General features: G+C 46.8%; 49 protein-coding genes and 1 riboswitch (2 of these 50 cut by a window edge). Of the genes, 38 read left to right on the forward strand and 11 right to left on the reverse strand.

The window, feature by feature from the left end; all coding sequences use genetic code 11:
* Together GC096_RS34805 and GC096_RS34810 are read left to right on the forward strand one after the other, a co-directional pair.
* A protein-coding gene (locus GC096_RS34805) for a carbohydrate ABC transporter permease (RefSeq protein WP_171637178.1) crosses the window boundary here: on the forward strand, positions 1 to 59 show its final stretch. 808 nt of this gene lie to the left of the window's left edge; only the last 59 of its 867 coding nucleotides appear in the window; its start codon lies off the left edge, out of view; its stop codon occupies positions 57 to 59.
* A gap of 56 nt (positions 60 to 115) precedes the next feature.
* The gene (locus GC096_RS34810) at positions 116 to 1,633 is read left to right on the forward strand and encodes an extracellular solute-binding protein (RefSeq protein ID WP_171637186.1); all 1,518 of its coding nucleotides are present in this window, start codon (positions 116 to 118) and stop codon (positions 1,631 to 1,633) included.
* 99 nt (positions 1,634 to 1,732) lie between these two features.
* Here GC096_RS34810 and GC096_RS34815 read toward each other — a convergent pair whose 3' ends face one another.
* Positions 1,733 to 2,347 carry a biotin transporter BioY gene (locus GC096_RS34815; protein ID WP_171637188.1) on the reverse strand — a complete coding sequence of 205 codons (615 nt, stop codon included), beginning with the start codon at positions 2,345 to 2,347 and terminating at the stop codon, positions 1,733 to 1,735.
* Between the two features lie 140 nt (positions 2,348 to 2,487).
* Between GC096_RS34815 and GC096_RS34820 the strand changes: the two genes are divergently transcribed.
* The 3 genes from GC096_RS34820 (at position 2,488) to GC096_RS34830 (ending at position 6,479) form a co-directional block, all read left to right on the forward strand.
* Complete coding sequence (locus tag GC096_RS34820) at positions 2,488 to 3,405, forward strand: energy-coupling factor ABC transporter ATP-binding protein (RefSeq protein WP_246303189.1); 918 nt, start codon at positions 2,488 to 2,490, stop codon at positions 3,403 to 3,405.
* Entirely contained in the window at positions 3,396 to 5,066 is a 1,671-nt protein-coding gene (locus GC096_RS34825; protein ID WP_171637200.1) for an ATP-binding cassette domain-containing protein, read from the forward strand. The genes GC096_RS34820 and GC096_RS34825 overlap by 10 nt, the downstream gene beginning before the upstream one ends.
* A 381-nt stretch (positions 5,067 to 5,447) precedes the next feature.
* Positions 5,448 to 6,479, forward strand: coding sequence for a polysaccharide deacetylase family protein (locus tag GC096_RS34830; RefSeq protein ID WP_246303190.1), 1,032 nt, complete (start codon positions 5,448 to 5,450; stop codon positions 6,477 to 6,479).
* Between the two features lie 80 nt (positions 6,480 to 6,559).
* On the opposite strand, the gene GC096_RS34835 is transcribed toward GC096_RS34830, so the two are convergent.
* The 3 genes from GC096_RS34835 to GC096_RS34845 all read right to left on the reverse strand — a co-directional run bounded on the left by GC096_RS34835 (position 6,560) and on the right by GC096_RS34845 (position 9,887).
* Positions 6,560 to 7,039 carry a hypothetical protein gene (locus GC096_RS34835; protein WP_171637202.1) on the reverse strand — a complete coding sequence of 160 codons (480 nt, stop codon included), beginning with the start codon at positions 7,037 to 7,039 and terminating at the stop codon, positions 6,560 to 6,562.
* A 177-nt stretch (positions 7,040 to 7,216) separates the two neighbouring features.
* Positions 7,217 to 7,732 carry a hypothetical protein gene (locus GC096_RS34840; protein WP_171637204.1) on the reverse strand — a complete coding sequence of 172 codons (516 nt, stop codon included), beginning with the start codon at positions 7,730 to 7,732 and terminating at the stop codon, positions 7,217 to 7,219.
* Positions 7,733 to 7,760: 28 nt separating this feature from the next.
* Positions 7,761 to 9,887 (reverse strand): ABC transporter transmembrane domain-containing protein, encoded by a 2,127-nt coding sequence (locus tag GC096_RS34845; protein WP_171637206.1) that lies wholly within the window; start codon positions 9,885 to 9,887, stop codon positions 7,761 to 7,763.
* 344 nt (positions 9,888 to 10,231) lie between these two features.
* On the opposite strand from GC096_RS34845, the gene GC096_RS34850 reads away from it, so the two are divergent.
* Complete coding sequence (locus GC096_RS34850; RefSeq protein ID WP_171637208.1) at positions 10,232 to 10,996, forward strand: EcsC family protein; 765 nt, start codon at positions 10,232 to 10,234, stop codon at positions 10,994 to 10,996.
* 110 nt (positions 10,997 to 11,106) lie between these two features.
* Here GC096_RS34850 and GC096_RS34855 read toward each other — a convergent pair whose 3' ends face one another.
* Positions 11,107 to 11,679, reverse strand: coding sequence for a GbsR/MarR family transcriptional regulator (locus tag GC096_RS34855; RefSeq protein WP_171637209.1), 573 nt, complete (start codon positions 11,677 to 11,679; stop codon positions 11,107 to 11,109).
* A gap of 218 nt (positions 11,680 to 11,897) precedes the next feature.
* Here GC096_RS34855 and GC096_RS34860 point away from each other — a divergent pair, with 218 nt between their 5' ends.
* The 4 genes from GC096_RS34860 (at position 11,898) to GC096_RS34875 (ending at position 16,268) form a co-directional block, all read left to right on the forward strand.
* A complete protein-coding gene (locus GC096_RS34860) occupies positions 11,898 to 13,100 on the forward strand; it encodes a quaternary amine ABC transporter ATP-binding protein (protein ID WP_171637211.1) in 1,203 nt (400 codons plus the stop codon).
* A complete protein-coding gene (locus GC096_RS34865) occupies positions 13,097 to 13,927 on the forward strand; it encodes an ABC transporter permease (RefSeq protein WP_056612161.1) in 831 nt (276 codons plus the stop codon). The genes GC096_RS34860 and GC096_RS34865 overlap by 4 nt, the downstream gene beginning before the upstream one ends.
* A gap of 5 nt (positions 13,928 to 13,932) precedes the next feature.
* Positions 13,933 to 14,820, forward strand: a complete 888-nt coding sequence (locus tag GC096_RS34870) for a glycine betaine ABC transporter substrate-binding protein (protein ID WP_376769548.1) — start codon at positions 13,933 to 13,935, stop codon at positions 14,818 to 14,820.
* 218 nt (positions 14,821 to 15,038) lie between these two features.
* Positions 15,039 to 16,268 carry an NAD(P)/FAD-dependent oxidoreductase gene (locus GC096_RS34875; protein ID WP_171637215.1) on the forward strand — a complete coding sequence of 410 codons (1,230 nt, stop codon included), beginning with the start codon at positions 15,039 to 15,041 and terminating at the stop codon, positions 16,266 to 16,268.
* A gap of 64 nt (positions 16,269 to 16,332) precedes the next feature.
* Here GC096_RS34875 and GC096_RS34880 read toward each other — a convergent pair whose 3' ends face one another.
* Positions 16,333 to 18,624: a helix-turn-helix transcriptional regulator gene (locus tag GC096_RS34880; protein WP_171637217.1), complete on the reverse strand. Its 2,292-nt coding sequence runs from the start codon at positions 18,622 to 18,624 to the stop codon at positions 16,333 to 16,335.
* 287 nt (positions 18,625 to 18,911) lie between these two features.
* On the opposite strand from GC096_RS34880, the gene GC096_RS34885 reads away from it, so the two are divergent.
* Genes GC096_RS34885 through GC096_RS34900 form a run of 4 tightly spaced genes read left to right on the forward strand, consistent with a single transcriptional unit; the run spans position 18,912 to position 23,334 of the window.
* The gene (locus tag GC096_RS34885) at positions 18,912 to 19,859 is read left to right on the forward strand and encodes an ABC transporter permease (protein WP_171637218.1); all 948 of its coding nucleotides are present in this window, start codon (positions 18,912 to 18,914) and stop codon (positions 19,857 to 19,859) included.
* A gap of 14 nt (positions 19,860 to 19,873) precedes the next feature.
* Entirely contained in the window at positions 19,874 to 20,776 is a 903-nt protein-coding gene (locus GC096_RS34890; protein ID WP_171637220.1) for a carbohydrate ABC transporter permease, read from the forward strand.
* Positions 20,777 to 20,809: 33 nt separating this feature from the next.
* Positions 20,810 to 22,450: a type 2 periplasmic-binding domain-containing protein gene (locus GC096_RS34895; RefSeq protein ID WP_171637229.1), complete on the forward strand. Its 1,641-nt coding sequence runs from the start codon at positions 20,810 to 20,812 to the stop codon at positions 22,448 to 22,450.
* Positions 22,451 to 22,476: 26 nt separating this feature from the next.
* Complete coding sequence (locus tag GC096_RS34900) at positions 22,477 to 23,334, forward strand: MBL fold metallo-hydrolase (RefSeq protein ID WP_171637231.1); 858 nt, start codon at positions 22,477 to 22,479, stop codon at positions 23,332 to 23,334.
* 300 nt (positions 23,335 to 23,634) lie between these two features.
* Here GC096_RS34900 and GC096_RS34905 read toward each other — a convergent pair whose 3' ends face one another.
* A complete protein-coding gene (locus GC096_RS34905; RefSeq protein WP_246303193.1) occupies positions 23,635 to 25,077 on the reverse strand; it encodes an MFS transporter in 1,443 nt (480 codons plus the stop codon).
* Between the two features lie 154 nt (positions 25,078 to 25,231).
* On the opposite strand from GC096_RS34905, the gene GC096_RS34910 reads away from it, so the two are divergent.
* From GC096_RS34910 to GC096_RS34930, 5 genes are all read left to right on the forward strand, one after another.
* On the forward strand, positions 25,232 to 25,678 hold the full coding sequence (locus tag GC096_RS34910) for a GNAT family N-acetyltransferase (protein WP_171637233.1): 447 nt from the start codon (positions 25,232 to 25,234) through the stop codon (positions 25,676 to 25,678).
* Positions 25,679 to 25,912: 234 nt separating this feature from the next.
* A riboswitch (cyclic di-AMP (ydaO/yuaA leader) is annotated at positions 25,913 to 26,063 on the forward strand.
* A gap of 100 nt (positions 26,064 to 26,163) precedes the next feature.
* Complete coding sequence (kimA, locus tag GC096_RS34915; protein ID WP_171637235.1) at positions 26,164 to 27,999, forward strand: potassium transporter KimA; 1,836 nt, start codon at positions 26,164 to 26,166, stop codon at positions 27,997 to 27,999.
* A 45-nt stretch (positions 28,000 to 28,044) separates the two neighbouring features.
* Entirely contained in the window at positions 28,045 to 28,305 is a 261-nt protein-coding gene (locus GC096_RS34920) for a YqkE family protein (protein ID WP_056612190.1), read from the forward strand.
* Positions 28,306 to 28,316: 11 nt separating this feature from the next.
* Entirely contained in the window at positions 28,317 to 29,216 is a 900-nt protein-coding gene (locus GC096_RS34925) for a polysaccharide deacetylase family protein (RefSeq protein WP_216626361.1), read from the forward strand.
* 97 nt (positions 29,217 to 29,313) lie between these two features.
* Positions 29,314 to 30,411: a polysaccharide deacetylase family protein gene (locus GC096_RS34930; protein ID WP_171637238.1), complete on the forward strand. Its 1,098-nt coding sequence runs from the start codon at positions 29,314 to 29,316 to the stop codon at positions 30,409 to 30,411.
* A 54-nt stretch (positions 30,412 to 30,465) separates the two neighbouring features.
* On the opposite strand, the gene GC096_RS34935 is transcribed toward GC096_RS34930, so the two are convergent.
* Positions 30,466 to 30,681 (reverse strand): hypothetical protein, encoded by a 216-nt coding sequence (locus tag GC096_RS34935; protein ID WP_056612196.1) that lies wholly within the window; start codon positions 30,679 to 30,681, stop codon positions 30,466 to 30,468.
* A gap of 150 nt (positions 30,682 to 30,831) precedes the next feature.
* Here GC096_RS34935 and GC096_RS34940 point away from each other — a divergent pair, with 150 nt between their 5' ends.
* Entirely contained in the window at positions 30,832 to 32,244 is a 1,413-nt protein-coding gene (locus GC096_RS34940; protein WP_171637240.1) for a hypothetical protein, read from the forward strand.
* A gap of 113 nt (positions 32,245 to 32,357) precedes the next feature.
* Here GC096_RS34940 and GC096_RS34945 read toward each other — a convergent pair whose 3' ends face one another.
* The gene (locus tag GC096_RS34945) at positions 32,358 to 32,729 is read right to left on the reverse strand and encodes an iron chaperone (protein WP_171637242.1); all 372 of its coding nucleotides are present in this window, start codon (positions 32,727 to 32,729) and stop codon (positions 32,358 to 32,360) included.
* A gap of 227 nt (positions 32,730 to 32,956) precedes the next feature.
* On the opposite strand from GC096_RS34945, the gene GC096_RS34950 reads away from it, so the two are divergent.
* From GC096_RS34950 to GC096_RS34970, 5 genes are all read left to right on the forward strand, one after another.
* Complete coding sequence (locus GC096_RS34950; protein WP_171637243.1) at positions 32,957 to 33,736, forward strand: sporulation protein; 780 nt, start codon at positions 32,957 to 32,959, stop codon at positions 33,734 to 33,736.
* 170 nt (positions 33,737 to 33,906) lie between these two features.
* Complete coding sequence (locus tag GC096_RS34955) at positions 33,907 to 34,503, forward strand: TetR family transcriptional regulator (protein WP_171637244.1); 597 nt, start codon at positions 33,907 to 33,909, stop codon at positions 34,501 to 34,503.
* A 203-nt stretch (positions 34,504 to 34,706) separates the two neighbouring features.
* On the forward strand, positions 34,707 to 38,078 hold the full coding sequence (locus tag GC096_RS34960) for a cadherin-like beta sandwich domain-containing protein (protein WP_171637245.1): 3,372 nt from the start codon (positions 34,707 to 34,709) through the stop codon (positions 38,076 to 38,078).
* Positions 38,079 to 38,181: 103 nt separating this feature from the next.
* Positions 38,182 to 38,763 (forward strand): NUDIX hydrolase, encoded by a 582-nt coding sequence (locus GC096_RS34965; protein ID WP_056612210.1) that lies wholly within the window; start codon positions 38,182 to 38,184, stop codon positions 38,761 to 38,763.
* A complete protein-coding gene (locus GC096_RS34970) occupies positions 38,760 to 39,182 on the forward strand; it encodes a DUF1284 domain-containing protein (RefSeq protein ID WP_171637247.1) in 423 nt (140 codons plus the stop codon). Before GC096_RS34965 ends, GC096_RS34970 begins: the two co-directional genes overlap by 4 nt.
* 31 nt (positions 39,183 to 39,213) lie before the next feature.
* Here the strand turns inward: GC096_RS34970 and GC096_RS34975 are convergent, their stop codons facing one another.
* Both GC096_RS34975 and GC096_RS34980 read right to left on the reverse strand, forming a co-directional pair.
* Positions 39,214 to 39,861 carry an SOS response-associated peptidase gene (locus tag GC096_RS34975; RefSeq protein WP_171637249.1) on the reverse strand — a complete coding sequence of 216 codons (648 nt, stop codon included), beginning with the start codon at positions 39,859 to 39,861 and terminating at the stop codon, positions 39,214 to 39,216.
* A 129-nt stretch (positions 39,862 to 39,990) separates the two neighbouring features.
* Positions 39,991 to 41,103, reverse strand: coding sequence for a GGDEF domain-containing protein (locus GC096_RS34980; protein ID WP_171637251.1), 1,113 nt, complete (start codon positions 41,101 to 41,103; stop codon positions 39,991 to 39,993).
* Between the two features lie 153 nt (positions 41,104 to 41,256).
* Here GC096_RS34980 and GC096_RS34985 point away from each other — a divergent pair, with 153 nt between their 5' ends.
* The 13 genes from GC096_RS34985 to GC096_RS35040 form a co-directional block, all read left to right on the forward strand.
* The gene (locus GC096_RS34985; protein WP_171637253.1) at positions 41,257 to 43,458 is read left to right on the forward strand and encodes an ATP-binding protein; all 2,202 of its coding nucleotides are present in this window, start codon (positions 41,257 to 41,259) and stop codon (positions 43,456 to 43,458) included.
* Between the two features lie 222 nt (positions 43,459 to 43,680).
* Entirely contained in the window at positions 43,681 to 44,259 is a 579-nt protein-coding gene (locus GC096_RS34990) for a Pvc16 family protein (RefSeq protein ID WP_312886412.1), read from the forward strand.
* A 13-nt stretch (positions 44,260 to 44,272) separates the two neighbouring features.
* Positions 44,273 to 45,076, forward strand: coding sequence for a beta-sandwich domain-containing protein (locus GC096_RS34995; RefSeq protein ID WP_171637255.1), 804 nt, complete (start codon positions 44,273 to 44,275; stop codon positions 45,074 to 45,076).
* A 126-nt stretch (positions 45,077 to 45,202) separates the two neighbouring features.
* A complete protein-coding gene (locus tag GC096_RS35000; RefSeq protein ID WP_171637257.1) occupies positions 45,203 to 46,936 on the forward strand; it encodes a phage tail sheath family protein in 1,734 nt (577 codons plus the stop codon).
* Between the two features lie 41 nt (positions 46,937 to 46,977).
* Positions 46,978 to 47,412, forward strand: coding sequence for a phage tail protein (locus GC096_RS35005; RefSeq protein ID WP_056612231.1), 435 nt, complete (start codon positions 46,978 to 46,980; stop codon positions 47,410 to 47,412).
* A gap of 107 nt (positions 47,413 to 47,519) precedes the next feature.
* Complete coding sequence (locus tag GC096_RS35010; RefSeq protein WP_068664310.1) at positions 47,520 to 47,891, forward strand: hypothetical protein; 372 nt, start codon at positions 47,520 to 47,522, stop codon at positions 47,889 to 47,891.
* A gap of 20 nt (positions 47,892 to 47,911) precedes the next feature.
* Complete coding sequence (locus tag GC096_RS39420; RefSeq protein ID WP_312886413.1) at positions 47,912 to 48,085, forward strand: DUF6760 family protein; 174 nt, start codon at positions 47,912 to 47,914, stop codon at positions 48,083 to 48,085.
* Positions 48,086 to 48,102: 17 nt separating this feature from the next.
* Positions 48,103 to 48,552 carry a phage tail protein gene (locus GC096_RS35015; RefSeq protein WP_171637259.1) on the forward strand — a complete coding sequence of 150 codons (450 nt, stop codon included), beginning with the start codon at positions 48,103 to 48,105 and terminating at the stop codon, positions 48,550 to 48,552.
* 50 nt (positions 48,553 to 48,602) lie between these two features.
* The gene (locus tag GC096_RS35020) at positions 48,603 to 54,470 is read left to right on the forward strand and encodes a hypothetical protein (RefSeq protein ID WP_171637261.1); all 5,868 of its coding nucleotides are present in this window, start codon (positions 48,603 to 48,605) and stop codon (positions 54,468 to 54,470) included.
* Positions 54,471 to 54,930: 460 nt separating this feature from the next.
* Positions 54,931 to 55,557 carry a CIS tube protein gene (locus GC096_RS35025; protein ID WP_171637264.1) on the forward strand — a complete coding sequence of 209 codons (627 nt, stop codon included), beginning with the start codon at positions 54,931 to 54,933 and terminating at the stop codon, positions 55,555 to 55,557.
* 4 nt (positions 55,558 to 55,561) lie between these two features.
* A complete protein-coding gene (locus GC096_RS35030; RefSeq protein WP_171637266.1) occupies positions 55,562 to 56,650 on the forward strand; it encodes a phage late control D family protein in 1,089 nt (362 codons plus the stop codon).
* On the forward strand, positions 56,650 to 57,375 hold the full coding sequence (locus tag GC096_RS35035; protein ID WP_056612250.1) for a phage baseplate assembly protein V: 726 nt from the start codon (positions 56,650 to 56,652) through the stop codon (positions 57,373 to 57,375). Before GC096_RS35030 ends, GC096_RS35035 begins: the two co-directional genes overlap by 1 nt.
* 33 nt (positions 57,376 to 57,408) lie before the next feature.
* Positions 57,409 to 57,671, forward strand: partial view of a gp25 family contractile injection system sheath assembly initiator gene (locus tag GC096_RS35040; RefSeq protein ID WP_171637267.1) — the 5' portion only. Its footprint extends 139 nt past the window's final position; 263 of the gene's 402 nt are visible here — the first part of the coding sequence; the start codon lies at positions 57,409 to 57,411; its stop codon lies off the right edge, out of view.

Here is a 57,671-nt window from a genome sequence, read left to right on the forward strand (position 1 = left end):
ATCCCTTCATTCAAAAATATTTTGTTAAAGGTGTTATGTTAGGTGCGGTCAAGGGATAATTCCATGACTTTTTCCGAACTTTCATATATGTATAATTAAATAGGGAGGCGCAATCATGGTTTATAGAAAAACAGCGGCAATCAGTATGAGTGTAGTCATGTGTATGCTTGTCATGGCGGGGTGCAGCACAAGCAAGGACGCAGGACAGACAGGAGCAGAAAAGACTGCGACGGCAACAAGTGGGAGTGAGGGAGAAACCAAAGCGCTCAAGGATTTAAAAATTACCCGACTGTACCACGGCGTTATGGAGCAATTCAAAGGTTCAGACACCATGAATAATAATAAGATTATTAATAAGTTAAGGGAGAACTCGGGCTTTAATATTCAATATGAGTCACTTCCAAATGAAAATCCATCGCAGAAAACATCTATCATCTTTGCTTCTGGCGATGTGCCTGATCTTATCATGGTCAATGGCAAATCCGACTACTTTAAACTGGCCAAACAAGGCGCGCTCGAGCCTCTCGATGATTTAATTGCCAAGCAAATTCCGAATTTGTCCACGATGGCAAGTAAAGAGACGCTAGATGCTTTGAGGTATGAAGGGAAAGTGTATGCGATCCCATATCGAAATGCCTTAAAAGTAGGCAACGGCCTTATTGAGCGTGCGGATATTTTGAAAGAATTAAACTTGAATGCGCCAACAACGATCGATGAGTTCTATTCAACCATGAAGACAATTAAAGAGAAGAAAAATATTACGCCACTAACGATGGCGACTTCAAGTGCGGGATCTTTCTTTGATGGATTTTTCCCTTTCTCCGCTGCCTTCGGCGTTTCTACACCTACAGTCGTCAAAGACGGGAAATTGAAATTCTCCTGGGTACAGCCGGAATACAAAGAATTCGTAACAACGCTTAAAAAATGGTATGACGAAGGATTATTGGATCCTGAATTTGCAGTTAATAAAGATAGCAAAGATAAGTTAATTAACGGAACAGCCGTGTTTAATACGTTGTATTTCTCATCAGGCATTGACGTGGACAAAGCCCTACAGGAAAAGAAAAATGGCGGCTCTGTACAGTTTATTGCACCTCCAGTTGGCAAAAATGGTCAATCGGGGATTCAAGATGCTTCGATTTCAACGCAGTACGTTGTGATTCCCAAACAAGCTAAAAATAAGTTGGGTGCAGCGCAATACCTGAACTTCTTGTACAAGCCAGAAACCGATATCTTGATTAATTATGGTATTAAAGGCGAGGATTACACAGAAGCAAATGGGGTATATACGCAGACGAAAGAACAAAGTGACAAAATTAGCTGGCGTTCGATGTACGGCTTAGGGGATACGGATTTTGGTATTGATGCAAGACTGAAAGCCAAAAGCTTATTGCCTTATTATGAGCCTCAGCTTAAATTCAAAAAATCCCGTGAGGAAACGAACTTTGCGCCATCGATTGAAGCGTACGATACCAAATTCACAGAACTTCGTAATTATGTTGAAGAAAACTCAATGAAATTTATTATGGGTAAACGTGATTTGTCAGAGTTCGACAAATTTACACAGGAATTTGATGCTAAGGGCGGGAAGACTGCGATTGATGCTTTAAATGAGTGGTTTACGAAGAAGTAAAAGAGTAAAAGTTAAAAGTACAAGAGTAAAAGTTAATAGACAAATGAAAGAGCCATCTTTAAGTAGATCAGCTACTTGAGGATGGCTCTTATTTGTGCATTAGTGAGTCAACGCATCCTGCGAATTCTCTGTCTTTACAATGCTATGTGAAGATGAACCTGTAAGGCGCTGTGGCGGGAAGACTTGGCGAACAGGCGCAATGATGAGTGCAGCTACGACCGCTTTAATCGCATCTCCAGCGAGAAATGGATAGCATCCGGCGGCCATTGCATCTGCAAAGGAATAAGCAGGAACTTTATACATTAACCATGGTACGCCAGCTAAATATGCAAAAAGGGAACCGAAAACTTCAAGAACAAGAAATGCAGCGATATAGCCCTTGATGCCTTTCAGACGAATACGCGGTAAAATAAGACCAACGAGTAGGGCGCATATCGGCCAGATCATGATAAAGCCACCGCTTGGTCCGAGAACTTTGGCAATACCGCCAGTCCCAGCTAGAAGGGGAAAGCCCAACGCGGTAAGAACGACGACAAGGGCCATACTTAGGAATCCGTATCGTGCGCCTAGTAAGCCTCCAGCAAGCATAACGGCTAATGTTTGAAGTGTAATGGGTACAGGTGACGTAGGAAGAGGAATTTTGATAAAGCTGAATAACACGAGAATTGCTGCAAATAATGCGCTGAAAATTACACCACGTAACGTAAGTTTCATATTGTTGATCACTCCTGTTTCTGGTATTGTTATTCTATTGTAAACCGAATAAGTGGATAACAAGTTGACAATACAGATGATAGCACAACTGCTAGAAAAGTGAAAGGGACTTTTTACATATGCCTACAAGAGAAAAATTAATGTCATTAAAGAACGCTTCGATCGTCTATCGAATGGAATCAGGAGAAGGGCGACGTGTATGGTCGGGTGTCTCGCTAGACATTCATAGAGGCGAGTGGATCGCTGTTGTGGGACCCAATGGGAGTGGGAAAAGTACACTTGCTAGCGTGCTGCTAGGCCTGAACCCATTGTCGGAAGGGCAAGTTCAGCTTAGAACCGACGATGTGACGCAGGCGACAAGAGGCGTGCTTCAATTGCCAGAAGCTCAATTTCTAGGAGAAACGATAGCGGAGGAGCTAGATTTCTTACCACAAGCGCAACAATTAACGGCCGAGGAACGCAGGAGCTGGTATGCGGAAGTATTAGCTGCTGTAGGGTTGTCACTATCGCCGGAGCGTACAATGGCTACCTTATCTGGGGGACAGAAACAACTCGTAAATCTCGCTGCTGCACTCGCAGCAAGTCCAGAGGTTCTGCTTTTGGACGAACCGACGGCCATGCTGGATCCAGCATCTCGCAAAGAAGTTCGCGAAGCTGTGCGCCAGGCGCATCAACGAGGAACGACGATTGTATGGATTTCACACCGACTAGAAGAGGTGGCGGATGCGAGTCGTGTTGTCGGATTTGGAGCTGGAAGGATTACCTTTGATGGGGAGCCGCGTGAGTTTTTTTATGGGGAAGCTGGGGGGGAATCTGAGAAATCCGAGAAATCTGAGAGATCTGAGAGATCTGAGAGATCTGAGAGATCTGAGAGATCTGAGAGATCTGAGAGATTAAAGGAATTAAAGAATTTCGAGATATCTTCGCCTTGTGTGGAACTTGGCTTTGATCCGCCATTTGTGATTCAAACGGCGATGCATCTGTTAGAACAGGGACTCACTCTAGACCCTCTCCCGCTGAACATGGAAGAATTAGCGGAGGTGATCTCATGTCTATAGCCTTGAAGGAAGTAGGAGTAACAGTTCCTGATTCACCTGAGGTGACGTTGCTCCAGAACATAAGCTTTATGCTGCAGGAAGGATCCGTGACTCTGCTTATCGGCCACGCAGGGTCAGGGAAATCTACGTTACTGCAAGTGATGTCGGGTCTACTGAAGCCGCAAACGGGAACGATTACGGTGGATGAACAGCCGATTTGGCTGAAACCGATGAAAGCCGATCCCAAGCAATTGCTTCGCTTCGGCTTAACGTTTCAATTTCCCGAGCAGCAATTGTTCGCACGCAGCATAGCTCAAGAATTCGCTTATTCGCTTCGGCCGTATAAACTTGAAAAGGAAGAGCGGGATCGCCGCATTCGCGAGGCGACCCATGCGCTCGATCCGCGTGGCGTCTTCGCCATGGATCGCTCGCCCTTCGCGCTCAGTGGCGGCGAGCAGCGCCGGCTCGCGCTGGCGACCACCTTCGCTACGGCGCCGGATTGGCTCCTCATGGACGAGCCAACTGCCGGGCTCGAGGCGGCCGCCGTGCGCGAGCTGCTGCGCATGCTGCGCGAGCGTGTCGGTCGTGGCGGACTCGTCGTCGCCACGCATGATCTGGACACGTTCTTTCCGCTAGCGGACCGTGTCCTCGTTCTAGACCATGGCGAGCTCGTCTTCGACGGCTCGCCGCAAGAGCTCTGCCGCGCGCCCGAGGTGCTGGCGCGCGCCGGGGTTGGCCTCCCGAGCTGCGCGGAGGCCTCTGTGGAGATGGCGCGCGTCGGCATCGCCATCGCGCCGGATCTGCTCACGCCGGCGCTTGCCGCATCGGCGATCTTGGCTGCGCTGCGCGAAGCGGGCAGCGCCAGCGCTTCTGCGCCAGCGGCGGGGACGGACGCCGCGCGCGTGGCGCAGCCACCGCGGCCCGCGCAGCGGCCGGCGCCGGAACCACCCGCGCCGCAGGCGGGGTGGTTGGGGCTGGACCCGCGCGCGAAGTGGCTGCTCTACCTGCTGCTCGCCATCGGCACGATGGGGCAGCAGGGGTGGGGCAGCCTCGCGGTGGCCGCAGCGCTCGTGGGCTGCTCGTTTCTCGGCCTCCCGCGCAGTGTGTTGGGCGGAATCCGCAAAATCGCAACGTCGTATGCGATTTTCCTGATCTTTTCCGTCGCGCTGGCGGGGATCCAATTCTCACCGCTTGGCTACTCGGTTGACAATGGCTGGAGCACCACCTTTATTCTGACACGATTATTTGTCGTCTTGATGGCAGGCTGCTGGCTCGCCATGTCGACCCCCTATAGCCAGCTCGTGCAAGGACTGAACTGGGCCTTGAAATATTTGTACAAAGTAAAGTTGCCCGTGGCATCCTTCTCCTTGGCGGTTTCGTTTGTTTTCCGCTTCATCCCGCTCATCATGCGGGAATGGCAGCAATTCTCGATGATCGTGCGGGCACGAGGCAAAGCCTCTGTCCGCCCAGGTAGTGTTCGCGTGCGCGACATTCCTGCGCTGGTCGTTCCACTTTTACTAGGCATGTTCCACAAAGCGGAACAAATGACCGTCGCGATGGAGATGAAACAAATTGATGGTACAACGTTGTTGCTCAGGAAAAACACACTAGAGTGGGAGCGTGGGGACACGATCTTAGTGGTGATTGCTTTAATTGCTTGGGTGCTTTTGCTTTTTACTTAACAGTATTAACAATCTAGCAGTATCAGCAGTGTCATTAGTCAACAAGTAGCAACAAGTAGCAACAAGTAGCAACAAGTAGCAACAAGTAAGATGCTAACGGACACAGCAGATGCTATTAGGCTATATTCGATTGCTTAGCTATGCTAACGGACATGGATGACCTTATTTGACTGAAATCAGGGAACTTTCGGCTTGTTAGGGCCATTTAACGGCTATCGCGTCCGTTAGTTTCTAAAAAGCCCATCTTTGGGACAAATAACGTCACTCGTGTCCGTTAGAAGTTCAATCTCCCCACCCATTCCCAAAATCTAGGAATATTTCTCTCAATCACGGCTTACAAATAGAGTGATAGATGATTCCTCGAGAAATGGGTGGTTTGCTATGAACGTCCGAAGGAAGAGGTTCCTATTTTACACGGTACTAGCGGGATTGTTTACGCTTCTTTTTCTCTTTTTCATCAGTGGTCTTAATTCTTCAACAGCTCCCATCCTCATAGAAGTACAAGCCGAAGAACTCATCCAATCTTCCGTGTCTACGCCTGTACCCGCGGAGTTTTCTTCCCTTCCACCGGACAAGCCAGAGCAGCCACCATTTCCAACTCAAGTGGACACAATCCCATCGCCGACGCCATCCGTTCCAGCACCAACACCATCCGTGCAAGAGTTGACAGCCCCACCTCAGACAACTTCCGTTACCGTGGACACCTACATGCCCAATGGGGTAGTTACTCCATATGCTTCATCCAAAGTCAGCATTCCTGTCCTCAACTATCATAGCGTCACCATTGATCCAGGAAATGTAGTCGTTATTTCTCCAGCCAAGCTAGAGGCGCAGATGAAATATCTGTCCGACCATGGGTATACGCCTATTTCTCTCACAACATTCATTAACCTTATAGAAAAGAAAAGTGTTCACGCAGCGCCAGATAAGCCTGTACTGCTTACTTTTGATGATGGCTATGTGGATAATGTGGAGGAGGCAATGCCGATTCTGGCCAAATACAATTTCCCTGCTACGCTTTTCATGTCACCAGGCATGGTCGAGGACGCTGGTTATTTGAATTGGGAACAGGTCAAGCAGCTCCAACAAGCAGGTTGGGACATCCAACCGCATGGCATGACACATCCTCATCTGCCTAAGCTTTCTGCAGAACAACAAGCCTATGAGATCACAGAAGCTAGAAAGTTAATTGAGGAGAAGCTAGGCACACAAGCAGACGTATTCTGCTATCCCTATGGTGAATATAACCAAACAACGTTGAAGGTCTTAAAAGATTACGGCTTTCGGTATGCTTTTACGATCGATCAAGGCTACACAACCAATCAGCAGTACCCTTACTCGCTCAAAAGGCTGTTTATCAACGGAGAAGAAAGCCTGAAAGCCTTCATCAACAAGCTCCCGAAAACCAATTAAAGAGACCATTTTCTATCACAATGAGACCAAAAAGGAGCTAACCCCTACAAATGGGCTAGCTCCTTTTTGTCTTGCTCTAATTACTTCAAACGGTGACAATAAGCCTCAAGTTCATGAAACGGCACCGTATAGAGGGCTAAGGTGTTCACAATGTTTTTCGTCGAGCCGGGCAGAGCAAGGAATTTGGCAAAAAGCCGATCCTGCCCCTCCTCGGCCGCGGAAGTCCAGAACTGAACCTGCCCGACGCCGGGATTGCCAGCCTTGATGGCATGTACCAGTGCACGTAGTCCTTGTACGAATAAAGAGGATCTCCGCATCTCTTTTTCAATAAAGGCAACCTCGATCTGACAAATATGCTGATCCTCGTAATCGCCGGGACCGGTGCCGTAACCGAAGCCGGCCGCGCCGACCATGTCGTAGGAATCTTCGTTGATGATGAGCATGGCTTTACCTAGAAAGAGCGGACTACTGATGAAGCTGAGCTTCATGCCGAAAGTATAAGGCAAATTGAGTTCGTCATGATGGTGCAGCAGGAAGTTCATATAGGCTTCATGATCCATTTCAAATTCACTTACTCGGAATTCAAAAGACATTACTGTGGTTGTACGCGAAGTGAATCGTTAACCTTAACGATTTTACCGAAGCCGCCGCCTTTTTTAGAACCTTTGTCGAGAGTTGGGGGTACTGGAAACATACGGATTGCCTCCTTTTTGTCGTAATTTGTATTTCTATTTCCATTATATCCTAGTAAATTTCTTTAGGGTATCCTTGAGATTGTTAATTTTTTCACAAAAAACGACTTCTTTGCCGTGACTGCCTTCGCGTTCGAAGCGTGATCTTGTAAATTTGGCATACAGCTGACAGAGATAGTCGTTCTCGGCCAAGGCGGCAAGCCTGAACTCCTGGACCTGTGGATGTCCCTCCATGATCTGATTTACCATATAATTCAGTCCTTGGATAAATAAGCGTGACCCTCGATAAGCTCTATCTGCAATGGCAATATCTACTAAGGCAACATCCTTATCCTGAAATTCCTGTTCAGGTGTTCCGTAGTAATAGGCTACGATTCCGACCACACGGTTATCGGCATCTTTTGCACAAATCAGATTGCCCTGAGTCACGTAGGAATAGATGAGAGTAACCATTTCTAACGTAGAATAAGAAGCATGCAGGTCGCGCTTATGGGATAACATGAATAAACTGGCCTTGGCGAAATCGTCATCACTGACACACTTTTGGTAACTTATCGTCATCTTGAATCTCCTTTCTGACTTCCAGTCATTATCCGATTCGTTTCTGAAGTGTTTGTTCCAAAGATTGTAGAATCTGCGGGTGTTCAGCCATTAAACGGTGAAAAGCTTCTTGTCTGACGGACAACAGTACCGAGGGACCTATCGCCCTTACTGTTGCGTTTCGGGGGACATTGTGAAGTAAGGCAATTTCACCGAAATGATCCCCATCTTGCAGTACGGCGACCCGTCGTTCCCCACCATCAGGCATACGTTTTATAATTTCAAATTTACCACGGACAATAATGTAGAATTTGTTGCCCTCATCGCCTTCGCTCACAACATTCTCGCCTTCTTTACAGGTTTCAGTTGTAAATAACATAGCGATGTTCTTAAGCAGCGGAGGTGCAATACCTTCGAAGAAGGGAAGCTTGGCAAGCCTGTCCATATCCACCGTGGCGTAGAGTCCGTCCTCAGATAGGTTAAATCCAAACTGCTTGTCCCAGAGACTCCGGTAGAAATTGCTCTTATGTAGAAGCTCATGGTGGGTACCAGAGTCCACAATTCGGCCGTCATGGAAAACATAAATGCAGTCGGCGTTCTTAACTGAGGATAAGCGATGTGTCACGGATACAATGGTCTTCTCGGATCTAAGCCGATCAACGAGCTGATTAATGTCCGCTTCGGTAGCTGGATCCAATGCTGAGGTTACTTCATCGAGCAGCAAAATGTTCGGCTTCCTTAGGAGCGCTCTTGCAATCGATAAACGTTGGCGTTCGCCACCTGATAGTGAGCCCCCTTCATGATGCACCTGTGTATCGTATCCGTCAGGCCAACTTGCAATGACATCATGAATGTTTGCCTGCTTGGCCGCCTCGATCATTTCATCTTCCGAAGCACCGCTATCCAACAGCAAGTTATCCCGAATGGTCGTATTAAATAAGAAGGTATCCTGCGTAACGAGTGTGGACTGTGTTCGTAAAGAAGCTTCACTTAGGGTGCGAATGTCGTAGTTATCCATCGAGACAGAGCCTTGCTTCGGATCATAAAAGCGGGACAACAGCTGCAGGGCAGTACTTTTGCCAGAGCCGCTGGTGCCAATGAAAGCGACATAGCTACCAGCTGCAATTTGCAAGCTTACATGTCGTAATTGATCGGACTCCTCGTTATAACCAAAGGTCACATCATCCATCCGAATCGAGGGAAGAGAAGAAGGCAGCTCTAGAGGATGAGGAACCTCCCGAACGCTGGGTTGATGATCCATAATTTCTCGGATGCGCCGAAAGCTAATATTGGAATCGATAAGGTTCGGAATGATGTAGGCTAAATTAGAGCCTGACTGTCCAACACTTAAGAATAAGGTGAAAAAGGCCATAAAACCGCCTATCGTCATCATGTCATGGAAGATCAAATAACCGCCGAAGCCAATCATAATTCCGTTCAAAATCAAAAGTGATATAAGCGGGAGCCGCTCCATCATGGAATTGGTAAGTTGTAATTTTAGGCCAAAGGAAAAGAGCTCATGCACCTGTTTACGGGCTCGCTCTTGAAACCTGGCTTGCAGATGTAAACTTTTAATCGTTTTATGTCCCTTAACCATCTCATCAATCGTATTCGTGAAACGTTCCTGTGCTTCTTTGTAGTGAATATTGGCGACTTCCGCGCGCCCTTGGAGGAGTCTTGGCCCGATAAACATCAGCATGGAGCCGGCAAGCATAGCTAGTGTGAGCTTCCATTCAATAGAGAATAGTAAAATGAGTCCAAGCAGAACACTTAAAGCTTCCTTCAAAAAAAATGGGAATGCGATGCGCACCACTCTTTCCACGGAGCCCATATCTGCCGAGAATCGGGTGACAAGATCGCCAACTCTGTATGTTTGATGGAATGGGAGCGATTGCCGTTGTAAGTGTGTAAACAGCTCGATCCGTAGTTTTTTGATGATCTGGCCGCCGAGATTTCCTAGTGCGTATTCTCCGCCAATACTTGCACAAATATTGAGAAAGCCGGTGCCAATCAGTATGATCAAAATGATTGCGAAATGATGAAGATTTTTGGGTATAAAAGCTTCGTCCACCAGATATTTCAGGCTCACAGGAGCAGCTACCGAATATCCAACTTCTAGGAGAAGGCAAAATAAAAAAATGCCGGTCAGTCGCTTATAGGGAATCCAAAGGTTCAAAAGGGTTCTTAGGAAATTCAGGAATCATCGCCACCTTTCAATAGAATAAGATTACAGCACTTTTTTGGGGTTGTAAACGACACGATTTGTCATAATTCGGTAAAAATAAACGGTAGGATAAAGATTTATTATTTTATATTCAAGTGTTTCCCGCAATCGCACGGAGCCTAATGAATTCTCCCTCACCCAACGTGTATAATACAATTAACCATCCCTTTAAAAGGAGATTAGCGCTAATCAGCAGGATCGTGCAGTATCGCGTGGCAAAGAATATTGAAAAAGCTCAGTCGAAACTAACGAAAAAGAAGTGAAAATATAAGAATCTAACCAACGGTGGTGAAGCTATGGAACAGCCGTACACGATCTACGAACAGCAAATGAAGGGCAAGCTTAAACGTTGGGAAATCCGTCTGCAAAAGCAACCGAACCTGATCGAGCGCGCCTCCAAATCCGTTCAAAATCGCATCAATCAAGTGATTCCCGAGAAGATTCACAATACGATCACCGCGACGGTGAAAGGGATTGTGCAAACGACTTTATTCGGCATTCATTATATGCCTGCGACGGAGCCTCTGAAGGGTGTAACCATGGCGGACCGCGATGCGAAAGCCGAGGAGTTACTGTCACTTTATAAAAAAATCGCCGCCGCCGAGGGTGCAGGAGCAGGGGCTGGCGGCATTTTGCTTGGCCTTGCCGATTTCCCGATTCTAATCGGGATTAAGTTGAAGTTCCTTTTTGAATTAGCGCATATTTACGGATATTCGACTAGGGACTATAGAGAAAGATTGTTCATTCTGTATGTGTTTCAGTTGGCGTTCTCCAGTTCGAAGAAGAAGCCGGGGCTGCTTCATACGATTAAGAATTGGCCTGTAATTTCGCAGACCTTTCCTCCTGCCGCCGACTATGCGAACCAGGTGGATTGGCTGCAGCTGCAGCAGGAGTATCGGGACACGATAGATTTTCGCAAAATGCTCCAGCTCATCCCCGGCATTGGGGCTGTCGTTGGCGCTTGGGCTAACTTTGGCTTGCTGGAGGAGCTCGGGGTGGCAGGCATGAACTGCTACCGGCTGCGCAACTTGCAAGACAAAGCTAAGAATGCCAGCAAGTAATAATTGCATGACATTTATCTTGGTGCCCTGATTAAAATGGAACATAAAAAACCTGAACGACAGTCGGATTAATGTCCAACTATTGTTCAGGTTGTTCTTGTTGTGTTTATTCATGATTCATCTGAGGGTAAGTCTTTGGGAACCAGCTTGAAAATATCCCCCGACTCGAACGAATCAATAAGCCTATCAAGCCATTTGTAATAATGAATAGCTGCATCTATTTTATCCAAATCCTGTTTAACAACAGCTTGTAAAGGGAGACTGTCAGGAAATTGTTCGTTCAGCTTTCGGAACTCATTTTTGGATTTGGTAAGCGCAAGCAGGTTAACTTCTAAGGCCTTTCGCCATTTGAGGCTAAAGAAATCAGCGAAAGTTTGGAACCAGTCGGATTCAACCTCATATAGATCCTTACGGGAACCTTTTTCCCACACTTTATTAACCATTTTCAGATCAACCAGCGTCCGCACGCCTGTGCTCATGCTGGTTTTGCTCATTTCCATAGCTTTTCCCATTTCGTCTAATGTCATCGGCTTGTCTTGAAATAAAAGTAAACCGTATAAATGACCGGTAGATTCACTAACACTATATAAATCCATGTTATTTCCAATAGATTCTATGATTCGTTTTCGAGCCTTCTGTATGACGAGATCTTGTTCTACGCTGATGCCCTCTATATGATTCATTATCTCCTCACCCTACCTTTAGGTTTACATCGTTATTGTAAGAAACAATTTTGAAAAAGTAAAGAAAAACACCTACTAGGAAAAGTATACTAAACTTAGTGAAAGTTTGTACAGTTTTTTCTGTTTGAACTGTTTGTACAGAATTTAAGGTTGACATAAATGATGATTATTCGTTAGACTTGTTGGACGACATGCAAACAGAAGAAAGGAGTGAGCATATGTCGGTTATCCAAGTTAATCAGGTGACAAAAATATTTGGTCCCGATCCCGCATCTGTTCTTCCGTTGCTTTCACAGAAACAAACGAAAGAAAAGATTTATAAGGATACGAAGCATACTGTAGGAGTCAATGAAGCTAGCTTCTCTGTTGAAGCAGGTGAAATATTTGTCATAATGGGGCTCTCAGGCAGTGGTAAATCAACATTGGTTCGACTTTTGAATCGGTTGATTGAGCCAACGAGCGGAAGTATCACAATTCACGGCAAGGACATTGTTCGCATGAATGATGAGGAGCTTAGAAATGTCAGACGAGAACAAATCTCAATGGTATTTCAGAAGTTTGCCTTATTTCCTCATCGAACAGTCGTTGAGAATGTGGAATACGGGCTAGAGATTCAAGGGTGGGATAAGCAAAAAAGGCGTGTGAAGGCGCTAGAGTCTTTGGATTTGGTAGGATTACAGGCTTGGGCAGACAGTAAGCCTTCGCAATTAAGCGGCGGCATGCAGCAGCGGGTGGGGCTTGCGCGGGCTTTAGCCAATGATCCGGATATCCTTTTGATGGATGAGGCTTTTAGCGCATTAGACCCTCTTATTCGGAAGGATATGCAAGATGAACTCGTAGAGTTGCAAGATAAAATGAAGAAGACCATCATTTTCATTACACATGATCTGGATGAGGCTCTTCGTATTGGAGATCGAATTGCGCTAATGAAAGACGGCGTTATTGTCCAAATCGGCAAACCAGAAGAAATTATGATGAACCCAGCAAATAAGTACGTCGAAAGGTTTGTGGAGGATGTTGATCTATCCAAGGTACTGACCGCAACGACAGTCATGCGCCGGCCTGAGACCATAGGCCTTGATAGAGGGCCGCGTGTGGCACTGCAGCTCATGAGGCAAAGCGGGATATCCAATTTATTTATTGTAGACAAAGGCAAGAAGTTAATTGGTGTTATAACAGCGGAGGATGCTTCGGGTGCTGTTCGCTATGAGAAGAGTCTCGAGGATATTGTGATTCGAGATATACCAACTGTCGGCCCGGATCAACTGCTGCATGAATTATTTGAAGTTTGCAGCAATGCCAAGTATCCTGTGGCAGTCGTGGATAGCGATGGGAAAATTAAGGGTGTTATTGTTCGCGGCGATGTTCTTGGGGCTCTTGCAGGTAACGTTGTGGCAAGAGAGGATGTGAATAACGAATGACTAAAGTTCCATTGGATGATTGGGTTGAGAAGGTTGTTGATGGGTTAGGAGCTAACTTATCATGGCTCTTTGATTTCATGTCACTCCTCATAGAGGGAGTTGTGGATGCATTTTCTGCCGTTTTTCATTTCCCTCCAGCGCTGGTACTTATCGCTTTGATTACGATTCTTGCTTATTATCTTGGCAAATGGCCATTCGCGCTATTTGCCGCCGTAGGATTGTTATTAGTCGATAATCTTGGCTTATGGGAACATACGATGGACACACTGGCACTGGTTATGACCTCAGCAGTCATTTCCATTCTCATTGGTATTCCTTTAGGCGTATGGTGTGCCCAAAGCGACCGAGCACGAGGGATCATCACACCAGCGCTTGATTTCATGCAAACCATGCCTGCTTTCGTTTATTTAATCCCTGCCGTTACCTTTTTTGGACTGGGTGTGGTACCTGGGGTCATTGCATCCGTTATTTTTGCTGTACCGCCGACGATTCGGCTGACGAATTTGGGTATAAGGCAGGTTGCTGAAGATTTGGTTGAAGCCGCAGATGCTTTCGGTTCAACCCCTATGCAAAAGTTAGTAAAGCTGCAATTTCCGTTAGCGATGCCGTCTATTATGGCGGGAATTAATCAAACGATTATGCTTGCGCTCTCGATGGTTGTTATTGCTTCCATGATTGGGGCGCAGGGGGTAGGGGCTGATGTGTATAGGGCTGTTACTCAAATCAAAATTGGTCAAGGCTTTGAAGCCGGATTGGCTATTGTTGTATTAGCTATTTTACTTGATCGCATCACACAATTATGGATGAAGAAAAAAAGGAGTGTTTAAAGATGTTGAAGAAAGCCGCTAAGACATTAATATTCGCTAGCTTGACCAGTTTACTTGTCGTGACAGGCTGCTCGAAAGATAATGCTTCAGAATCTAGTGTAGGCAGCAGTGTGAATCACCAAATTATCGGAATTGACCCTGGTGCAGGATTAATGAAGCAGACGGATCAAGCGATGAAAGCCTATGCGCTTACCGATTGGAAATTAGTTGAAGGCTCTAGCGCAGCCATGGCGGCAGCGTTAGATAAAGCGTACAAAGCGAAGGAACCGATCATCGTGACGGGGTGGACACCTCATTGGATGTTCGCTAAGTATGATTTGAAATATCTGAATGATCCTAAGGGTGCATTTGGTAAGGATGAAGAGATTCATACGATTGCGCGCAAAGGTTTGAAGGAAGCAGCGGCGTCAGCATATGCAATGCTAGATCGATTTGAGTGGACGCCGGAGGATATGGCAGTGGTCATGTCAGCTGTGGTTGACGGTAAGAAGCCCGAAGACGCAGCTGCGGATTGGGTTGCTAACAATGCAAGTAAAGTGGATACTTGGGTGAAAGATCTTTCGCCAGAACAAGGTAAGAAGCTGAAATTAGCTTATGTGGCTTGGGATTCGGAGATTGCCAGCACGAATGTCGTGAAAACCGTATTGGAAAAGAAGCTCGGGTATAAAGTAGAGATGCTGCAAGTAGAAGCCGGACCGATGTGGGCTGGACTTGCTGATGGAAGCGCTGATGCGAGTGTGGCTGCATGGCTCCCGACTACGCATAAGGATTATTTCGAGAAGTATGCCGCTAAACTAGAAGATCTTGGTGCAAACTTAAAAGGGACCAAATTGGGTCTAGTTGTACCTGCCTATATGACAATCAGTTCTATTGAAGATTTGAAAACGAAATAGCCTAAATAGTAGAGAGAAGTCTATTGATAATCTTATCGATAGACTTTTCAAATTATAGGGGGGACAATCCCAGATAATTAGGTCATTTGGAAGTGATATTTGCAGAACACGCGCATACACTAGAAGAGAGTCGGTTACCGGCTCACCTTGTGATAAATTGTGATTATTTTCACAAGTATATATGTGATTAATTTCACAACCGAAGGAGTGTTGAGGCAATGAGCAAACCCAGAATCGTGATCCTAGGCGCAGGCTATGGCGGACTTGTCACAGCGATAAGGCTGCAGAAGAAGATGAAAAGAAATGAGATGGACGTGACACTGGTCAACAAACATGACTATCACTTTATTACAACGCATCTGCATATGCCGGCTGCCGGTACGGATCATCATGATAACGCACGCGTGACTATTTCGGATTTGATCGATGAGCGGAAAATTCGATTCGTGAAGTCGACGGTAAGAGAGATTGTGCCTAGTGAGAAAAAGATTGTGCTGGAAGATGCGACGCTGGACTATGACTATCTCGTGATTGGACTCGGGAGTGAGACGGAAACCTTCGGGATCCCGGGTATGCATGAATATGCGATGTCGATCAAAAGCATTAACAGTGTCCGCTTTATTCGGCAACACATTGAGTACATGTTCGCCAAGTCCAAAATGGCTCCGAAGCGCAAAGATTATCTGACCTTCGTCGTTGGTGGCGCGGGGTTCACGGGTACCGAATTCGTCGGGGAGCTGGCGGATCGCATTCCTGTTTTGTGCAAAACGTATGACGTCGATCCGGCTGATGTCCGGATTTATAATGTGGAAGCTTCCTCGTCGGCGTTGCCTCCAGGACTACCGGAGGATTTGGTCGAATATGGGATGGAAGTGATGCGCCGCAAAGGGGTGCAGTATAAGCTATCGACCGCGATCAAGGAATGCACATCGGAAGGGGTTATTCTGAGCAACGGCGAGTTCATTCGTGCAGGTACGGTAGTCTGGTCGGGAGGGATACGCGGCAATTCGTTACTGCAGGAGGCGGGTTTCGAGGTACAGCGGGGGCGGGTCAAAGTGGATAGCCGCTTGCGCTCCTATCAGTTCCCGGAGATTTTCATCACCGGCGATTGCTCGATCGTCACGAGCCCAGAGGGTACACCCTATCCGGCCAATGCGCAGATTGCAGTCCAACAGGGCTATAATGCTGCTAGAAATCTCATACTGACGGTTCGAGGCAAAGAGCTGAAGCCATTTGTCTATGATTTCAAAGGGACGGTAGCAACCTTGGGCCGCGGGGAAGCCGTTGGTTTACTCAAAGTGAAAAAAGTGAAAGGCCGCTTGGCCTTATTTATCAAAAAAATGATCGATGCCCGTTACCTGTTTCTTATCGGCGGCATTCCACTCATTTGGAAGAAAATGATTTGGAAGCAGAAGTCCACGACTCGCAATTATCATGTGCCGAATTAACGCGCGTATAACGTAAAATCCCCTTCAAGTAGATACTTGGAGGGGATTTTCAGCCTTTTTTCCACTAACTATAGCGATTGGATCGATATTGACTCGGAGACACGCCTTCTCGTTTGCGAAAAGCTCGCGAAAAATTATTTTCATCCACAAACCCAACCTGCTCGACGATATCCTTAATGGACAGATGGGTAGTTTCGAGTAACTCTTTGGCTTTCTCGATGCGAATTTTTGAGACATATTGCATCAAGGGAAGACCATTTTTATTTTTGAAATAGCGTGTTACATAGGATGGTGTAAGGGACAGCTCATCGGCAACGGTAGAGAGGCTTAGATTAAAGTCCATATAATTCTGGGATACGTACTCTAACATAGACGCATATAAGCGATTATTATTGGCATCTTCTCCTAAGCTGTCTTGGATGCTGCGTGCTGCATCAAGAAGACTAGCGCAGGCTTCTGCAACGGTTTTGGACTGGAATTCTGCCAGCGATTCTAGTTTGTATTTGATTGCTTCGCGATGGGAAAGCGGAATATTATTGACGAGTTGGTTTAATGTGAAAATGATTTGTTGAAACGTTAGGCGGAAGGTTGGAGCATCCTCCAACCGAGTAAATCGTTCTTCCATCTCATGGATTAGCAGGTGCAGATCCTCTGAGTTCTTGGAGCAGAGCACAGCATGGAGCGCATCTGCTGAGTCAGAAATTTGCTGCTTATCGATCGTCGTATGATCGATTTTCTGCTGAGACCACTCAGAGGGTGTGATGATGGATTGTTTACCAGCAAAAATCCGATATTCAGCAAGCGATGTTGCCGAGTTGAAAGATTGATGCAAGTCATTCGTAGGTTGAGGTTCTCCTACCATACAGGATAACGAGAGGGCAAAATGCCTATTCATGAACGCGATGATCTGCTCGGAAAAAGCGCGACTGCGAGCTTCCCATTGATCCGCAAACTCGTTGTTCCACGAAACAATGCCAACAATTCCATTATCGATAGCCAAATCAAGTGCATAATTGACGCCGTGCACACCTGATAAATTTTCCAAAACGTTGCAAATGGTATATTTCATCAACCACTGTTCACTAAGCGGCTCTTTACTTACCTTTGAATTGTAATCATCAAAAATAATGACAAGTACACTGCTTGTCTGCCGTGTATCAAATAGCTGATGCAGGGCACTTCGGTTATCTTGCGTCGTATTATCTACGTTCAACTTCCCCATTAATACCGCAAGCAGCAACTGGTTCCTCGTTAAAACCTCCTGATTATGCATCATATTGGACAAATGGATGCTCTCATCCCTCATCTGCTCGATATAGCGAGTAAGTTGGTCTAATTCATCGGTATTGCCTTTCGTCAACTTGTCCGATGGCAAGGTAGGGAAACGGTTAGATAACTCTTGGATCGGTTGATAATTCTTGCGGGCAGACCTGAAGCAAAGCACGATTCCTAGAGCCAGCGATATGAGAAATATGATTAGTGAAATCGTGAGTGCTACATCATACTCGTGAAAATAGTCACTACGACGAATGGCGTTCACCACATGAATGTTCTGTTTCGACGATGTTTCCTGCATGAAGAGATAGCCAGGGATCCGTGCTTTCGAGTTTTGTGCTGCTCTTTCAAGTTCACTCCACGCTAAATCAGAAGATCCTTTTACATACAGAAAAGGCATATTGGATTGGTCAAAGGCAATCAGGCTGCTACCACTGTCAATGGTTCGTTGGAAATTACTTACCAGGGCAGGATAGTTCAGTTTGTAGATCATAATCCCACTCGAAAAGGGCGTGCTGTCAAGCGGAACTAGGAGAAGCAGAACTTGTTCCTTACCGTCAGGATTATTTTCATTGGCTAGTGAGGACAGAAGTATGGGTGATCGTAGTTGCTCCAACTTGCTCTGTAAAATATCTGGCGAGATTCGGCCATCGCTGACGAGCCGGCTATAGCTCTCAGGTGAGTAAATTCCCGTATCGGTAAAAATCGTGTTTTTAAGCGAGCTGTAGGCTGTGTTTCGATAGAACAAACCAATGGAATCAAGATCTGGAGACAGTGCCTTTAACTTTTCAAGTTCATCGGCAATTACATACGGATATTGTAAGGATTCTTGTAATTGATAGGGAAGCAGTTTGGCATCCCGTGACAAGGTTAATGTCAATTTCTGCAGGTCTAATATGCGCGTATCCAGCAAACTGGTCGTATTGGCCATAGATCGATGGGTATTATCCATCAGTCGATTATAGGTATTGGATAGCGAAATGATATTGGTCACTAAGAATAACAGACCGGTTACGGCCAGAATCAGAAGGTGCCCTAGAAGAAATTTTCGATAGAGCTTGGACTGAATCGCTTTCCGCAAAATAAACACATCCCCTGGTCGAATAGGTCTTGATTTCTTACGAGTATATAAATTTTGCGCTATGTTATCAATTCATGGAGGGCAAAAAGCTGAAAATTGACTAGGTATTGAGAAAAATGCAGGGTGCCATTGATGCGCTAAAACCGTTTTGTGCAGCGAAAAGCCGATTATCAATTGTTGTAGGGGGTTCCAAACTTACGTATACTCGGAGCCATAGGAAACCGATTCAGGCGCCGAATCGATTCTGGATATTCACTTTTCTATCGTTCGACGAAGGAGGCAGCTATATGACTGCGAAGACCAAGGCTGCACATGCACCCTCACCTAGGTCTAACCATAGAAGGTTTGGGCTGCGAAACAATTGGGATTATCTAATCTTTGTCATCCCTGTTGTCCTTTATTTTCTTATTTTCTGCTACGGACCCATGTATGGTGTACAACTCGCATTCAAACGCTTCAATCCCATCCACGGCATCATGGGTAGTCCTTGGATTGGTTTGGATAACTTTGAAAGGCTTTTCAATTCCTTTCAATTTTATCGCATTGTGAAGAACACGCTGGTTATTAATCTATTTAAAACACTGATCAGTTTTCCCATTCCAATTATGCTTGCCCTTATGTTCAATGAGATGAGAAAAGAGAGATTGAAGAAGACGCTGCAGACGATCACTTATGCACCGTACTTCATCTCGACGGTCGTCTTTGTCGGTATTATCAATTTATTTCTCGGCGGGGAAAATGGGTACTTGAATCATTTGCTGGGGATGATCGGAATCGAATCGATTCCTTTCTTAACTAGTCCTGACTACTTTCCTGGTGTCTATATCGGTACTGACATCTGGCGGAATAGCGGTTGGAATTCCATTATCTTTATCGCTGCGTTAGCGGCTGTAGATCCCCAGCTGCATGAATCTGCGCAAATCGATGGGGCTAGTCGGTGGAAGCGGATGATTCATGTGAATCTGCCGTGTATTATGCCAGTCATTGTCATTCAATTTATTTTGCTCATGGGGAAAATGATGACTCTCAGCTACGAGCGTATTCTTCTTATGCAAAATAGCTTGAACATGGAAACCTCAGAGGTCATTTCCACTTATGCTTACAAGACGGGGCTAATCAATATGGATTATGGATTCTCTACCGCTGTGGGCCTCTTTAACAATGTCATCAACATCATTTTGCTGCTTGCGGCCAACAAGATTGCCAAACGATATAGCAGCAGCAGTCTGTTCTAAAAGGAGAGGTGAACATGGAGGTCGTTTCCCACAAAATTCGAGAGTCTAACGGAGATCGGATCTTTCTAGCGATTACTTATGTACTTATCGGGATTCTGGTGTTAATTGTGCTTTACCCGCTGATCTATGTCGTTAGTGCCTCATTCAGTGATCCTAAACTGGTGATCGCGGGCAAGATAGGATTGATCCCGAGCGGATTCAATGTGGAAGCCTATCGACGGGTATTTACGAATACGGAAATATGGATTGGCTATCGAAATACGCTGATCTATACGACCATAGGAACGTTAGTAAATATTTCACTGACTATGATGGGCGCTTATCCGCTGTCACGCAAAAATTTCCCTTGGCGTCGCGGGCTTATGATATTCTTCACCATTACGATGTTTTTCAGCAGCGGTATGATCCCCATGTACCTGCTTGTTAAGAATTTGGGACTTTATAATTCGATGTGGGCATTAATATTGCCAACGGCGATCAGTGTATACAATATGATTGTAGCTCGTACGTTCTTGGAAACCAACATTGATGAGCAACTCTATGAATCGGCCTATATGGATGGCAGCGGCAACATCCGATCGTTTTTCTCCATTGTGCTGCCCCTAAGTGCACCGATCATGGCTGTTCTTGTCTTGTTCTATGCCGTGTATCATTGGAATTCCTATTTCGAGGCGATGATATATTTGAAAGAACGTTCGCTGTATCCATTGCAGCTCTTCTTGCGGGAAATTCTAGTTATGAATCAGTCGGATAACGTGATGATGGATTCGATCGAGATGGATACAAGCAAATTTCTAGTTGCTGAAGGTGTCAAATATGCTGTAATTATCGTATCCAGCGGACCGATTCTTATGTTGTATCCCTTCCTTCAAAAGTATTTCGTTAAAGGGATGATGATTGGTGCTCTTAAAGGTTAATATGATTAATAATCAAGGAGATGACTAACGAATATGAAAAGAAAATTGGTCTTACTGACAGCTGCCATGCTGATTACATCGATTCCAGTACTAAGCGCTTGTAGCGATAAGGATAAAGGTGCAGAGCCTGTTACAACTGGTGCAGCGAATAAAGAGGCGAATATCAATAAAACAGGTATGCCAATTGCAAAGGAGCCAGTTCAATTGAAAGGGCTTGTCTCCAAATATGAGTTGGTCAAGGATTGGAACGAGCATAAAGGTTTGAAAAATTATGAAGCGAAATCCAATGTCATCATTAAATGGGATACGGTACCGCAAAATGCGTTTGATGAGCGCAGAAATTTGATGTTTGCCTCCAATGATCTTCCGGACTTTGTCATGCGGGCGAATTTGTCGCCGCAATTGATCACTTCTTACGCAGCAGCGGGGCAGATTATCCCATTGGATCCTTTGATTGAGGCAGGCTATGCGCCTAATCTGGCAGCACTTATGAAAGAAAATGACGGGATTCGCAAATCGATTACTTCAGCTGACGGTCATATTTACTCGCTTCCGAACATTAGTGAAGCAGATGGACGTATTTCTTCCTCGTGGATCAATAAGAAGTGGCTGGACAAGCTTGGGCTTCAAATGCCGACAACAACGGACGAATTTTATAAGGTGTTGAAAGCTTTTAAGGAACAGGACCCTAACGGGAATGGCAAAGCAGATGAAGTTCCGATCTCAGGGTACAAAGAGGGCAATAAGAACTACGGTGATCAATTTATTAAATCGTTCTATGGCAGCTGGGGATTCGGAGCGAATTCCGGGATCATCGCACCTTTCATGGATGTTGATAACGGGGGCAAAGTTCGGTATATCGCAACGGACAATACCTTTAAAGACATGATTACCTTCTTTAATAAGCTCTGGCAGGAAGGTTTAATCGATAAAGAAATTTTATCGCAGGATATGAAGCAGGAGATCGCGAAGGTTGATGATGAGCGTGTCGGCTATGTAGCGAAGGGCAACAACAATTTGTGGATGGGCAAAAATCGAAATAATTACGTCCAGAACCCTCTCCTAAAAGGGATCGACGGCAAAGTGTATTGGACGGGCATCTCCCCGAAAGTTCGGGATTTAGGTTCATTCGTGATTACGAGCAAAAACCCGAATCCAGCAGCAACACTGCGCTGGGGAGATTATTTCCTGAGTGAAGAAGGGACGGCTATGGCTCGACTTGGCATCGAAGGCGTTACGTATACGATCGGCAGTGATGGATTTTATAAGCTGAAAGACGAATTTGCCAAAAATCCGAACGGACTCACAGTGGATGAGGCGCTCTCGGAATATACGATTTTCCAAGGTGGCGGCATTCCACAGCGTGTGACGCAAAAGGTTGACCAAAGTGCTGCTGTTCTACCAGAAATGATTGCGAATAAAGATGTTATTCGTCCTAACCTAGTGCCTGACGCGAAATTGATGATTCCTACTTTTACTGAAAAAGAGAATATCGAATTAAGCTCTTATGCAACGGATATCGAAGCTTATGCAGATGAGAATATTGTTAAATTTATAACAGGCGCTAAACCGCTCAGCGAATGGGATAAATATGTCAGCACGTTAAATAAAATGCAGCTGGATAAATATCTAGCGATCTATCAAGCAGCCTATGACCGCTGGAATCAGAAGTAATCAGTGTTTAGAAGGAGGGACCAACGATGAAATTTTACGGCACAAGCGCTGCCGAAGGCATACCGAATCCATTTTGCACCTGTTCCGTGTGTAACAACGCACGGGAGGTAGGCGGTGCAGAGATTCGCCGCCGTTCGATGTTCCGAATCAATGAGGGAATGTGTATTGATTTAGGGGCAGATTCTTTTCAGCAAGCGATTGAATATGGCGACTTTACCAAGCTTCAGCATGTCTTAGTGAGCCATACCCATGAAGATCATTTCAACTATATGATGATGAATGTTCGAAATATGTCGATAGAACGATTGAAGGAGCCGCTGCATTTCTACTTTACAGATCAAGCCTACGAAATCGTCGAATTCTATCGTCAAAGCCGACCGATCATGAAAGGCATGACGTCCGATTTGGAAGCGCGCGGCGTAGTGGCTTTCCATAAGCTCGAGTTTAATCAATCCGTTACCATTTGCGGCATGAAAGTAACGCCGCTTCGCGGGAACCACTTGGGCAACATGGGGGAGAGTTGTGCGAACTATCTGATCGAGCAACCGGATGGCCAGAAGCTATACTACGGCGTGGATACTGGCTGGTACTTGCCGGAAACGTTCAAGCAGCTGGAGAATGCTTCACTGGATGTGTTGATTAGTGAATGCACATTTGGATTGACCACCGGCCGCGGCCTTCAACCAAATGGACATCTGGACGCCTTTAGCTGTATGGAATTATTTCGCAAACTGTTAGAGCAAGGGACTTTACATACCAATTCTCGCATTTATCTTACACATATTAATCACTTTACCTCTACACATGCAGATTTAGTCAGCTGGATTCAAGAGCAACAATTCCCATGTCCGATTACGGTCGCATGGGATGGCATGGTCATATAATATACGAAGAGAGGCTGTCCCCGAAGTCATACCATGATGACGGAGGGACAGCCTCTTCTTGTGGAAAGGAGGAGCAACGACTTCGGATAACGTTATAGAATACCGCTATTCAGACCAATTAGGCCACGAAGTGCACAATAACGTTACGTGATAGCGCTATTAGCTCCAAAGTCGAAGTTTCCTGCGTATTTCAACACTTTAACGTTATGCCATCACTTTATTCCAAGTGAGAATATGTCCAAGCCTAAATTAAGATGATATCATCACCTTAATCTGGGCTTGGGCGCTATCTGGCGGTATTTATTCGGCTGCAGTCTTAGGTATCGTCGCTCTTCCTACCGACTCCGTTGTAGCGAGTCCCGTAAGCCTCTTTTTTGCATAATTTCTGTATAGAATCGAGCTCCCTATCGTCAAAAGCGCAACCACCGCCATCCCCCAGATGAGGTTGTCAAAAGCACGTTCGAGCGGCAGTGATTTCTGCCAAACGAGTGCGCTCCCCGAGAGCGCGACGGCGAACGCGCCGCTGAAAAATTGCAGCAATTGGAACAAGCCCATGCCCGAGCCGATGCGATCTGTGGTCAATTGCCGGGAGAGTTCATTGGATACAGCGCTGGAAAGTGTCGTAAAGCTGATGCTGACCAGGATGTAGAGTGCAGCAATCCAGTAAGAGGAATAGCTAGCAGTCAGGGCAAGCCCTACGGTTGAAACTAGCATCAACCATGGTACGTAGCGGAGTAACGCCGTATTCCCATAGCGGTCAATGATGCGCCCCACGCGATTGGAGACGAGCATAGCCAACAAAGCGCCAGGGAAGAGCAGTAGTCCCGAAGTAAGCGGAGCTAAGCCGAAAACCCGCGCAAGCATCTGTGGCGCAAGGAACAAGAAGCCGAAGCTGATCATATAGGAAAACACGCCGATTGCGCTGAGCGCCATATAGGGCCTATCGCCAAATAGGGCAGGCAGCACGAACGGTTGTGAGGCACGGCGAATGCGCAGAGTAAATAGGGCAATCGCTATGACGCCTGCTAGGAGTGCGATCAGACTCTTAGACGTAAGGAAGAGCAGCAACCCCGTCGTCCCAATCCCGAGGAGCAGAGCGCCGATGAAATCGAACGAGCCGCTTTCTGGTTTTTCTTTTGGCAGCAGGATGAGAAAGATAGGAATTAGCAGCAGCGTGACCGCTGTAATGACGAACAGGAAATGCCAGCCCAAATACTGAACGATGGATCCGCCTGCGACGGGACCTAGTCCCAAGCCAAGTGAAGCGGCGGAAAGGATGAGCGACATGGCTCTGCCTCTACGAGACAACGGAATGTAGCGGGTTACGAGCACGATACCAAGCGAAGGGATCGCACCTGCCCCGGATGCTTGAATCAACCGCGTAAACAGCAACAGTCCGAAGCTGTCCGTGAACAACCCTAGAATGGAGGCGCCGCCTAGCGAGAGCAGGGCAATGACGTAGAGCCTGCGAATAGGCACGAAGTCGGACAAGCGGCTGTAGGTGATCGATGCGATGGCGAAAATGATTGAATACCCCGTAACAATCCACGATGCCGTTGAAGGACTGAGCTCGAATTGTACGGAAATTTTGGGCAGTGCCAGATTGAACATCATCGTGTTCATGATGACAAGTACAATCGTAAAACAGAGCAACCAGGAGACAGGCGTTTCTCGTAAGCGGCCAGGCATCTCAGGTTGAGCATGTGTTGTTCCTTGAGCTGAAGAGGTTGCGTTGTCTGACATGGTACACCTTCCGATCTAAACTATAATATATTTTGTGACAGTTTATCATGGCGGGTATGGTGTGTCAATGAATTGGCCTGTATTAAATCAGTAAAGGGTTGAATATTTATACATATAATTGTATTATTATTCATAAAACACATGGAGGAATACGATGGGACACGTGATAAGAAAAGTGGGAATTGAAGATTTGGAGGCATTAACAGAGTTGATGTATGCCTATATCGTAGGCTTTTATAAGAAGCCACAGCCGTTAAGAACTGATATTCATCGACTGATTAGAAACTTGCTTCAGGAACAAGGCGGTATACAGTTTGTTGTCGACCAAGAGGGAGAGCTCGTCGGTTTTGCGACCCTGTATTTTTCCTGGAGTACGATGAAGGCAAATCCCATTACGATCATGAATGACCTCTTCCTTCTTGAGTCTTACCGGGGGACCGCTGCAGAAGAAGACTTGTTCCAGAAGTGCCAAATCTACTCCAAGGAAAACGGCTATGCCTACATGTCATGGATCACCGCGCCTGACAATCATCGTGCACAACAGTTTTTTGACAAAATGGGCGGAACTCGCGTGGATTGGGTAAATTACACGATTATTTAAAAGAAGCAGTTCATCCAACGGAATATTCGCACGAACTAGCAACTTGGACGGATTGCAAACTTGTTGTTTAGTTAAAATACCCTGATTACCTACGAGAATGGAAGATAATCAACGAATCAGGTAATTGTAAGCGAATTATCGGGTGAAACGTGAGGTCGGAGAGTGCTTTTTACGTTTTTTCCCTCCTTTACTATGTTGGCAGAAGAGAGTAGTATTCAATCCGTACTAGAACAGTTGAATATTTCGCTTAATTTTCTATTAAGAAAAGCGGGGGAACCACGAGTAACATGGGGTGAATAACGGTACGGATTCAAGTACCTTTTAGGGCAGATTTCTCGCGGCCCGAACCCGGCAGCTAACCTCGTAAGCGAACGTGAGAAAGGAGAACGTGTGTTCAAAACACAAGGTCGATCCTTGTGTTTTTTTGCGTCCATTTTTCAAAAATATAGTATTTATATGGCTTTAATTGGAGGAACAACGGCGAAATGACAAGTGATTCATTGAAAAAAATTGTGTTCGGTAAGCCGCTAAAGTCGAGTGAGATTGAGTCGGAGAAAATGCCTGTCTGGAAAGCCCTCCCTATCTTGTCGTCAGATGCCTTATCATCCGTATCGTATGGGACGGAGCAAATCCTGTTAGAGCTCGCAACAGTGGGGGTTGCAGCTTTTGCCTTCTCGTTGCCGATTGCGATTTCGATTATCGCTTTGATTCTACTGCTCGTGTTGAGCTATAGACAGGTGATAGAAGCGTACCCGATGGGCGGCGGCGCCTATATGGTGACGAAGGAAAATTTAGGCATGGTGTGGGGACGTCTCACCGGTGTCTCTCTGCTAATCGACTATACCTTAACCGTAGCCGTTTCGATATCGGCTGGTGTCCAGGCAATTACCTCGGCATTTCCATCAGCCGTACCTTACATTGTTCCGCTGACCATCTTACTAGTATGGATTATGGTCTGGCTGAATTTACGAGGGACTTCCGAATCAGGAACGGTATTCGCGATTCCAACGTACTTTTTTATTCTTTGTATCCTTTTATTAGTGGGGAAAGGTATTTTCGATTTACTGACAGGATCTATGAATACGCATGCGATCGAATTCGCACCAAGCGCGGCAACGAACTCATTAACCTTATTCGTACTTCTCAAAGCGTTCTCGTCTGGTTGTTCCGCTGTAACGGGGATCGAAGCGATCTCAGATAGCGTACCGCATTTTAGAACGCCATCTGTCAAAAATGCCAAACGAACACTCCTCTCTCTAGGCGGCCTGTTGGCCATCGTGTTCGGTGGTGTAACGCTGATTGCCTTAGGGTATGGAGTGGCACCGGATCATAACGGTCATACATCGGTTCTTTCGATGGTGACGGAGCAAGCTTTTGGCCGAGGCGTTATGTACTACGCGACGCAAATCGCGACAATGCTCATCTTGGTGCTGGCTGCGAATACAAGCTTCAATGGCTTCCCGATCTTGGCGTCCATCATGGCCCAAGACAAAAACTTCCCGCGCATGTTTTCCTTCCGTGGGGATCGGCTTTCGTATCACTATGGGATTATTACGCTAGGCGTATTAGCCAGCCTGCTGTTGATTGGCTTTAAAGGTAAAACCGATGCACTTATTCCGCTTTATGCGATTGGCGTATTTTTATCTTTTACACTTGCTCAGACGGGGTTGGTTCGAAAATGGCTTAAAGAGCGCGTATCTGGCTGGATCGGCAAGCTGATCATTAACGGCCTGGGCGGTATAGTCTCCCTAGCGGTTCTTATCATTTTCTCCGTTACCAAATTCAGCGAGGGTGCTTGGATTGTCATTATCATTACACCGATCCTCCTCTGGCTCATTACGAAAATTAGTCACCATTACGACGACGTAGCCAAACAGCTGCGGATTGATATCACACAAGACCGTGTGTGCACCAAAGAGCCGGTCATTATCGTGCCTGTGGCTGGGATTCACAAAGCGGTAGAGCAGACCTTGAACTATGCCAAATCGCTCTCGCCTAACGTCATCGCGTTCTATGTCTCCTTCTCGGATGAGGACGAAGAATCGATGCAGGAGAAGTGGCAGATCTGGGATCCAGGTGTTCGACTCGTAGTATTCAAATCACGATACAGAACGATTCTGAAGCCGCTGGCTGAATTCATTGATCGCATCGACACGCATATGTCGGAGAAGCAGTCGATCATGGTTATTCTCCCGCAATTCATGCCGAAGAAATGGTGGCATCGTCTGCTTCATAATCAATCTGCAGCGCGGATTCGTTCGAAGCTTCAAGCTGATAAGGATATCGTTGTTGCAACAGTGCCGTATCATTTACATCAATAGAGGTGTACAATAATAGGGAGAACTTGTAGACGAGGTGACCTTATTATGGTGAAAAAGAAAGCAAAGATTACGCCGGCTGCGGCTAGCGTGCAAGATAAACCTGCAACGTTGAAGGATCTGCTGCGTCCGGAAATACTGGAAGGGCTCAAAGCCCAGGCTGACGCGATGAAAGCGGAAGAGCAAGCCAAGAAGGATGCAGAGAGAGCCAGGGTAGAGGCGGCTCGCAAGGCGGAAGAGAAACGTCTTGAGAACGATTTTGCCTATCAGCTGGAGAAAAGTAAATTAGACTGGCGGAAACATAAATGAGGGGGCGCACGATGTGCCTCCTTTTCTTTATAAGTGCGATGGTAGCGCTTGCAGGATGCGAGACGGAGCAGCGTGCTGCAGAAGTGGAAACGGCGGTTGATTCTACATCTACATCTGCAGGAATACCAATACCAATACCAACACCAACATCAACACCAACGCTTGCACCATCAGCCGCACCTCCTGTCCCAACCGTCACCTCAGTGGAACAATCATTGATCGCTCGTTATGCCTCTATGATACCAACGAAGTGGGGAGAGCGTGTCCCTGGTGTGAAAACACGCTTACATACGAAGGACAAAGTGGTTGCCCTTACCTTTGATGCCTGCGGCGGGAAGGAAGGTAGTGGCTATGATGAGAAGTTGATCCAGTATTTGATTCAGGAGCAGATTCCAGCTACGTTATTCATCAATGCAAGATGGATTGCTGCGAATCCGTCAACCTTTCAAGATTTGGCATCGAACTCTCTGTTTGAGATCGAAAATCATGGCACCGAGCACCGCCCATTATCTGTAGCAGGCAAGCTAGCGTACGGTATTGCGGGTACGAAGAACGTCAAAGAAGTCATTCATGAGATGAATGACAATGCGGATCAGCTGGAGAAGCTGACGGGGAAAAGGCCCCTATTTTTCCGATCGGGTACGGCATTTTACGATGAGGTCGCGGTATCAGTTGCGCATGATTTAGGGTTCGAGCTAGCGGGATACTCCGTACTTGGGGATGCTGGAGCGACGTATAACACGGAGCAAGTGTACAACGCTATATCGAAGGCTCCGAGCGGGTCCATCGTCCTCGCGCACATGAACCATCCAGAGAAGGACACTGCCGAAGGCGTCATCAAAGCGATTCCGCAGCTGCGTAAATTAGGCTATAGTTTTGTACAGCTTGCCTCTATGGAACTTAGTGACTAATAAGAGGAAGTAGTGTAATAAATAGTTTACAAGAAAGCGTTTTCATGATACTATTTGCCTAATTTATTATCATCTCATCTATGGGGTTGTTGTCAGCATGAATAGACTAAAATTGGGAAATCCAACGAATTTGGCGTTTACTGTTCTTTTAATTTCTAGCGTTTTATTGTGCCTCTATGTTGTATTGCCAATGTCGTTGCCGAAGTCTTTCGAGCAGACCATAACACCAGAACAAGCAATGAGAGAAGAACAACGTGTGCCTTCTTATGAACAGTTAGCAGAATCAGTTGCTGAACAAGAACTAGAAGTAAAGCAAGAAGTAAAGCAAGAGGTCAAACCAGTCGCACAACAGCTAGAACTCGAAACGCAACAACAACCGGGGCAGCGTCAAGTAAATGCACTAGCTTTTGATCAAGCAGATTATAGTAAACAAAAGGTTCATTATACCGACAAAGTCATTGTACTGGCCTATCATCACATTGATGAAAAAGAAAACGGAATTACAATTTCCCCCAAAAGATTTAGAAGTCAACTGCAAAGGTTGAAGAAAGAAGATTACAATGTCATCTCCATGGAACATTTTCTTCATTTCATGAAGGGCGAGGCGAAAGTTCCCCAAAATGCGGTTGTCATCACGTTTGATGATGGCTATGAATCCTTTTATACCCAAGCGTATCCTGAATTACTTAACTTTGGTTTCCATGCTACTAAATTTATCGTTGTTGATTCTATAGATCATCCTAAGGCACCGCGCCTAACATGGGATCAGATGAGAGAAATGAAGCAGAACGGGATGAGTTTTTACTCTCATACGTACGATCATCATGACAAAGTCAAGGCGGGTTCTGGGAATACACTTATGCCAATGCTTACAAATCCCATTTATTTGGAAAATGAAAAAAGAATTGAAACGGACGATGAATATCGAAAGAGAATTAAACAGGATCTGTTAAAGGCTGAAAACCGTATCGAGGAAGAGTTAGGACCGCAGTATCGTCTACTTGCTTTTCCTTTTGGTGCCTATAATGAAACGGTCATTGGGGTAGGAAAGGAAGTGGGCATTGAACTTTTCTTTACGACCAAAGAGGGGATTAATACCAAAGGAAGCAATGAGATTTATAGAATCCATGCAGGGACGGCATATATGTCAGAAGATGATTTGATGTGGCGAATGAAGTTATATCATAAAAAGTAAAACAATGGCTGGGAGCCGCATTGAAGCGGCTTCTTTTTTGTTCCCAACAGAGTCCTATCTTTTTTTCATCTCAAAAAACTCGCAAGCTGCCCGATCATAATAGGTCAAATCGCTGACGCGCGTTTGCACAACGACTGTCGTATCACTGAAGCGTAGAACAACCGCATTGGAATCGACAATATGGTCATCTTTAAAAATCCGAACAACACCCTGTCGGTCAATGACCTCCTGAAAATCTGAATCCGTATGTAAACGTTGATTCCTTGCCATGAATGTATGATCCCCTTACCTCATTAAAATAGTTCTTTCCATTGTACCACAAGGTGGCAAAATGCCCGAATTTAGACGAACGCCTACGCCTAGCCGAGCATAGAATGTAGCACCAATTACTGCTTGGGCTGAGAGGGTGTGTGGTGCAAGATGGATATTCAACTTTTACCGATTCATTGGGTCTATTTAGTGTTCATTGGTTTCATTCTTACGCTTCTTGTTAAACGCAGAGACACGACGATGATTTGTGTGGTGGGGATTTTTACACTAGGGTTGTTGGCAACGGAAACGTTGAGCGGCTCTGTATCGGGTGTGTTTAACAGCTTTATTTATGCGACCAAAGAGTTAATGGGGACGATTATGATTATCTCCATTATCGTGGCGATGAGCCGCGTCTTAATTCGCACGGGTATTAATGAAACGATGGTGGCGCCGCTGACCAAATTTCTGAGAACGCCAGCGTTAGCCTTCTGGGGTATCGGCATCATTATGATGGTGACATCCTGGTTTTTTTGGCCTTCACCTGGGGTTGCGCTGATTGGTGCTGTGCTGTTACCCGTCGCTGTTCGCGTTGGCTTGCCGGCACTTGGTGCCGCGATGGCAATGAACCTCTTCGGACATGGGATTGCGCTTTCGGGGGATTACATTATTCAAGGGGCGCCCAAATTGACTGCGGATGCAGCCGGTTTGCCAGTTGCTTCCGTTATGGAAGCGAGCATTCCACTGGTCATCGTGATGGGACTTGTTACGACGATTACGGCTTTCTGGCTGATGCGGCGCGATATGAAGAATGGCAAATGGCGCAGCGGGCTCGTCGATAGCCGTTTAGAGGAAAGCGGCGGACTTGTTCCTGTTGACGAAGAAAGCAAATTACTGATCGGAGAGCGCTTAAAGCGGACGCTAGCTATCGCGATTCCTGTGCTGTTCGCTCTAGATGTTATTGCTATGTTTGTCTTGAATTTGCAAGGCGGTGATGCAACCGCTCTCGTGGGTGGTACAGCGGTGTTTATCTTAATCGGAGTCACCTTAATTGCTCACCGCAATGCGGGCGTGGAGAAAATTACTTCCTATTTAATAGAAGGCTTTGTGTTCGGCTTCAAAGTCTTCGGACCCGTCATTCCGATTGCAGCCTTCTTCTATTTAGGTGACTCCGCGTTTACGGATCTTTTCGGCAAAATACTGCCAGAAGGTTCACACGGTATCGTGAACGACTTAGGCGTGGCACTCGCAGGCGTCGTGCCGCTCAATGGCGCCATTGGTGCCGTGACGTTAACCGTCGTCGGCGCCATTACCGGCCTCGATGGCTCCGGCTTCTCGGGTATTTCCTTGGCGGGCTCCATCGCGCAGCTGTTCGCGACCGCCATTGGCTCTGGCGCAGCTGTGCTGACCGCGCTCGGGCAAGTGGCCGCCATCTGGGTCGGCGGCGGCACCTTGATCCCGTGGGCGCTCATTCCTGCCGCGGCGATCTGCGGTGTGAGTCCGTTCGAGCTCGCGCGGCGGAATCTGAAGCCTGTGCTCATCGGCTTAGCGGTGACAACGATCGTGGCGATGTTTTTGGTTTAAGTAGCGTGCGGGGAAGGAAGCGCGCGACAGGGAAGGGGTCCCTAAGCCATGTATGTGGCGGCGGGGCCTCTTTGTGTCATTTTTACCATCTAACCTCTAATCGCATCCCTGTACTATTTCCGCCAAAAAGTTGAACAATCTGCCTTGTCTGCCACATTAAACGCGATCATTTTCTCAAGTAGTGAATAATCAACCGGACTATTCCACTTGATACGCACCAATTCCTTCGTGTGATCGTAGCCAGCTTGTACAATGTCATCCGCGAACCGAATAATTCCCGCCTTTTCAGGGGCAATAGCCAAGTGAGGTTTGGCTACGCTAAACCCAATAATAAATGTGCCGTGGTCGGTGAACATAGGTTGATTCCACGCGATTTTTGGCTCCAAATTCGGAAACTTCTCGGCTACCCAAGTCAAAACTTCTTCCGTTCGATCCCGATGTTGCGGATTATCGATACGCCCTAAAAACTCTGCGAAAACTTCCATGGTATTCCTCCTGAAATTGACATGCATAATCCTATTAGTAAGCCCAAAGTTACATAAATAATTATAGATTTAATTAGGATACCACAAAACAGTATTACAAGCCCCAATTCACGGTAGTTGAAAAGGATAAATTAACCAGTTGTAACCATTTTTGTCTTAAACATATGAAACCACATGGGCCTCAAATCGTATCATGAGTATATGAATGACAAGGAGGAAATTTACAGATGTCCATATACAAGCGCATGCTCGCGAGCGTCGGGATCGGCGCGGCCCAAGTAGATCTCATGCTCCATCAAGATACGGTGAATGCCGGGGAAATGATCAGTGGCGTCGTTAGGATTCAAGGGGGGCGCGTTGATCAGCAAATTACTGATGTGTACGCCTTCGTTATGACGCGTTACCTGAAAGAGCAGAACGATACGAAGACGCAAATAGAAGCTCCTGTGGCTAAGTTCCAGCTTACTGGGGGATTTACCGCGCAGGCAGAGCAGGTCTATGAGTTACCTGTCTCGTTCCAGCTCCCTAACAATACGCCAGCAACTTTGGGAAGAACCCCTGTGTGGATACAAACAGGACTTGATATTAAAGAAGCGATTGATCCGAAGGATCAAGATCAGCTTCAAGTAAGACCACATCCACATTCCGAGGTTGTTCTCGAGGCTGTCAATGAACTCGGGTTTCGACTCCGTGAGGTGACATGCGAATATGCGCCATCTATTGGTAGAGAGAATGGAGTACCTTTCGTTCAAGAATTCGAATTCGTCCCTACCATGCAATTCCGAGGCCAACTGGATGAATTGGAAATCATCTTCTTCCCGGACGAGGACGGCGTCGACTTGCTGTTGCAGATCGATCGCAAAGCGCGCGGGTTAGCCGGGCTATTTGCCGAAGCCACGGGTACGGATGAAAGGTTTGTAAGGGTGCGATTTGACCGCAATCGCCTAGATTCCGGAACTAGCTACGTTGCAGATGAATTAGCCGAGTTGATCCGCAGGTACTTATAAGATTTCATAGTCATCCAATAGTCTACATGATAAGAAGCCTTCCCGTTGTGGAGAGGCTTTTTATATTTTTGTCAATTCAGATCTTAACTGAACCGTATTCCATTGTTATAATATGACTGGGGCAATAATAGAAGGATTCTTTTTAAATACTGATACAGGAGGCGGCCACTTTGACAAAAAATAAATTTCAGTTGAAAAGAGAAGCTACCTATCAGTTGCTCGTTGAGGCGGGGATGATGTGTTTTTCGGAAAAAGGATATGCGGCAACAACACTCGGAGATATCGTCGCGCGAACGGGACATACGAAGGGGGCGTTTTATGGTCATTTTACAAGCAAAGAAATGTTATTCATGCATGTGCTTGATTATCAAATTCAATTAACGAATGGATGGGCTGATATTCCCAAACAATTTAATCCTATGGATACTTCTCTTGAGGAAGTTCTTTCAATTACGCTTACACGCCTTGGGCAAATGTTAAAAGGTTTCGATAAGTGGATCGTCGTGTTGATCGATTTCTACCAGCAAACCAAACACGATCCGGAGACTCATAGCATGCTCAAGCAGAAATATCGCGAGTGGATTGCGGGGATCGAAGCATTAGTAAACACCTTGCAGGTACAGGGGTGGATCGCGCCTGATAAGGACATCCGTCTGATCGCCATGCAAGTGATTGCATTTAACGAGGGTTATGCCGTATTCTCGCTTCTATTTGGCGGCACAGACCTGCGCGCGCATATTCAAGGTTTGGTTAAGTTGATGTCTTGAGCTTCCCTACAAAATAAGCGTATCCGTCTCCGAATCCCAAAAATTTCCTTGACGGATTCTCCGCGCGCCAAATAATATATACTATACAGAATATATTTAATTCATTATAGTGAACGTTTTCGGTAGTCAGTCCTACAATCTCTGCACCTTCCGAACATTTGCGAACGACATTCCAATTGAACATTAGTAAAGGGGAGTTATTCATGAACATCATTCGGAGTTCTTCCGGCAGGCGGCAAATTGTACGGACCTTTCTAGCAACAGTGTTATTTACAACTATGATATTAACGGCAATATCCATATACAGTCAGACTGTATTTGCTGCGTCCGATTGGAGGATGGGTGCAGGCGGATCCGACGATCCAGCGGCACTCGGTTTTGATCCGTTCGGGCTGGATGTCGATCCCGTTAATGGCTACTTTTTTGTAACTGATGAAAGTAATTTCGCAGTAAAAATATTCAATTCGAACGGAACAGCGGCAGGGACGTTAACTGCCTCCACTGGGAGCTTCATGGAGCCTCTAGCAATTAAGTTGGATGGCGCAGGTCATATCTATGTAACGGATAAGAGGTACCTTTACCGATTTGATGTTACCTTTTCGAGCGGTGTTTACACGTTCAACAATATGATCAAATGGGACGGCAATAGTGTTAATCCTTCGGTAGGCAGACTAGATTATGCTCAGGGAATCGCTGTGTTTGGCAACGATCTGTACATCGCGGATACGAATAATAATCGCGTGCTCAAATTCGATGCGCACGACTTCAGTTCAACGAGTAGTCCAGCGATATGGTCGGGCGATCTGGACTCCGATCCGCTCGTAAACGCGACAATCGATAATCCTTTCGGTATCGCTGCAGACAGTTCCGGCGTCTATATCGGCAACAATAGGAACAATAGCGCTGGAAAAGTCATCAAATTGAAGGCCGATGGGAGCACATTGATTCGAGCGATCATTGCGCCTAAAGGCTTCAGCTTGCATACTGACGGCTATTTGTATGTAGCGGTCAATCGAAGTGATGGCAGCCTTGTTACCCGGTTCGATTCAAGTTTGAACGAAAACTCGGTATATTTTTCAGGCAACTCGAACGTAATTGCCCCTGCTAATGTCGGATTTGATCATACGGGAGCGCTGTATCTAAGCACTTATGCCCAAATAGCGGGATACGAAAGTTACAATACCATATGGAAGAAGTCGCTAGGGTCGCCTGACAACAGGCTGTCCGGGCTAACAGCAAGCGGGGTTACACTTAGCCCCTCGCCATTCTCGTCGAACACCCAAGACTACACAGCCAGCGTGGCTAGCAGCGTGACCTCAACGATGATTACACCAGTATTAAGCGACAACACTGCCAGCGTTACCGTCAAAGGAACGAGCGTAACCAGTGGCAGCGCCTCTTCTTCCATTACATTAAATAAAGGCGATAATACGATTCCCGTTGTTGTGACGGCAATTAATGGCGCATCGCGTACTTATATGATCGAAATAAACCGAGCGCCCTCCGTAGATGCGACGTTAAGCGGGCTTACGCTTAGCCAAGGAGCACTTAATCCGACCTTCGCTGCAGGCACGTTTGCCTATGAGACTACCTTAGCTAATAGCGTCACATCGATAGATGTCACGCCAACTGTCAGTGACAGTCGGGCCACGCTGGAAGTGAATCATTCGGCTGCAACGAGCGGTAGCGCGTCCACCGTTTCTTCGCTTGCTGTGGGGCCAAACGCGATTAAAGTAGGCGTCACAGCTGAGGACGGTATTACAACGAATGAATACACGATTCTCGTCATGCGGGAACCTTCAGCTGTTGCTACGCTAAGCGCGTTAACAATTAGCCCAGAAACATTTCACGAAACGTTCTCTGCTGGAAGGACCTCTTACACGGCAAGTGTGGCGAACAACGTTTATGAGATCAACGTGATTCCGACCGTCACGGATAGTACATCATCGCTAAAAGTTAATGACGTGGTGTCGATTAGCGGTGCCGTGTATGGTCCGATCCCACTTGCTATCGGTGCGAACACAATTGAAATACTAGTCACAGCACAAAACGGCACCACGGCTACCTCGTATAGCATCGTCGTCACGCGGTCTCCATCATCCGCAGCTACGCTAAGCGCGTTGACAATAAGTCGGGGAACCTTCGATGAAACGTTCACTTCCGGCAGGACCGCCTATACGGCTAGTGTGGCGAACGATGTCACTGATCTTAGCGTGATGCCAACGGTCACAGACAGTATGTCGTCGTTAAAGGTTAATCATATAGCGTCGGTCAGTGGCGGTGTCTATGGTCCGATCCCGCTTGCTGTCGGCGCGAACACCATTGAAATACTAGTCACAGCACAGGACGGCACGACGACTACCTCGTACAGCATCATCGTTACGCGCGCTCCATCATCCGAAGCTACGCTAAGCGCTTTGACAATAAGCTTGGGAGCATGGCATGAAACGTTTGCTGCCGAAACGCTTACCTATACGGCAAATGTAGAGTTGAATGTCTCTTCTATCAGCGTGACGCCTGTCTCCACCGAGAGCCATGCGACGCTCCTAATCAATGGCATCCCAGCGGCAAATGGTAGTGCTTTTGGTCCGATTGCACTAAACCCTGGTTCAAACACTGTAAGCATTGTGGTCACAGCACAAGATGGCGTAACGCAGAAGTCATATCGTTTGGACATTATCCGAAATGTTAGTAACGAATCGACCGAGCCAGTATTTAATGCGGCAGATTTAGATTCGCTGAGCTTGCTAGCTGATGAGGAAATACTTGTCCTAAGCCCAGCATTCAAAAGCGACATACGCTCATATACGGCAAAAACAGCCGCGAAGAAGATACATTTTACAGCAAAAACAATCTACATGGATGCCAAGGTTAGCCTGCTAGGTAAGAACCTCCAAGAGGAGGGGGAAATTGACTTGCATCCTGGAGACAACACCATTGCGCTGCAGGTAACACATGTAAGTGGACTGTCTCAGACTTATACCATACGCATTTACCGTACTACTACCGAAACACTGCCTGTACAGCCTGTTGGTCTAAGTGATATTGCCGGAAATTGGGCGGAAGCAGAAATACGCAAAGCAGTAGCTCAAGGTTGGGTTGCTGGCTATCCAGACGGCTCGTTCCATCCCGAACGCGAAGTGACAAGAGCGGAGTTTGTGCAACTGTTGGCCAAGTCCCTTGGCTGGAAGCAATCGGAAGCAGGGAGCTTGAGCTTGACCGATTATGCCGACGCAGATGACATCGGTTTGTGGGCACGGCCGGCAATTTCAATGGCTCTTCAGCTGGGCATTATTAACGGCTATGAGGATGGCAGCTTCCGCCCTAATAGTCAGCTGACGCGTGCGGAAATGACGATGCTGATCGTCAGATCGTTGGGGTTGACTGTAGAATTGAATCAATCGACTTCATTTGCTGACAATTCGAGCATTCCTTCTTGGGCGTTGGCCTGTATTGTGGAAGCGGCAAAACAGGGTCTCGTCAATGGGTTGGACAATAATCTGTTCGGGCCGAACAGTACGGCAACACGAGCCCAAGCCGTCGTCATAGTAACAAGATTGATGGCGCGAGAGTAGGAGCGGTTGTTGTGTTGCAATATAGGGTTGCCTATTGTCCATCTTTCGCAGTATCCTTGCATATAGATGATTAGACGATGAAAGACCAAGGGAGCTGAGACAGATGGAAGTCAAATTTTGCAGTAGCTGCGGAGCTGCCATGGAAACGCGTGATGTGGATGGAACGGAGAGACGGGCCTGCACAGCGCCAGAATGTAGTTTTGTTCATTGGGGCAACTACAGCATCGGTGTCGGAGCACTTGTGATGAAGGATGAGAAAATATTGCTTGTGCGCAGAGCGCAAGAGCCAGGGAAAGGCCGCTGGACGAACCCTGGTGGCTATATTGAACAGCATGAATTGATTCAAGATACGATTGTGCGAGAAGTTATGGAAGAATCCGGCGTCGAGGCGTCGGTCTCACGACTGGTTGCTGTGCGCGATCTGCCGAGAAGCATACATAATGTGTACATTGCCTTCGAAATGTCCTACATTAGCGGAACCCCTCAGCCGGATGGCGTTGAGGTAGATGCGGCAGGCTTTTATAGCCTCGAAGAAATGGCTTCTATGCCAGTGGCAGATTTCACGAAGTGGCTCATTGATGTCGCCTTGCACTCCAAAGGGGACGGTCTTATTGAGGATAAAGAACCTGCCATTCCGATGGCTGGATATGGATTGTACCGTGTGCCCAAGGTTAACAACGTATGATCGAACTTCGCGGACATCACTTGCTCTGTTTGTTAGGCTACCGAGGCATGGGGTATTCCCCAGCATTTTGTGAAAATATGACGACGGTCTATGAGCAGCTGCGCACAGAGCCTGAGACGATGATTCGCGTTGTGCTCGGACCTGATGATCTGTGCGCTGCGTTTCCGCAGGATCAAGTTGCACATTGCGAGAATCGGACGGTGTACCAGCGGGATGCAGAGATTGTTGCCAAGCTCGGCTTGGAGGTGGGGATGGAGCGTACTTGGTCCGCCATTTGCGGTCAAGTTGCCCTTGAAGTAAAGCCGACAGATATCAGCAATCTCTGTGCGACATGCCGTTGGGAGCCTTACGGCGTTTGTGCGGATGGTGTTCGCATCATAGGGGAAGGTGGCGCATTGCCGCCTGTACCGCAGAAATAAAAGGACTTGCGCGTAAGCGCAAGTCCTTTTATCATACAAAAATACTGACATCGGAACCTATCTCCAGCTTCTCAGCTGGGGAAGAGAGAATGTTTGCGACCATCCGCATCTCATCGATAGGTTGTAGATAGGATCTTAACTGGCGACTATCCCTCTGGTCGGGCTGCAGCCACTTCTCCATCTGTTCCTCATCAAGAATAGCCGGCATGCTTGCGTGGTACGGCGAGACGACGGAGTTGGATTCCGTCATAAGCATCATACACGTGCGAAGTTCTTCTCCCCCTGAAGGGGCTTGCCAAATGTCGTACAACCCAGCAATGCCGAACGTGCCGCTCCGCATTTTGAAACGAATCCACTCCGTCTCCTTACCTTCCGTTCGCCCCACGTAGAAACTGCTGCAGGGGATGACACAACGTTGTTTTTTGACGATGCGCTCGAACACGATATTGGAGAAAATGGAATTGCGATCACCGCATACAGCATCCTTCGCCCAGAAAGGCATCAAACCCCAGCGGAATTCATCTAAAATACGTTCTCCCTTGCGATTGATCATCACGGCAGATACAGATTCAGTTGGGCGCACCTCATACCGATTGGAACTGTAGGATAAGAGCCGATCGACGCGGAATTGCTTCATAACTTCGTGAACATCAGCCAGAACGGCTATTGAATGACACATGATTATCACCTCATTTGATTTTGGTTAGTGTTTTCCTAAAACAACCAATTCATGTATGAGGCTTAACACTTTTTTCCACGACAGCTCAAATGAAAAAAACCAGCAGCACTTCGCTCCTGGTTGTGAAGGTTATTCGGCTATAGGTATTTGAATGTCCGCAGCATGTACATGTATGCGATTCTTGCCGTTGCGTTTGGCCGTGTACAAGCATTCGTCGACAAGCTGGAACCAGGCCTTTTTCATCGTATTCCGATTATAGGTTGCAAGTCCAATACTCATCGTCAGCTTCTGATCAGGCATTTCTGGGATGACCGTGTCGCGTATCGATTCCATAATTTTTTCGCAAATAGCTAATACATCTTGATGCGATTTCCCAACGAACAATACGGCAAACTCCTCGCCGCCATATCGAAAGGACATATCATCTGGACCAAGCACCTCTTTAAGAATGGAGCCAATTGTTTTGAGAACAACATCGCCAACCCAATGTCCATAATTGTCATTAATGAGTTTGAAATTATCGATGTCCATCAAGGCAAGCTCCAAGGCTGTATCATGGGGCATATGAGAAATGAGGTGGTCCGTATGCTCTTGGAAAGAACGGTGATTAAACAACTCGGTAAGCGCATCAACCTTGGAAAGACGATCAATCATGACGTTACGAATCAGCAGATCTTGCTCGCGTATGACGGAGTGCTTAAGCTTGGCGAGCAGGTCGAGTCCACGGCTCATAAGGGTAAAACAAAGAATGAAAGTTGACGTCAAGATGGTAAGCGAGGCGATAACTTCGTAAGGGTTCGTTGTTTGTCCTTGTAAGATCTGAATAGACATTAGAAACAATAAACAAGCAACGCCGAGACTGTAGGCGAAAATAACATATTTTTCATGAAAATAAACCGAGGCTAATAAAATTGGCATGCAGAGCAGCTCAAAGCTGCGTGTCATTTCTGGAATGCAAAGGATGAATATACTAACCATGGTCATAGTCCATATGATCATGATAAACTCACTATAGTTCTTCAAATAGTGCATCGACAAATAGCCTACACCCATAAGAAGAAGCAGTAATATTGTAGGGAAAAGCTGAAAACGCACAAAGCTATTAAACCAATCCGACGGCTGCTCTTTAATTTCAAAGCATAGAGCAATCGTAGCAGCTACTTCATAAATAATGAGGATCCACCATAACGTTAGAATGAGTTTTCGATTCCAAGTCGGATCATGTGTTGGAAATTGTTCCATCAGAAGGTGGCCACTTTCCTTTCAGGGCAGTAGATGTCGAAATGATTTGTGCCTTATCCTGATATTGTAAAGAATAACCCCCTCTTTACGCAAGCTATTAATGATGTTAAACGATTTGTTTTGAAAAAAAATATATAGTCATTGGAGAGGCCTATGACAGCTCTAGGGTATGTGCATGCATGGGAACATTATAAGGACGAGCTTCAACTGCTAGATAAGAAGCTGGAGCTTCTCTATAAGCGACGTCAAAAGCTTACACCTGATCCGCAAACAGATTCATTCCGCGGGATGTTTGTATCGGAGGATGAATTTATTCGTCTCATTGGCGGCTTTGGCAGTGAAGAAGAGATTGATGAGGATGAGCAAGACATACTCAGTATGATAGAGCAGCTAGAGAGTGCCATTGTAAGTCGCCTTGCAGAAAGCCACAAGGGGGGCACATTTCTGCCGTTGGCCTATATATCGACGGTCTTCGGCTTCTCATCTGTAGAAGAACGCATCGTCATGCTGGGGCTTGCCGTGGAATTAGATCGGAAATATGAACGGATTTTTGGCTTTCTATTAGACGATCTAACTAGCAAAACGCCAAATATTAGCTTAGCGTTGCAAATTGCTTGTTCAAGTCCGGAGGACATGAGGGCTGCTCGTACGACCTTTATGGCACCTGACGGTCGATTGGCTCGCTATGTGTTGCACCCAGACACATTGGTCGTCAGTGGTCAGACGCTGCTATCTAGACCTTTACAGCTGGATAAACGGATTGTGACCTTCCTACTGGATTCAGGTGAGCTAGATCCGAAACTTAAGCCAGCTGTCGAGATGATCTATCCAGACGATGAGATCTCACCATTGCTGGTGCAGGAGGATTTCCAGCAGCGATTACACGGATTCATTACTGACATGTATCAAGCGCCTGCAGCTGAACGCAAACGGCTTGCCTTCCATCTCTGGGGGAATGCTGGTTCTGGCAAAAAGCTGCACGTGAAGCATCTCAGCCGCTCCTTCCATAAGCCGCTGCTATTGGTAGATCTTGCTGATGTGCTGCTGCATGCGGCGAGCTTTGAAGATCAGGTTAGCGTTATTATCCGCGAAGCGATTCTTCATCAAGCCATTCTGTGCTTCACACGGCTGGAGGTGCTTTACCCTGCAGAGCCGGACTTGGCTGCGCAGCAGCGGCTCGGACGGTTCCATGAGCTGCTCGACGGCTATGGCGGCATGGTGTTTCTCTTAGCCGGGCGATTCAACCGGCTAAGCTGGAAGCCCAAGAAGCGGCTGCTCCTTGAGCATGAACTTACCGTGCCTGACGAAGGCGGGCGCGAGCGCCTTTGGCGGGCATTCGCGGAGGAGATCGGCGCTGGCGCGGATGTGGACTATCGGGTGATGAGCGGGAAATTCCGCTTCACCCCTGGGCAAATACGCCGCGCGCTCTCGCTGGCGCGCGGGTACTCGTCCTGGCAGGATGCAGCTGCCGGGACTGACACTTCGGGCGCGCTGCGCAGCGACGCGCTGTATAAGGCCTGCTTCCAGCAGGTGCAGCACAAGCTGGAACGCAAAGCGACGCGTATTGAGCCTCGCTATGGGTTTGGGGATGTGATTCTCCCACCCGAGCAGAAGGATCAGCTCCGCAACGCGTGCAATCAAGTGAAGTATCGCGGCGTCGTGTACAACGATTGGGGCTTCGAGAAGAAGCTGGCCTACGGCAAAGGGCTCAGCATGCTCTTCGCCGGTCCGCCAGGCACCGGAAAGACGATGTCGGCACAAGTCGTAGCCGGCGACCTGCAGCTGGAGCTGTATAAGGTTGACCTCTCACAGGTGATCAGCAAATACATCGGTGAAACCGAGAAGAACCTGCACGAAATCTTCGAAGAAGCGCAGCTGAGCAACGCGGTACTGTTCTTCGATGAGACGGATGCGCTTTTCGGGAAACGGTCCGAAGTGAAAGATTCACACGACAAGTACGCGAACATTGAAACGGCTTATTTGCTTCAAAAAATGGAAGAGTACCAAGGCATCACGGTGCTCGCTACCAATCTATTAAATAACATTGATGAGGCCTTTCTGAGGCGGATCAATTATGTCATTAAATTTCCATTTCCGGATAGTGAATATCGGGAGAAAATTTGGCAGTCGATGTTTCCGCCAGCTGCGCCGCTTAGCCATGATGTTGATTTCAAATATCTCGCACAGCGATACGAGATTGCGGGAGGGAATATCAAGAACGTCGTTCTCTCTTCTGCGTTTTTGGCAGCTGAAGCGGGTGAATCCATCCGAATGCAGCATATTATCAAATCAATTCGGCATGAGTTGCAGAAATCGGGTAAAATTCTCGCGAGACAGGAATGGGAGGAATACTAGAACAGCAGATAAAGGGCAATTTTACAATTTTGTAAGATTGTCCTTTGTCGGTTGTATACACCGATTTTCAGCCAAAAATCGCCATTTTTCGGGACAAAAGCTTAAATAAATACAAGAATCCTATAGTCAACCTGACGGTTTAGATTTATAATAGAAAAAGATACACAAAGTGACAGATTAAGCATCTTTTTTACAAGATTTATAGGTATTTAGAGGCAGGAAGTGACACTCATAGGCAATTATTCTGTCATCGCTGATGTAAGTGCATCTTTAGTCAAGCTACTTAGAGAAAACATGACCCCAGATCCCATTCCGCAACCAGAAATGATTGGTCTCGCATCACCTGTAGATAAAGGGGATTTCTATCTTTCACTCTATCTATATAACGTTCGAGAGAGCGGAAATAATCGCCAAACCCATATGATTGCTAGAGGGACGAACGAGATTCAGTTTCCTCCGATGGTTGTCGATTTAAGTTACATGGTTACGGTACAATCGCCAGCTGAGCTTTCTTCGCGAGCATTGGATGAGCATCGCATTCTAGGCAGAGCGATGCAAGTATTCTACGATCATTCCATCCTTCGAGGTTCGATGACAGTGGGCACATTGGCTGAGCAAGATGAAGAAGTTCGTATTATCATGGATCCTTTTAAAGGCGAGAGCCTCATGAATATGTGGAATTTCTCAGACACCCCTTACAGACTCTCTGTTGCTTACACGGTGGGGCCTGTACATATTGATTCTACGCGCATCAGAACAACAAAAAGGGTTTCGGAAACCGATTTTCGTATTCAAGGTTAGGAGGATTCCACACGTGGATCAGATTCGAATTTCACAATTGAGATCCCGCGTTTCCCTGGTTGTGTGTGTGATTGACGCACTCACCTCTCAAGCTCCTCTTGGCAACACGACCACAGTTCACCTAGAAGGCACCCGTTCGAAAGCAATTCGTAAATCGAATGGTTCCTATATATTCAACGATTTATCCCCCGGCGAATACCGTTTATCGGTACATAGCGAGTATTATTTTCAAGAACAAACCAACATCACAGTTAACGCACACAATTTTATCGAAGTTGTTCAAATGAAACCGTTACCTTCGTACCCTTTTTCTCAAGGGGCAGGACTGATTCGCTTCATGCTTCAGAACGCAGCTGGCTCTCCAATTCGCAATGCTCACTTACAGTCAACCGTACTGACGGAGGACTGCGCGCGCGCGCGGGTTATGGTGGATCAAGCCGACAAAGGTGCTAATGAAATGACATTAGGTTCATTTACAGGAGGCATTGTAGTTGGTGATGTGTACCTGCTGCGAGGGAGGGGTTCCCAACCAGCGGAAGAAGTCATCCACATTTCCGAAGTGCTGGAGCACCAGAAACGGTTTCGACTCGCGAATCCATTGACGAAATCGTATTCTCGTGGCGCGATGCTGCTTCCCATTCAAGAAACCCGTAGTACGGAACGTGGAGAGGTTGTGATTGCTTTTCGAGGTAATCGGATCCCGACGTTTCATACCGAATTGGTTATTACGTATGGGACGGATAGCGAGCATACGATCAAGGATCTCGCAGTCGTAGAAGGAACAACCACTAACCTAGGCACGATACATCTCGCGTAACCCTAATTAGTAGAATGGACACGTCCATCTTCTATACAAAATGACAAGCAGAAAGGAGAGAACTGGTTTCATGTCTTTGGCCATATTTAATGAGTAAGCAGTGCCATCTGACTGAACTGGGGAACAATGGCTGACTATTTATCACCTGGAGTCTATGTGGAAGAGTTTGACAGCGGAGCACAACCGCTTGAGGGTGCAAGCACAAGTACGGCCGGGTTTATAGGGCTTGCGCAAAGAGGGGAAATTGAAGGTGTCCCTCAACTGGTTACGAGCGTAGCTGATTTCCACCGTTTATTCGGTAGCTACTTGTCCGAGAATGAATTCGGCGAATATCGTTTCCTTTCTTATGCCGTAGAGCATTTCTACTTAAACGGAGGCAATCGCTGTTTCGTTATGCGTGTAGCGCCAACTGACGCGAAAGTAGCAACGAACAAAGCGGCTACGAATAAAGAATCAGCAATTCTAGAAATTGCTTCCAAGAACCCTGGAACATGGGGGAACCAAGTTCGTATCGTTGTTGTGCCAGCTAGCAAAGCTAAGACGCAAATCTATGAAGTGCTAGGTGAAACACAATATCGAGTGAAAAACAACGCTGGCTTTAACGTTGGCGACGTAGTTGCTTTTGAAGCAGCAGGCGTGAAGCAATACAGCAAAGTAGTAGCTTCTCAAGATAACATTATCTCATTGTCTGAAGCTCTTGATGGCGATGTAGTTGATAGCGGACTTCTTCCATCTAAAGTATTGACGACAAGTGAATTCACACTTCACGTATTCTACGGTGACGAAGCTGAGACGTATGAGCGGGTATCCCTGAACATCACGGCAGCGAATCACATTGAGAAAATCGTTTCCCGCTCGAACATTATTACGGTGAAGGATTTGACTGAAGGTCAAGATCTTGGCGCAATTGCTCCTTTCGAGGTGCTTTCTGGCGAGAACGAATCCGTTGGCAAATTCCAAATCGCTTTGTCTGGCGGCAGCAACGGTTCCATCGCGAATGTAACGCCTGATATTTACATGGGTGTTGACCGTGGTCCGGGTAAACGTACAGGGATTCAGTCCTTCATTGATAACGATGTTGTGTCCATCATCGCGATTCCAGGTGTAACTGAGCCTACGGTTCAATTATCCCTTGTAGCGCACTGTGAAAACTTGGGCAGCCGCTTCGCGGTTCTCGATATTCCACGCGAGAAAACCAAAGTAACGGATGTTATGACACACCGTAACATTTTTGACAGCTCTTATGCAGCGATGTACAACCCATGGTTGCAAGTATTTGATCCATTAGACAAACGCAACATTTACATACCGCCATCTGGTTCCGTCATCGGTATCTACTCCCGTTCCGACCAATCCCGTGGTGTTCAAAAAGCGCCAGCGAATGAAGTTGTTCGCGGAGCAGTTGGCCTAGATTGCCAATATAACAAAGGCGAGCAAGATATTCTAAACCCACAAGGCGTTAACTTGATCCGTCATTTTGCAGGACAAGGTATTCGTGTATGGGGTGCTCGTACAACATCGTCGAACGGTTTATGGAAATATGTGAACGTTAGACGTTTGTTCATCTTTATCGAAGAGTCCATTAAGAACGGCACGAACTGGGTTGTCTTCGAACCGAATGACGAACAGCTTTGGGCACGTGTACAGCGGACGATTGATGCGTTCTTGACGCGGGTGTGGAGAGATGGTGCTTTGATGGGCGGAAGTCCTTCTGAAGCGTTCTACATTAATATTGGCCGCAGCACAATGACACAGGATGACATCGATAATGGTCGATTGATCTGCGTAATCGGGGTTGCTCCGGTGAAACCTGCCGAGTTCGTGATCTTCCGTATTACTCAGAAAACAAGAGAAGAATAGTCTAACGTTAGATATTACGCATATTAGGAAAGGGGTATATTATGGCTGGCGAACGTAGGGATCCATACCGCAATTTTAGATTTAGAATTGAAGTAGAAGGTATTCAACAAGCTGGATTCAGCGAAATTTCTGGATTTGATGCTTCCTTATCGGTAATTGAATACAGAGAAGGAAACGAAACCATCACGCCTCGGAAGCTTCCGGGTCTTGCTAAATACGGTAACATCTCATTGAAATGGGGAGTTACAGACTCCATGGATATGTACAACTGGATGTCAGAGTCCATTCAAGGTAAAATCTCTCGCAAAACGGTTACGATTATCGCAATCAATGAAGAGGGCGGAGATGTAGCTACTTGGCAAGTTATCGAAGCATGGCCATCCAAGTACTCAGCACCAAGCTTCAAAGGGACTGGGAACGAAGTTGCCATCGAGAGCTTAGAACTTGCACATGAAGGTATGACACGTACGAAGTAATGTTTAGTTAGAGTAGGTGCCGGAGCGAATACCTCCGGTTCCTGACTCTTCTTTTTGTTAACATAGAAGAATTTATTGTTTGTAACCACGAGGGAGGTAATGACATCATGGCTTTCAAAACAGAATATGAATTTGAACTTCCTAGAGGGTATGTAGATGACAATGGTACGCTTCACAAAAAAGGTGTTATGCGCTTAGCGACAGCTGCGGATGAAATTTTACCGATGCGTGACCAACGTGTTCAGCAAAACCCAGGCTATTTAACGATTATTTTGCTTACACGTGTCATTACAAATCTAGGGGACTTGCGTGCGATTGATACTCGAGTCGTTGAGAAGTTCTTCACAGCAGATTTGGCATTTTTGCAAAATTTTTATCGTCAGATTAACGAAATGGACGCTCCTAGGGTTCATACAAGCTGCCCGAAATGTGAGCATGAGTTCGATGTGGACGTGTCTTTTTTGGACGAGATGGCGTAACGGGCTACCCCATTGACAAAATATATGAAGAAGTAGGCTTCATTGCTTATTATTTTCATTGGTCACATGATGAAATTATGTCCATGGAACACCGTGAACGCCGTACGTGGTGCGAGGAAATTTCCCGCATCAACCGTAATTTGAACGAAGAAGGTAAAAAACAGCCAGACAATCCGTTTGATGTGTTTCGGTAAGAGGTGAGTAACAAACAATGGCAAAGAATTCATCCAAATTGCATAATGTAGGCGGCAACTTTCGTTTTCTCGTTGAGCTCGATGGATTGATCGTCGGAGGTTTCTCCGAGGTGACGGGCATGAAATCAGAGATCGAAGTAAAACCGTATTGGGAAGGTGGCTTGAACACCCATCCACACTACATGGTTCAACATACGAAATACCCGAACATTGTGCTTAAAAGAGGTATCAGCAACGCCAGCGAATTGTGGGATTGGTACAATAATGCGGTACAAGGCAAAATCAGTCGCAAGAATGGCTCTATTCTTTTGTACAACGTCGAGGGCAAAGAGATGTGCCGTTGGGAATTCACAAGCGCATTTCCTGTGAAATGGAACGGACCAGACCTCAATGCAGGCAGTGCCAATGTGGCGATCGAGTCAATCGAGTTGGTGCATGCGGGGTTGAAGACGATTTTTAAGAAATAAGATGATGGCAGAACGTTATTGCTACAGCAAAACTTTTAGGGGGATTGTTCATGAACTCTCGACAATCGCATAAACCCCGTGGAAAGAAGAAGGGTTCATTACGCTTTGCTGAAGGTAAACGTACGACTACTGTCGGCCAGACTTTTCGTCAGGCGAAGCAATTTGCCTCTGGCATTATGGAGAAGTATGGATTCGATCGGAATAATTATTTAGGTATGTTTGCTCTTATTTTTAAGGGCAAGGGATTACTGACAGACAAAGAACTAGCATCTATCAAGAACCCGAGTGATCGGGCTTGGATTCTGCAATTACAGCTACAACTGCAAAGCTTGAAACATCCTGAATCTGCACCTTTCATTACGAAGCAGCAAACGATTCAGCAAATTGAAAAATTAGTAACACAAAGTGGATATCGGTTACCGAAGCAAGTCCTTATCGATGGAAGTCATCATGAAGAAAAAAGTATGTCCTCTGAACAAATGGCGGCAGCCGTTGATGTGCCTGTCAAGAAGAAGAGGGGACGTAAAAGCAAGAAGGAGAAGGAATTAGCAGCCCAAATCCTAGCAGAACAAGAAATAATTAATGCTGCTAAACGTAATCTAGCACAGTCTAAACAAGAACCAATTAACATCGTTAATAAACGAAACTCACCGATTATGCAGCGTTCGATGAGGCAGCTCGTTGCTTCGATAGGTATGTTAGCTCATTCTACAAGCAGCAAGATGAATCAACCGAACCCTATGGTGAATGACGTTCAACATACAGGTCACAGAACAAATAGTAGCCAGAAAACAGTGAATTTACTATATAAACAAGCTTTGCGTGACAACAAGGATAATGGTCTAGTCCGTTTAAGTGAGCAGGATGGTCATCCAACAACTAGGGCGAATCATTCTAACGTTGCTCAGCATGTGGAAGCCATTCGGAGTACTTCCGTTTGGCTTGAACAGTTCCAATCTGGGAAGTTGAGTTTGGGACGAAATGACGATGAGGCTGTTGCCCGTTTATCTGGGCAGAGCATGCTGCAGTCGAATCCTTCTTTTCTCAATGTGGCTAAGCTGATTTTGCAAGAGGTAACGCAAACGCCAATGAGTCACCGCGGGTTGACACAGCAAGGTTCGCACAACCTGAGTGATCCTGAGGCGCCGAGTTTTAGCTCTACAGATTCTCAAACCCTCGGAAGTAGAAAGGCGTTAAAGCTGGGAGAAGGTCCTTTTTCGGAAGAGTCATCACCAGGTACAGTTCGCTTTATTCGTAGTCTACTAAGCAAACATGCTGAAGGGCAGGATGCTCAAGCGAGCAAACGACAGCCCGATGAGCAGGATCAGGCGGAAGGCTCTAGACGTACAAGAAGAAGTGAATCTTCCATTGCGAAGGGATTTCTTTCTTCCAGTCTACAACCAATGGCAATTAATGCTGCAAGCTTAACATCACGTTTACCTAGATCGATGCATGCTTCTGTAAGTTCTTCTAGTCCTAGTCGTTCTACAAATAGGGGAATTGATACGAGCACGACGAAGATTTGGCGTAAAACAGGTGATCAACAAGACACCGCTCAGCTACAGCCATCTTCACACGTGTTGCAAGAGCAAGGAACTTTAACAGAAGTAGTCCAGAGATTACAACAAGAACGTGATGAAATAAGGCTACAGGAAGCGGCATCGAGTCAGTCGCCAGTGCTCGAACAACTGCGTATTCAGCAAGACCAGCAGGAAGTACAACTGCGAGCACAAAGAGAAGAACTACAAGAGCAGCATGAAGTGCAACAACAGGTACAGCGAGAAGAATTAAAAGAGCAGCAAAGAGCGCAACAACTGGCACAACGAGAAGAGCTACAAGAGCAGCAGGAAGTGCAACAGCGTGCACAACGAGAAGAGTTGCAAGCGCGACAAGAAATGTTGCAACGGATCCCAAGAGTAGAACCACGAGAGCAGCAGGAAGCTCATGAACAGTTTACGCAAGCTCAGTCTCAGATTTCACAAGAGAATGATCAGACTACTAATCTAGTGCGTGAGCGGGAACGACAAGTTAGAGGGAATCATCAGGAATTGCCGGAACTACAAGCAACGCCGAACAACCAAGTACTTGGCTTACAACGTGAGCCTCAGGTAAGTCTAGGGGAGCAGGTAAACCTAGAAGAACCAGTGCAACAAGCTAAGCTAGAGCAACAAAAGCAGGGTGTGGATATTGTAGAGTCCGTGATTTTGCAACCGCTTGAGCAACCTGTTAAGCGAAAAAGAGGACGACCGCGCAAAAATAGCAGCGTCCAACAGACAAATACAGAAACAACAAAAGAAACAATCGTTGAATCCTCAGAGATCGCACCTACTCTTATGGATGAGCAATCCTTAGAGAAGACGACATCTGATTCCGATAGTGTGGGAATGCCAGAGCAGGAAAGAGTAGCATCCGAACCTGTACAGGTTGTGACAGCATATCCGAGTCAGGTATACAGAAAGCCTGCGCTTATGGAAAATAGACGTCCAAAAGCTCAGAAAATTCAAAGCAACGAGAGCTGGTTGCAGCAGCTCGTTACTATACAAAGACAACCCTCTTCTAATAGTGAATCATTCATTAGGAGTACAAATAGTGTAAACAAAGATGGTAGGCAAGTCATAACGAATAGGGCTTCTGCCCAGTTATCAATAAACGTAATGAAGCCTGATCTAGGTGCAGATGTGTTGGCTAGATCAACAAGTAAACTTAGAGATCAGCGCTTAGGAGAATCCACCATAGTTTCTAGGAAAACTAGTGGAACTTCGAGTGGGAAGGAACAGCGTGAAAGTAATCGGCTGCACCGTCAGCAGGAGAATCGAAGCGTAGACAGTCAAAGCCTACCTATCCAACGAGAGCAGGATGTATCAGAAAGTAAACCGCAAAAAGCAATTCCTGTCGAGCCCAGATTGAGGGATGAATTCCTTCCTCCTGCTACTACACCAGGGTTGCAAGTAGATAAAACTAGTCAACATCAGATAAAACAAGAAGACCAGATTCAAAGCAATAGGCTAGTGGTGAGTGACAAACGCTCTACTGGGAAGTTAACCTCTGAGATTGCAGCTAAAATGGCAGAAGCGAGCGTTCGGTCTATAGGAACGTTGGTTTCTACACCCATACAACAGAGAAGCACAGAAAATAGAGAAGTTGTTCGTCTATTACGGACTACTTTACGCCAAGCCGGAGTAAGTAACAACAGGATGGCAGATCTACAACAGTCTGATTTTCGAGAGGACCGTGCAGGAGCAGGTCCACAAGGGATAACAAGCAGACAAACCTTAGCCGCAGAAATCGCAGCAAAGGTAGCGCAAAGCAGCATGACCTTCGTGAATTCAAGCAAAGCTGCCATGAATGGCCCTCAGTTGCTTCAACGCAGCTTACGCCAACCAGTTAGTTTAGTGCAAGAGGGTGGCAGTCTGTTTTCAACAGAAGCGCTGAGGGAGAATAGGCCTCACAGCGCTGTGGGAGCAAGTGAAATAAAACCAAGTGTCAGTGAACAGGCTACTGGCAAACCAACGAATGAAACAACGGCTGTTGGGATCGTTCAACCAGCTAGTCATACTCCTCTTGATATAGTTAGGAGAGATGGAAGCTCTTCACGAGTTAATCAGGTGAAGGAGCAGCAAGCTAGTATACAGCGTAAAATCGACTTAGGACAGTTTATAGCTCGAAAACCAACGCTTAGCTCTCGCACCCAATCATCTTCAACAAGCAGTAGCGAGGGTGATGCTACGATTGCTCGCTCAACTGGTGAATGGATGAGAAGCAGGCTTACGCTACGGGCCGGGCGAATCGAGAATGGTACGGTAACAAGACGAGCTAGTGGATCAGATGATACGCAGTCCTTGGAAATGATCAGTGGTGCTCAGCAAAGAAACGTACAGCAGTTAGCTGATGCCGATCGGAAGGACGAGAGACAGCCGAATAGTGTTGGAAGCGTTGAACGAACAAGTGAAGCTGTAGCAGGGGAAGTGGGAGCACGCGCTCCTTCGGTCAGTGAGAATCCAATTTCAAGTAGCAGAATGATGGATGCACATATTGAACAACAAAATTCCGAAGCTGCTACACAGATCCAATTGAGCCGAATGGATGGCGAAGTTGATCCACAACTCAACCAGTCGGCAAGAGAGGTTGTTCGTGGAAAGCTTTTACAACGGCCAGCTTTTGTTGAAAATAGCAGGCAATTGAAACCGAACAACGGAATTGAAGATTCTCTGCGAGCTAGAAGTATAAGCAATTCAGTATTAGGAAAGCTCGTCCAGCGTTCACTAGGAATTACGAATGGTGTTCAGGTAAGAAGAGCTAATCAAGCAGACAACGTTCAATCACGTAGTGTATCGGTTGAAAGTGAATTCGTGCGTAGAAATCTCGTGCAAAGATCATCAGAGAACCAAATTAGGCAGAATGCAAGACAAGTTGCTATGCATGGGACTGAAGGGCGGATGGACAGAACGGTTGATTCAGCGCCAAGACGTTCCGAACAAAGCGCTTTTGGAAGAACAACAGGTTCTTCTCCGACTAATCGATCTGTTGATCTTACAAATCGTCGGATGATTGGTCTGAATACGATGGAAAGTTCGAACCGAATACCAGGTACAGCAGGTATTGGTACTGGCAATCTAATTCAACGAGCGAGTGAGAGTCGAATCAGGCAATTAATCAATAAAGCATCTGCCCAGGATATCAGGCAAGGAGTTTTGCAGGGGGCTGATGGTGAAGCATCACCAAGTCGTGGAGCAGTGAACTGGACTGGGGTGCAAGCCGAACATCTTCAGAGACGCATAGTCGTCGATGGCAGTGAGCGCGCGCCTATGCGGGAAGCACATGGTTCGGAGAATCGCTTGGAAGCGGAACGCTTGCAAGTGGATTCGGCGGAGCAAACCATCAGGGCAATGGTGAGCGCGCAGGTAGAAGAGCGCGCACAAGGGCTAGAGCCTGCGGCCGCTTCGCGGGCCGCAGAGACAGTCTCGGTCGCGCTTGCCGCACGCGCGCCCATGGCTCGCCAGAGCACGAGCATGACACCGCGTGTCATGCCGCTGCTGGCGAGCAGCGCAGGAGCGCTTCGCGCTGCTCCTGCGGGGATGGCTGCGGCTTCGCCTGCCGCAGCGGAACACCGACTGCCCGCCCGCGGGACGGGCAGTCTCATACAGGCGGCTGCCTCTGGCGGAGCCGCCGCAGCAACAGCTGGCGCGCTGAGCGGCGCCAGCATGACGAACAGCAGCAGCCAAGGCTGGGCTGCTGCTGCATTAACCAAGCCGCTGCCCACGCAGGTGCAGCGGCTTGCCAGCCCCGTCGGCGGCAGGCAAGCCGACGTCAACCAGGGCACGCCAGCGATGAGCGTGCCAATGCAGTCCCGCATGCAGCAGCCGTCCATCGGCGGGAGCCACCAGGGCACGCCAGCGATGAGCGTGCCGATGCAGTCGCGCACGCAGCAGCCGCCCATCGGCGCGAGCCACCAGGGCACGCCAGCAATGAGCGTGCCGATGCAGTCGCGCACGCAGCAGCCGTCCATTGGTGCAAGCCACCAGGGCACGCCAGCAATGAGCGTGCCAATGCAGTCGCGCACGCAGCAGCCGTCCATTGGCGCGAGCCACCAGGGCACACCAATGATAAGCATGCCGATGCAATCAGCAAGTCAAGAGCATCTCGCTTCACCACTCAGCATGCTGGAGCATAAACAAGCACCAACGAGTCAGCTTGCGAACGCACCGCTCGACATGGACTGGCTGCGCACCAAAACGAGCGCAGACTCAGAACCAACACCAACAGCGCCAGTCGATCAGACGCCGCCGGAGCTAAGTGAAGAGCAACTGCAAGAGCTGATTAAACAGCTTCCACAGCTGGATATCTCCAAAATCGCGGACAAAGTGTACCGCGAAATCGAGAAAAAAATGAAATTCGAACGGCAACGCCGAGGTATATAAGTTTCACGTAGTAAGTAGAGCGATATAGCTCTATAAGAAGTGGAGTTAGTCGATAAAATCGACTAACTCTCGAGCATGCGAGTGGCAATTATAGTGGAGTTAGTCGATAAAACCGACTAACTCGAGCGCGCCAGTGGCAATTGTAGTGGAGTTAGTCGATAAAACCGACTAACTCGAGCACGCCAGTGGCAATTATAGTGGAGTTAGTCGATAAAACCGACTAACTCGAGCACGCCAGTGGCAATTGTAGTGGAGTTAGTCGATAAAACCGACTAACTCGAGCACGCCAGTGGTAGTTATAGTGGAGTTAGTCGATAAAACCGACTAACTCCAGCACGCCAGTAGCGATTATAGTGGAGTTAGTCGATAAATTCGACTAACCCGTGTGCTTCGCTCTCTTCTCGAGAGGACTGGCGCAGCCGGTTAATCTATTTCAATTTGGCAGAAAGGACGGATTCCTATGGCACTCAAGAAAGCAATGATTATCGTTCACAAAGGAAGCAAAACAGAAAATGTGCAAGTGATGTTCAACCCGGGCGAGTATACGATCGACACCGGAAATAGCTACTCTTGGAAAACAGTGCCGGGTCTGTCCATGCCAATCGCTCAATTCGTGAGCGGGGGGACGTCGACACTCACCATGGATTTTTATTTTGACACCTACGAAAAAGGAACAGACGTCCGTCAGTTGACGACGAAGATTTCAGGACTACTTGATGTCGAGAAGGAGATCCATGCACCCCCGCTTTGCCGGTTTGTATGGGGTTCCTTGGATTTCAAGGGAGTCGTTGTGAATGTGAATCAGCATTTTACCATGTTCTTGGATACAGGCGTTCCAGTTCGTGCGAAGCTGAAGGTGACGTTTAAATCTACCCTAAGCAAGAAAGATCAACTGAAGCAAATTCCGCGTCATTCGGCAGATCGAACGAAGTTGAAAATGCTTAATCAAGGGGATCAACTGTGGACGATAGCTGCCAATGAGTACGAGGATCCAACGATGTGGCGAGAAATCGCCAAGGCGAATGGGATCGATAATCCAATGAAAGTAGCCACGGGACGCCGCATTTCAGTTCCGCGGTTGGATTAAGCCGATGGCCTTAGATCTGGAAACGAGCTCTTTTACCTTTGACGACCTGGCCAAAAAATATAGTGATTTTTACGCCCCTTATTACGATATTAAAGTGGATGGCACGAAATTGTCGGATGATATCGCACTGGATAATCTACGTGTGGAGACAACGATTGATGGTACGGCAGACTCTTTTTCTTTTCGAGTAGCGAATGCGTACGATATTACGAAGAATGAATTCCAGTGGCTATCTACCTTTACATTAGGTAAAGCCATTGATATCGGGTTAGGTTATGTAGACAAATTTACACCTGTGTTTACGGGACAAATCACGTCTGTTGTTGTGGATTTTCCAGAAGACGGCGCCCCTGGTCTCGTTGTGCGTGGGATGGATATTTCTTATCTGATGATGAAAGGGACGAAGTCTCGCTCTTGGAATAAGAAGAAATACAGTGAAGTTGTTGAAGAAATCGCCAAAACATATGGCTTCAAAACAAACGTGGATGCCACGACAACGGTATTTCCGGCACTTTCACAGAGTCAGATCAATGACTATCACTTCATTCAAAATTTAGCGAATTTAGTTAACTATGATTTCTTCGTTGTGGGGAAAAATTTGTATTTCCGTAAGCCATTAACGGCGATGACAGCCGTGATGACGCTGGAAATGGGGAAGACGCTCCGCAGTTTAATGATAGATCACAATTTGGCCGAGCAAATTACGGGCGTAACTGTACGAGCTTGGGATAATAAAGAGTTAAAAGTTATCGAAGGCAAGTCAGCCAGCGTGACGAAGCTCGGTTCTAACAGCAAGACGGGCAAGGATATTTTAGGCTCAAAAGGTGATTTCATCGAGCATATGTATACGAATGTAACCTCTGTGGAGGAAGCGAAAAGCTACGCAGATGCGATATTAAACCGCCGAGCCATGAAGTTGGTTAGCGGCAGCGGGGAATGTATTGGGATTCCAGAGATTCGCGCCGGGCGCTATATTAAGCTGAGTGGTGTTGGCAAGACGTTCGACCAACCGTATTATATTACGGGAGCAACACACATTTTCGACGATGAAGGTTATACAACTCGGTTTCAACTGGGAGGGAATGCGGTCTAATGTTCAAAACTCCCGATATAACAATTGGTGGTATATCCGATTTTGCCAGTCAGAAGATTGGCGGCGTCATGGTGGCTGTGGTTACGAATAACACCGATCCTGATAAAATGGGGCGTGTGAAGCTCAAGCTGCCGATGCAAGAAACCGAAACGGAGACAGACTGGGTCCGTATCGCGACGTTAATGGGCGGTAAGGAAATGGGTAGTCTTTTTATCCCGGAGGTTGGGGATGAAGTGTTGGTTGCCTTTCATTTAGGCGAACTGCGGATGCCATTCGTGATTGGTATGCTGTGGAATCCGAAAAATATGCCGCCAACACCCGCAGAGAAGAATGATTTGCGCATGATTAAAACAAAATCAGGTCATGAACTGTCTTTCAATGATAAGAGCGGTGACGAGAGTATCACGTTGAAGACCAAAAAAGGTCAGATTATTGAACTCAAGGATAAGGATCAGAGCATTTCAATTGCGGACTCCAGTGGAAACAATAAGATTTTGATCAAAGGCGGATCGGCGAATGAGATTTCGGTCGTCAGCCAAACTTCGAAGATCACCTTGAACGCCAAGGGCGAGGTCGGGATTGAAAGCACGAAGGAAATCAAAATTAAATCTACGCAAATTAACATAGAAGCTTCTGCTACGATGGCTTTGAAGGCAGGAGCCACCTTGGATCTGAAGTCCGATGGTATCATCAACATCAAAGGTAGTATGGTGAAAATAAACTAACGTCAAAATCAATTAGCGAGAGGGCGTGGCGAGATGTCGGAAGCATTTTTGGGACGAGGATGGAAATTCCCGATTCAGGTTGATCCTGCAACAGGAAGAATCCGAATGTCCGAGTATGAGGAAGACATCGCTGAAGCGATTCGCGTCATTTTGGGCACCACGCAGGGTGAACGCGTTATGCGCCCTTCTTTTGGATGCGGCGTCCAGGAATTTATCTTCGGTTTAACGGACGATACGACTCTTCATTTGCTGCAAACGAATATTGAAGAAGCCATTCGCAACTGGGAGCCGAGGGT

It is taken from the genome of Paenibacillus plantarum (assembly GCF_013141695.1).
Lineage (GTDB): Bacteria > Bacillota > Bacilli > Paenibacillales > NBRC-103111 > Paenibacillus_E > Paenibacillus_E plantarum.

What these genes read in the sequence shown, in the direction of transcription:
- GC096_RS34925 (WP_216626361.1), top strand. Translation starts at nt 28,317, where the DNA reads ATGTGCCTCCTTTTCTTTATAAGTGCGATGGTAGCGCTTGCAGGATGC.
- GC096_RS35005 (WP_056612231.1), top strand. Translation starts at nt 46,978, where the DNA reads ATGGCTGGCGAACGTAGGGATCCATACCGCAATTTTAGATTTAGAATT.
- GC096_RS34970 (WP_171637247.1), top strand. Translation starts at nt 38,760, where the DNA reads ATGATCGAACTTCGCGGACATCACTTGCTCTGTTTGTTAGGCTACCGA.
- GC096_RS34850 (WP_171637208.1), top strand. Translation starts at nt 10,232, where the DNA reads ATGGAACAGCCGTACACGATCTACGAACAGCAAATGAAGGGCAAGCTT.
- GC096_RS34890 (WP_171637220.1), top strand. Translation starts at nt 19,874, where the DNA reads ATGGAGGTCGTTTCCCACAAAATTCGAGAGTCTAACGGAGATCGGATC.
- GC096_RS34965 (WP_056612210.1), top strand. Translation starts at nt 38,182, where the DNA reads ATGGAAGTCAAATTTTGCAGTAGCTGCGGAGCTGCCATGGAAACGCGT.
- GC096_RS35035 (WP_056612250.1), top strand. Translation starts at nt 56,650, where the DNA reads ATGTTCAAAACTCCCGATATAACAATTGGTGGTATATCCGATTTTGCC.
- GC096_RS34985 (WP_171637253.1), top strand. Translation starts at nt 41,257, where the DNA reads ATGACAGCTCTAGGGTATGTGCATGCATGGGAACATTATAAGGACGAG.
- GC096_RS34860 (WP_171637211.1), top strand. Translation starts at nt 11,898, where the DNA reads ATGTCGGTTATCCAAGTTAATCAGGTGACAAAAATATTTGGTCCCGAT.
- GC096_RS34825 (WP_171637200.1), top strand. Translation starts at nt 3,396, where the DNA reads ATGTCTATAGCCTTGAAGGAAGTAGGAGTAACAGTTCCTGATTCACCT.
- GC096_RS34835 (WP_171637202.1), bottom strand. Translation starts at nt 7,039, where the DNA reads ATGGATCATGAAGCCTATATGAACTTCCTGCTGCACCATCATGACGAA.
- GC096_RS34840 (WP_171637204.1), bottom strand. Translation starts at nt 7,732, where the DNA reads ATGACGATAAGTTACCAAAAGTGTGTCAGTGATGACGATTTCGCCAAG.
- GC096_RS34945 (WP_171637242.1), bottom strand. Translation starts at nt 32,729, where the DNA reads ATGGAAGTTTTCGCAGAGTTTTTAGGGCGTATCGATAATCCGCAACAT.
- GC096_RS35020 (WP_171637261.1), top strand. Translation starts at nt 48,603, where the DNA reads ATGAACTCTCGACAATCGCATAAACCCCGTGGAAAGAAGAAGGGTTCA.
- GC096_RS34855 (WP_171637209.1), bottom strand. Translation starts at nt 11,679, where the DNA reads ATGAATCATATAGAGGGCATCAGCGTAGAACAAGATCTCGTCATACAG.
- GC096_RS34930 (WP_171637238.1), top strand. Translation starts at nt 29,314, where the DNA reads ATGAATAGACTAAAATTGGGAAATCCAACGAATTTGGCGTTTACTGTT.
- GC096_RS34820 (WP_246303189.1), top strand. Translation starts at nt 2,488, where the DNA reads ATGTCATTAAAGAACGCTTCGATCGTCTATCGAATGGAATCAGGAGAA.
- GC096_RS34910 (WP_171637233.1), top strand. Translation starts at nt 25,232, where the DNA reads ATGGGACACGTGATAAGAAAAGTGGGAATTGAAGATTTGGAGGCATTA.
- kimA (WP_171637235.1), top strand. Translation starts at nt 26,164, where the DNA reads ATGACAAGTGATTCATTGAAAAAAATTGTGTTCGGTAAGCCGCTAAAG.
- GC096_RS34940 (WP_171637240.1), top strand. Translation starts at nt 30,832, where the DNA reads ATGGATATTCAACTTTTACCGATTCATTGGGTCTATTTAGTGTTCATT.
- GC096_RS34810 (WP_171637186.1), top strand. Translation starts at nt 116, where the DNA reads ATGGTTTATAGAAAAACAGCGGCAATCAGTATGAGTGTAGTCATGTGT.
- GC096_RS34975 (WP_171637249.1), bottom strand. Translation starts at nt 39,861, where the DNA reads ATGTGTCATTCAATAGCCGTTCTGGCTGATGTTCACGAAGTTATGAAG.
- GC096_RS34960 (WP_171637245.1), top strand. Translation starts at nt 34,707, where the DNA reads ATGAACATCATTCGGAGTTCTTCCGGCAGGCGGCAAATTGTACGGACC.
- GC096_RS35015 (WP_171637259.1), top strand. Translation starts at nt 48,103, where the DNA reads ATGGCAAAGAATTCATCCAAATTGCATAATGTAGGCGGCAACTTTCGT.
- GC096_RS34950 (WP_171637243.1), top strand. Translation starts at nt 32,957, where the DNA reads ATGTCCATATACAAGCGCATGCTCGCGAGCGTCGGGATCGGCGCGGCC.
- GC096_RS34900 (WP_171637231.1), top strand. Translation starts at nt 22,477, where the DNA reads ATGAAATTTTACGGCACAAGCGCTGCCGAAGGCATACCGAATCCATTT.
- GC096_RS34865 (WP_056612161.1), top strand. Translation starts at nt 13,097, where the DNA reads ATGACTAAAGTTCCATTGGATGATTGGGTTGAGAAGGTTGTTGATGGG.
- GC096_RS35000 (WP_171637257.1), top strand. Translation starts at nt 45,203, where the DNA reads ATGGCTGACTATTTATCACCTGGAGTCTATGTGGAAGAGTTTGACAGC.
- GC096_RS34895 (WP_171637229.1), top strand. Translation starts at nt 20,810, where the DNA reads ATGAAAAGAAAATTGGTCTTACTGACAGCTGCCATGCTGATTACATCG.
- GC096_RS35025 (WP_171637264.1), top strand. Translation starts at nt 54,931, where the DNA reads ATGGCACTCAAGAAAGCAATGATTATCGTTCACAAAGGAAGCAAAACA.
- GC096_RS35030 (WP_171637266.1), top strand. Translation starts at nt 55,562, where the DNA reads ATGGCCTTAGATCTGGAAACGAGCTCTTTTACCTTTGACGACCTGGCC.
- GC096_RS34920 (WP_056612190.1), top strand. Translation starts at nt 28,045, where the DNA reads ATGGTGAAAAAGAAAGCAAAGATTACGCCGGCTGCGGCTAGCGTGCAA.
- GC096_RS34830 (WP_246303190.1), top strand. Translation starts at nt 5,448, where the DNA reads ATGAACGTCCGAAGGAAGAGGTTCCTATTTTACACGGTACTAGCGGGA.
- GC096_RS34980 (WP_171637251.1), bottom strand. Translation starts at nt 41,103, where the DNA reads ATGGAACAATTTCCAACACATGATCCGACTTGGAATCGAAAACTCATT.
- GC096_RS34905 (WP_246303193.1), bottom strand. Translation starts at nt 25,077, where the DNA reads ATGTCAGACAACGCAACCTCTTCAGCTCAAGGAACAACACATGCTCAA.
- GC096_RS34815 (WP_171637188.1), bottom strand. Translation starts at nt 2,347, where the DNA reads ATGAAACTTACGTTACGTGGTGTAATTTTCAGCGCATTATTTGCAGCA.
- GC096_RS35010 (WP_068664310.1), top strand. Translation starts at nt 47,520, where the DNA reads ATGGCTTTCAAAACAGAATATGAATTTGAACTTCCTAGAGGGTATGTA.
- GC096_RS34885 (WP_171637218.1), top strand. Translation starts at nt 18,912, where the DNA reads ATGACTGCGAAGACCAAGGCTGCACATGCACCCTCACCTAGGTCTAAC.
- GC096_RS34935 (WP_056612196.1), bottom strand. Translation starts at nt 30,681, where the DNA reads ATGGCAAGGAATCAACGTTTACATACGGATTCAGATTTTCAGGAGGTC.
- GC096_RS34875 (WP_171637215.1), top strand. Translation starts at nt 15,039, where the DNA reads ATGAGCAAACCCAGAATCGTGATCCTAGGCGCAGGCTATGGCGGACTT.